Below are 57671 nucleotides of genomic sequence, written 5' to 3' on the forward strand. Positions count from 1 at the left end.
GCACTACCCGGCCGTCCGCGCGATGACCCGCGACCACCTCAACCTCCAGGGCGGCCAGCTCGGCGACCCGGTCAGGGGCGCCGGCGCGATCATCGGCCGGGTCCTGGCAGGGGAGGGCCCGTTGCGGCTGCTGCTCGGCTCGGACGCCCACTCCTACGCCACGGCCAAGGTCGAGGCCCTGCGGGCGAACGTCGAGGCCGCCGCGCTCACCGCGCCCGCCACCGACTTCCCCGCCGCCTGAACGATCAGTACCCCCGGTAGCCGGTGCCGGTCTTCATGCCCACCACGCCGGGCACGGCCGAGACCGAGCCGTAGCGCTCGATGGCATAGCGGACGCCCGCGATGATGTTGTCCACCGGGTTCCAGATGTCCTTGTGCCCCGGCAGGGACCAGCGGTTGAACGTGGGATCGATGGTCTGCATCAGCCCCTTCGAGGGGGTTCCCGCGGCCGCGTTCGAGTCCCAGTTGTTGATCGCGTGCGGGTTCCCGCCCGACTCGTGCCGGATGATCATCCAGATGTCGTCCCGGTTCATCTTCTCGGCGGGGTAGCCCTGCGCTCTGAGGATCGCGATGGCCTGTTCGATCCACTCCTTGACCTGGCCCGTGGGCGCGGGCCCGCCGCCGGCCGGCGGCGGGCCGCTGGGGCCGTAGCCGCCGAAGCCGCCGCCCCCGGCCATGCCGCCCGAGCCGCTCACGCCGCTCAGGCTCGTCCGGCCGTACGAGGCGTACGTCGGGTGCGCCGTGTCTCCGGGGGGCCCGGTGTAGCCGGGGGTGCGCTGCCAGTCGACGGTGTGCCCGTGCCGGGGCACGAACTCCTGTTTGCCCGGATCCGGGATCTTGGCGAAGGTGAGCGCGCCGTCACGGTAGTCACCGCCCAGATGGGAGCCCAGCGTCTTCGCGGCGTCGCCGACGGCCGTGGTCACCTGCTCCAGGTGCGGCCGGGCGTCCTCGACGCCCCTGGAGACGATGGCCCGCAGCCCGTTTTCCAGCTCCTTGTCCGTGGCATTCCGGTTCCGGCCGCGGTAGGCCGCCGCCTCGGCGACCACGTCGGCGCAGATGCCGTCGATCTTCGACTTGGCGCTCTCCAGCGCGCCGGCGACCTTCTCCAGCGCGCCCGCGCACGCGACCAGAGCGTCGTGGAGGCCGTCCGCAGCCTTGCCGTACCTGTTCATGTACGTGACGAAGGCATCGGCGGAGCGGCCCTGCCACGCGGCGTCCACGGTGCGCACGGCACGGCCCACGCCGCCCGCGTAGTCCTGCGCGTCGCCGGCCGCGCCGCGCCACTTCCCGGCGATGTCGCGGATCTCGCCGGGATCGCCGCTCACCTTCTCCGCCATGGCGGCCAGCTCGGCGCCGCCCGGCAGATCCCCGACGCCACTCATGCCACCCCCTCGCCTGGCGGCTCGGGGTCTCGTCGTGCCGGAGGCGCGCAGGCGACCCAGCCGCGAAACACACTGCGCTTACTGATTCGCTCGCTCCGCTCGCTCATGCCTGCATCGAGGTGGACGTGGCCTTGTGGGCGGTCCGGACGTTGTCCTGCACGGCTTCCAGCGCCCGCTCCACGCCCTTCAGCTTGGTCCTCGCGTCGGCCGCCTCCGCGGTCAGCGCGGCGTAGGCCGTGTCGACGGCCGCCGCCAGCGCAGCCGCGCCGTCCACGTGCCCGAAGACGGCCGCCCGGGTGCCGGGCGTCTCGGGCAGGCCGCCGTGCAGGCTCTCGTACTGGCCCCAGGCCTTGCTCACCGCCGTACGGCAGCTTTCGAGCGCCTGGAAGTGGATGTCGAAACCGGCCACGTACCGCTCCTCTCAGCCTGTCACTCTTCCCCGGGGGGAGGCAGGAACGCGGTCTGGGCGAGCCGCGCGCCGAACCTCCTGTCGACGTGGTAGCCCCGGCCGGGTGGCAGCGGATGCGCCCGGACGTTGCCGAACAGGTAGCCCTCGTCCTTGTTGCCGGACAGGATGACGGCGGGGCTGGCCATGTCCTTCAGCTTCTGGATGACCGGGTCGTACATGGCCCGGCCGGCGCCGCCCATCTGCCGCGACAGGACCAGGTGCAGCCCGATGTCCCGCGCCTGCGGCAACAGGTCCACCAGGGGCAGCAGCGGGTTGGACGAGGTGGCGACCAGGTCGTAGTCGTCGACGACGACGTAGACGTCGGAACCCTGCCACCAGCTCCTGTCCCGCAGTTGCTCGGGCGTGAGGTCCGCCGGAGGCAGCCGCTTGAGCAGCGCCCCGCGCACGTTGTTGATCAGCTCCTGGGCGGCGGTGCTCGACGCGGCGTAGCCGATGCGGTGGGCGGTCGCGGCCGAGTCGAGCAGCGACCTGCGGTAGTCGACGACGATCATCATCGCCTCGTGCGGCTGCCGCCTGGCCACCAGTCCCTCGGCGACGAGCCGCAGCAGGTTCGACTTGCCGCTCTCGGTGTCGCCCAGGACGACGAAGTGCGGGTCGGCGTCGAAGTCGAGCAGCACGGGCGAGAGCGTCGCCTCGTCGATGCCGATGGGGATCTTCGGTCCCGTCTCCTCGGGCGCGGGCAGCGAGGCCGCGGGCAGCACCGGCGGCAGCAGCCGGATCGCCGGCGCGGGCGGGCCCTGCCAGGCCTCCCTGACCGCGTGCACCAGACCGCGGACGCCCGCGGCGAGGTCCTCGGAGCTCTGCACGCCGTCGATCCGGGGCAGCGCCGACAGGAAGTGCAGCCCCTCCTTGGTGAGGCCGCGTCCCGGCACGCCCTCGGGGACCGCCAGCGACGCCTTCCTGTTCACCTCGGACTCGTAGGCGTCGCCGAGCTTGAGCTCGACCCTGGTGCCGAACAGGTCGCGGATGCTCGCCCGGAACTCCGACCACTTGTTGGTGGCCGCCACCACGTGGATGCCGTATCCGAGACCCCGGGCGGCGATGTCGGTGACGACCGGTTCGAGCGACTCGAATTCCTGCCTGAGCGTCAGCCAGCCGTCCACGACCAGGAACACGTCGCCCCAGCCGTCGCCGTCGCGGCCGGACTCGGCCCGCATCCGCCGGTAGGCCGCGACCGACTCGATGCCGTGCTCGGCGAAGTCCGCCTCACGCCGCTCCAGGATCGTGGAGATCTCGGCGACCGTACGGCGGACGCGGTCGGCGTCGAGGCGGCTCGCGACGCCGCCCACGTGCGGCAGCGCCTCCAGCGAGGCCAGGGAGCCGCCGCCGAAGTCCAGGCAGTAGAACTGCACCTCGCGCGGCGTGTGCATCAGGGCCATGCTCGTGATCAGGGTCCGCAGCACCGTGCTCTTGCCGCTCTGCGTGCCGCCCGCGACGCCGACGTGGCCCGCGCCTCCCGACAGGTCCAGCCAGTAGGGGTCGCGGCGCTGCTCGAACGGCCGGTCGACGATGCCGACGACCGCGTGGAGCATCCCCCGGCCGCCCCAGGTCGCCGTGGTCAGACCGTGCTCGGGGGTGACGGACAGCGGCGGCAACAGGTGGGCCAGCGTCGGCGGCTCGGCCAGCGGAGGCAGCCAGATCCGGTGCGCCGGCGGGCCGTGGCCGGTGAGCCGGCCGACCACGACGTCGAGCAGGCTGTGCCGCGGGCCGCCGGCCTCCTCGGCGGGCACCAGCTCCCCGGGCGTCTCGGTCACCTCGACGGGCGCGAAGGCGGTGCCGTACTCCACCACGTCGCGCACCGGCCGCCCGGCCTCGCCGGGCGCGGACCGCGCGGGGTCGGCGTGGTGGGGGCCGGACACGTAGGCGGCCTTGAACCGGGTCATCCCCGTGGTGTCGTACTTCAGGTAGCCGTTGCCCGGCGCGGGCGGCAGCTCGTAGGCGTCGGCGACGCCGAGCACGACCCGGCTCTCCATGGCCGAGAACGTGCGCAGGCCGATCCGGTACGACAGATGGGTGTCGAGGCCGCGCAGCCGGCCCTCCTCCAGGCGCTGGGAGGCCAGCAGGAGGTGCACGCCGAGCGAGCGGCCGAGGCGCCCGATCATCACGAACAGGTCGATGAACTCGGGCTTGGCGGTGAGCAGCTCGCTGAACTCGTCGATCACGACGAACAGGGTCGGCATCGGCGTGAGATCGGCGCCCTGCTCCCTGGCCCGCTCGTAGTCGCGCAGCGAGGCGTAGTTGCCCGCGGCGCGCAGCAGCTCCTGGCGGCGCACCATCTCGCCGTGCAGCGCGTCGTGCATGCGGTCGACGAGCGGCAGCTCGTCCTCCAGGTTGGTGATGACCGCCGACACGTGGGACAGGGACTCCAGGCCGAGGAACGTGGCGCCGCCCTTGAAGTCCACCAGCACGAAGTTCAGGATCTCGGAGGAGTGCGTGATGGCCAGGCCGAGCACCAGCGTGCGCAACAGCTCGCTCTTGCCGGAGCCGGTCGCCCCGATGACCAGGCCGTGCGGCCCCATGCCGCCCTGCGCCGACTCCTTGATGTCGAGCTCGACGACCCGCCCGTCCGCGCCCAGGCCGATCGGCACCCGCAGCCGGTTGCGTCCGGCGCGGGGCTGCCAGATCACGGCGGGGTCGAGACGAACGGGGTCGCCCACGCCGAGCAGGTCGGTGAGCGAGGTGTTGACGCCGAGCACGTCCTGCGCCTCGCCCTGGGCGCCGGCGGAGGCGCGCAGCGGCGCGAGCTGGCGGGCCAGCCCCTCGGCCTCCGGATAACCGAGGCGGTCGGGGTCGCCGAGCCGGTTGCTGGACCGCCGCCCCGCGTGGTCGATCTTGACCATGTGGAAGCCGTCGGGCTGGACGTCCAGCCGGAGCGTGATCGCCTCGGGGGCCGGCCCGGTCACGCCGGACAGGTCGATCACGGTCACGCCCTGGATGGCGTCGGAGCCGAGCTGGCTGTCGTGCGGCACGTGCCCGCCGTCCACGATCACCACGTGGTACGGCAGGGCCTCGGCGGAGGCGCCGGGGCGGAACCTGGCCCGCTCCCTGAGCTCCTCACCGACCAGCGCGTCGAGGTGGGCGAGGTTCTCCGCCATAAGCCTGACCTGGCCCGCGGCGTCGGCCTGCTCGGGGTGCAGGGCGTGCGGCAGCCACTTCACCCACTCCCAGTGGGGCATCCACTCCTTGCTCGCGCAGATCATGATCCGCATGTCGTCGGGGGAGTGGAAGACGACGAGCTGCGCGATCATCGCCCGCACCAGCTCGCGCACCGCGGTGGGATCGCCGGTGAGATGGATGCGGGCGAAGGAGTGCAGGGCGACCGCGACGGGCAGCTCCGACACCGTGGCGTGCGCCCGGACGAACCGGCGCAGCGCGCCCGCCGACAGCGCGTCGAGGTCCTCCACCGGCTTGGTGTCCGGCGGGACGAGCTGGATGGCCAGCTTCTGCACGCCGGTGCCGAGCCGTACGGTCGCGAAGTCGTCGTCGCGCGGCCTGCGCTCCCACAGGCGTGGGCCCATCGCGATCCACCACAGCGAGTCGGGCGGCGGCCCGCTCCACTCCAGCGCCTCCCGCTGCTGCACGGCGGCCCTGCGGACCTTCCTGCGGATCTGCGACAGGTAGCGGAAGTAGTCGCGGCGCAGCCCGTTGAGCCGGTTCCTGCGCTCACCGGCGTTGCGTCCGAGCTGGCCGACGCTCATGCCGACCATGGAGACGGCGAACAGTCCGCTGGCCACGTACATGAGGGGGTTGCCGGTGCCGCCCGCCGTGAACATCAGCGCCATCGCCGCGCCGCCGGCCAGCATCGGCACGTACGTGAGCACGGACATCAGACCCTGCGGCTGGACCTCGGGAATCTCCGGCGGGGATTCCAGGAGGATCTCGCCACGGGGCGGTTTGGGGCCCGGGCGGCGCTCGGGGCGCGAGACCACGACAATGCTCATCTGACTGACTTTTCTACCAGGTTTGCCGATATTTTCGGGCTGTCAGAGAGATCTTCGGGAGAGGATTCCCGCTGTGTCATCGCCGGCCCCCCTTCACGTCCAGCAGGGTGTCGTCCAGCAGGGCATGGTTCAGCATGGCCCGGTTCAGCAGGGCGCGTTGCCGCAGGCGAGCGTGCCGCTGCCGCCCCTGTGCCACGTCACCGTGGTCGCCCCGCGCAGGAAGGCGGACCTCGCGCTGCCGTCGGACATCCCGCTGCCGCACGTCATGCCCGGACTGCTCCGGGCGGTCGGGGAGGTGGGAGGCGACGCGGCCGCGGCCCCCGGCTGGGTGCTCCAGCGTCTCGGCGGCCCGCCGCTCGACCTCGGCCAGAGCCTGGGCACGCTGGGCGTCCTGGACGGAGAGGTCCTCTACCTGCGCCCGCGCGACGCGGTGCTGCCGCCGGCGGTGTACGACGACGTGGCCGACGTCGTCGCCACCGGGACCAAGGAAGGCGGCGGCAGGTGGGAGCCGCGGCACACGCGGCTGCTCGGCATGGGCGTGGCCGCCGGGCTGCTCGCGCTCGGCGCCGTCGTGCTCGCGCTGGCGGCGGCCCCGCCGCGGCTCACCGCGGGGGTGGCCGGAGCCGTCGCGGTGCTGCTCGTCGCCGCCGGGGCCGTGGTGTCCAGGGCCGTCGGCCAGCCCACCGCCGGCGCCCTCGTCGGCTACGCGGCCCTGCCGCACGCCTTCCTCGCCGGACTGTTCACGCCCGGAGCCTCGGGCGCCGTGCTGGTCCTCGGGGCGCCGAACCTGCTGGCCGGGCTCGCGTACACGGCGCTGGTGGCGACGGTGGGCGGCGTGCTGATCGCCGACGGCGTGGCCGGCTTCCTCGGCGTCGCGGTCGCGTCCGTCGCCGGGGCCGTGGGCGCGGCGTGCGTGATGGTGTTCGGGGGATCGGGCGCCGGAGGGGCGGCCGTGGTCGCGACGGCCCTGCTGGCGCTGAGCCCGCTCATCCCCACGCTGTCGTTCCGGATGGCCAGGGTGCCGCTGCCGCCGCTGCCCACCAGCGCCGAGGAGCTGCGCAGCGACAACCAGCGGATCGACGGCCCGCTGGTGCTCCAGCGGACCGCGCAGGCCCACCGGTACGCCACCGGCATGGTCATCGCGATCGCGCTCGCCGGTGTCGCGGGGGAGTTGCTGCTCGTCCAGCACGGCGGCTGGGTCGCCCGCGTGACGGCGGCGACGCTGGCGCTCGCGCTGGCCATGCGGGCGAGGGTCTTCGCGGGGGTCACCCAGCGGCTGTGGATGATTCTCGCCGCCGTGACGGGAGCCGTCGCGCTGGCGTTCGCGCTGGGCACGGGCGCCGACGCGGTCGCCGAGGTGGCCGTGACGATCGGGGTGCTGTGGACGGCCCTGCTCGTGCTCGGCCTCGGTCTCTGGCTGCCCACGGGCAGGCCCTCGCCGTTCTGGGGGCGGGCGGCGGACATCCTCGACGCGCTGCTGATCGTGGCGCTGGTCCCGCTCACGCTGGGCGTGCTCGACCTGTACGCCTGGGTGCGCGGCCTGTCGGGCTGACCCTCGGATCGCGTGACGGCGTCTCCCGAATGCGCTGGTCCCTGACTGGGCTGGTTATCTGGGCGCGCTGGCCGCCGGTGGCCTCCCGCCCCAAGTCACGCGGTCGGCCGCACGGGCAGCAGCGCGGGGCGCTTGGCGGCACGACCGTCGCCGGACGATTTGCCGAGGAGGCGCCGCACCAGCCACGGGCCGAGGAACGTGCCCGCCCAGCGCAGCTCGGCGCCCAGAATCCGCCACCCAGCCGGGTCCACCGGGGGATGCAGGGGCAGCGTCCAGCCGTCGTCGCTGCCGGGCAGGCCGAGGGCGTGGGCCACGGCCGCGGCGATGCGCTCGTGGCCGAGCGGGCTCGCATGCAGCCGGTCGGCGCTCCACAGCCGGGGGTCGGTGGAGACGGCATGAGGCGCCGTCTCGGCGACCACGACCCCATGCCGTGCCGCCGCCACCCGAATGCGGTCGTTGAGTTCGAACACCCGCGACCGGAGCGGCCGGGCGATCGGCGCGATCTTCCCGACGTCCGGGAACGTGAGGGTCGCGACGCGGGCCCCGGCGGCCGTGAGAGCGGCGAACATCGCCTCCAGGTGCCCGGCCACCTCGGCGGCGTCGAAGCGGGGCCTGATCAGGTCGTTGACGCCGGCGACGACGGTGACCAGATGGGGGCGCAGGGCCAGGGCCGGCGCGAGCTGCTCGCCTCGCACCTCCCCGGCGAGCCGCCCGCGCACCGCCAGGTTGGCGTACGTGACCTCCGGGTCCACGGCCGTGAGCCGCTCGGCGAGCCGGTCGGCCCAGCCCCGCGGGTGGGCGGGGTCGCCGTCACCCAGCCCTTCGGTCTGGCTGTCGCCGAGGGCGACGTAACGCAGGCGCTCACCGCTCGGCATGGGCCACCTCCGAGTTCCGTGGGGCCCGCGCGGTCCCCTCTCGTGTCATGGATGCGGTTCCTTCGCCCGGCCCGGCCGCGCTCCTTTCCCGCAGGATCGCCGCGATCCGCAGGCACCAGTCGCGGTTGCCCTCCTCGAAGGCCAGACCGCGCAGGCAGGTCAGGTAGGGCCCCACGCGCCCCCCTGTACGGAGGAACTCCTCCTCGCCCAGGCCGCCGCGCATCTTCCGGAGGATCCGCCGGAACAGATCGATCTTGGCTTCGGCCATGGCGGCCCTCTCCTCGACCTGCCGGATCAGCGGCCCGGCGTCGACGTGGTCGGCCGCCTGCACCTTGACGAGCAGGTCGTCGCGGATGAAGGACGGCTTCGACGCGGCCGCCGCGAACCGCTCCAGCTCGGCGAGCCCGGCGTCCGTGACGTGGAAGAGGCGCTTGGCGGGCCGGGTCTCCTGGATCACCTGCCGCCCCGCGACCAGCCCCTCCCTCTCCAGCCTGGCCAGCTCGGCGTACAGCTGCTGGGGCAGGGCGTGCCAGAAGTTCGCGACCCCGACGTCGAACGCCTTGGCCAGCTGGTAGCCGCTGAGCTCCCCGTCGAGCAGCGCCGCGAGGACGGCGTGCCGTAAGGCCATGGAACCGCTCCCTCCGCTCCGGTCATAGTCAACAATATGACTATTCAAAGAAGTGAGCATCGGGAGATTCCCGAAAACGTCCGGAGAGCGGGTTCGCATCGACGGCCTGGCGGGGCCACGGCCGGAGACGTCCGGGATTCGGTGAGGGGCCGCCGTCGAGGGACCGGCGGTTCCCGGCCGGCTAGAGCCGCTCGGCGCCTTCGGGCGACGCCCGCTCGCCGAACGCGCGGCGGGCGTCGCCGAGGAGGCCGGCCACGTGCGGCACCCCCGCCGCCTCCAGCCCGCCGCGCAGCATCTCCTCCTTCGCCGCCTCCGCGGCCGCCTCGGCCCGCCGTACGGCCTTCAGGACGGCCTCGGCGAGCGCGCGGCCGTCGAGCCTGCGCATGCTGAGCGGGTGGATGTCGAGGGCGCGGAGCGTGCCCACGGCGTCGACGGTCGCCGTGATCCTGCCCTCGTCGGCCCTGCCGGCGTACTCCCGCGTGCTCCATTCGGTCGCGAGCTCGTCCATCAAGGCGGCCGCGGCCGTCAGCCGCTCCATGCGCGCCCGGAGCTCACGCATCTCGTCCACGCTCACTCCTCGCGAAGCAGGGCCTGGACGTAGGGGGCGAGCGGGTCGCCGGGTGGGGGTGATTCGGCGAAGTCCTCCATGGCCCTCGCCAGCCGCTCGCCCGTCTCGCTCCGCGCGGCGCCGATCGCGCCCTGGATCGCGGCGGACATCGCGACGTGGTCGAGGTCGCGCATCGCCCGCGGGTCGATGCTCAGCCCGAGCAGGTGGCCCGCTCCGGTGACCCGGGCCACCACGGCGCCCGTGGCGTCGGTCCCCTCGATCACCTCCTCGCTCAGCCCGTGGAGCAGGTCGGCGAGCGCGCCGACGCGGCCCTGGACCTCCCGCACCAGGCCGGCGACGTCGCCTTCCCTGCCCGCATTGAACGCGGCCGTGTTCCTCATTGAAGGTCCTTGTTCGCCGGCTGCCAGTAGTCGTGGATGCGCGCGCGGTCCGCCACGGCGGGGGTGAGCGTGAGGTCCCGGCGACCCCGCGCCGGGTCGCCCTCGTCGAAGAAGGCGGCCCGCACGTCGTTGAGCTTCTGCTCCATCTTGTTGAGGTCGCTCTCGTAGGCCATGTAGATGTCGGCGAACTGCTTGACGAGGTTGCCCAGCGCACTGACGAACACACCGGCCTGCGAGATCAGCGCGACCCGCCCGGCCGGGTGCGCGCTCATCGCCGCCAGCGTGCGGAGGACCGGCGCCGAGGCCGCGTACAGGCCGAACACCGACAGGTCGTACTCCAGGACCTCCTTGAACTGGCTGTGCATCGCGCCGCTCATCTCGCCGGTGACCCCGTGGAGCTTCTCGTACAGGACTGTCGTGTTGAAGCGGACCCGTCGCCCGAGCAGGTCCGCCGCGTGGCCCTTCCAGTTCGGGCTGACATCCTGGAAGTAGGAGAACCAGATGTCGGACCTGCCGCTCTCCAGCCGGCCTCCCATCTCCTTCCAGAGCTCCCGCCGGTCGTAGAAGAGGAAGGGGTTGCCGAGGTTCAGCGTGGCGGCGACGTCCAGGGCGAGGGCCGCGATTCCCAGCCCGGACATGGCCGCCGCCGTACGCGTCTGCTGCCGCAGCGGGTTCAACGCCTTGACCAGGTTCCTGAAGAAGCCGGGATCGGTACGGGTGGCGGCGGAGGTGGCGGCCGTGTCGGCCGGTGCCACGGAAACTGCTCGCTGGACGTTGCCGCTCGAGTCCGTGATGTAGAGCTCCTTGGGGCCCGACGTGGGCCGGCCGGGAACGAACAGCGTGTCCGGCTCGCTGGGCGGGGTCGACATGCGGGTCCTCTCAGGGGCGCGTCTGCTGAATGGCCGCCTTGGCGGCCTTCTCCGCCGCGACGTAGTTGTCGGCGGCCCTGACCAGCGTCTCGCCGTCCCTGTGCAGGGCGTCACCGAGGATGCCGGCGGCGTTCGACCAGGTGTCGGAGACGGCGTTGAACCGGTGGACGAAGGTGAGCCCGACGATGGGGATCCCGGCGAGCGGAGCGAGGTTCCAGCCCTGGAAGCGGGGGGTGGCGTCCCCCAGCCGCCGGACGCCGTCGGCGGAGCCGCCCACCGTGCCGGCGAACTTCCTGATGAAGCCCGCGGCCACCTCGTAGCCGGGCAAACCGGATGAGCCGCCGCCCGGGCCGGCGGGGGCCGTGGCCGGAACCACGGTCGGCTTCGGGGCCTGATGCGTCCCTGCCTGCCGTACACGCAGCGAGTCCGGCAGGCAGGGGCCGGGCGGCGGGCAGGGCGGAGTGTGCGGGCACGGGCTGACCATCGAGGGCACGGACGGAACCGGGGAGGCCGGCACACTCCGCGTCGCGGTCACCGAGCCGGTGGGCGACGCCGTCGTGGAGATCACCGGTGACCGGCTTGGCGAGGATTCACCATAGGACACGTGATCTTCCCTATCACCGGGCTTCGTGCCGTTGCCACGCGCCAGGGCGACGTTTTCGCAGGTCGAAAGCGGAAATTGGGCGGATGTTCACTGATATGTAACGGGTGAGCCCGTAGACCCCGTACGCCCCGCTTTGAATGCGTTAACTTGCCGATGTTCCGGAAATCGCGGGGAAAAGGGGCTCAGATGGACGGCAGCGGATTCGATGACTTCGACATGGAGCGATTCAGGGAGCGCGCCGACGCCAGGATCGCGGCCGTCGAACGGCTCCAGGGCACCCTGTCCTCGCTCGTCGGCCGGGCGCGGGACGAGGACGGCCTGGTCAGCGTGGAGTTCTCCAGCCGGGGGCTGAGCGAGCTGGAGCTTCATCCCAAGGCGATGCGGCTGAGCTCGGGCGAACTGGCCGAGCGGATCAAGGAGACGATGCGCGCCGCGTCCGACGACCTGTACCGGCAGATGAACCGGGCCATGGCCGAGGCGCTCGGGCAGGAGGGCGACCAGTCGAGGTTCCTGGACGATCCGGAAGCCGTGCTCGCCCAGGTCAGGGAGGCGGAGTCCGCCTTCGACAGGACTGCGGAGGACGTGCTGGGCGAGCTCGACCGCATCAGCCGCAGGCTGGGCCTCTGACCCGCCGCCTGTTCCGCCGCGGGTGGGCCTCCGTCAGCCGATGCGGTCGGGGCTGATGGCGCTCGTCACGCGCCAGACGTCCGGCTCGGGGTCGTAGATCTCCCGCTCGCGCTCCTCCCGGCCCTCCGATCCGGCCGCGCCTGCCGGACCATAGGGCATGAAGGAGGAGCCGGCGCCGGCCTGGCCCGGCCGCAGGCCGCCGAGGACGGATTCGCCCGCCTGGGCGCCGCCGACGCCGAATCCGGTCCCGAATCCGCCGCGCTGCCCGCCGTACGTGCCGATCACCCCGCCGGGCGGCAGCGTGCCGGTGGGCCCGGCCGTCGTGGGGGCGTGCGCGTCCGGATAGCCGGTGAGCCCGTTGGGGGTGGTGCCCGCGGGGTTCGTGCCGACGGGCAGGGGATGGGCGTTCGCCAGGTCGGTCCTGTCGGAGCCGCCGATCACGGCCGGTGCCGTGCCCGACCCGTCGCCGGAGCCGCCGGGCTGCCCCGTGTTCTGTCCCGCGTTCTGCCCTGTGCCTGTTTGTCCTGTGTCCGACGAGCCGCCGGGGTCGCCCGCGCTGCCGGACCCGTCCGTGCCGGTGCCGCCCGAGCCGTCGGAACCGTGGCTGTCGGAGCCGGAGCCGCCGCCCGAGTGGCCGCCCCCGCCGGAGCCCGAGCCGCTCGACCCGGACCCGGTGGAACCCGAGCCCCCCGTGTTCGAGCCCGTGCCTGAGCCGGACGTGCCGTCACCGTACGAGCCGCCGTGCCACGCGTCGGTGCTCGTGACGGGCGCCCCCGTCCCGCCCACGTGGATGCGCGGCGACTGGCTGAGGTCGATGGTCATCGGCTCGATGGCGGGCAGTTCGAAGGCCAGCCCGTCGGCGAAGGCGTTGTTCGCCTGCTGGATGTCCTCGTTCAGCTTGCGGAAGTGGTTACGCGCGGCCTCGTCCGCATCGGTGGGCGGGCTTCCCGTGGTGCCGCCCCCGGCGCCCTCGTCGCTCTTGTCCGTGGCGGCGGGGAAGTTGGCCTGCGCCTCCTTCACCACGCTCGCATACCAGGACATGGCGGCCCCGCTGGACGCCATGGCGTCACCCAGCGCGCCCGCCGTGGCGTACAGCGCGCGGAGCGCCGACTGCACCTCGACCGCGGCCGGGCCGCGCCACACCTGGGCGAGCTCCTTGGCGGTCCTGCTCAGCGCGGCCTGGATGCCGGCCTCGGACGGGCCGTTGCCGCCGATCGTCCCGCCCACCAGGTTGGCGGCGTCGAGGAACGCCTGGCCGGCCCTGCCCATGTCGTCCGGCTTGGCGGCGTCGAGCTTCTGCTTGATCTGCTCCCGGGTCAGGTTGCCCGAGTCGAGCCCGTACAGGCTCTCGTAGATCTTGATCAGCTCCCAGCCGGAGTCGGATCCCATCGCGGTCTATCTCCCTGCCCTCTGGCTCACGCGCTGCTGCTCTTGTGGCCCTTTTCGTAGTTGGCGACCGCCCGCTCGACGGCGGTGACCAGCGCCTCGACCCGGTCGATCAGCAGCTGGTACTTGCCGCTGAGCACCTCGTGGGCCTGTTCGGCGTTCAGCCCGAAGTATCTGGCCGTGTCCCACGGCCCGGCCTGGGCCGGGCCGACGTTGGTCAGGCCCTGGACCTCACCCGCGGTGCCCGGGCCGCTCCAGGTGGCGCTCATGCTCGCCGGAGCGCGACCGCGCAGGCTCCCGAGCTCGTCCCGCAGCCCCTTGAGGACCTGCAGGACCCGGGTGTGTTCGATGTACGGCCCGCCCGCCGCGCCGTCCGGGCTCCCGTCGAGACCCGGCCAGCCCTCGGGCAGCCGTAGCTTCGGCTGCGGCGAACCGCCGCCCGCGTCACGGGTCACGTCACACCTTTCTCGATCATGCCCTGTCGATGCGGGGGGAGGTGGTCGGCTGGTCGCTCATGAAGAAGTCCTCGTCCTCCAGCAACCAGGTGGTCCGCTCGCGCTCCTCGCGTTCCTCGCCCCTGCCCGCGCCGTGCGGCGCGACCGGCAGCATCGAGCCTCCGGCGGAAGGCCGCAGACCCGCCGCGTTCACGCCGGTGACGCCGCCGCCCCCGGACCCGGCGCCGCCGCCCGCTCCGGCTCCGTACCCGCCGTACCCGTTGGCGCCGAAGCCCGTGCCGTGGCCCGTGCCCGGCCCGCCGCCGAATCCGCCGGGCGGGTCGAGCTGCGGAGTGTGCGCGGCCAGGCTCGTGCCCTGACCCGCGCCGTTCGGGCCGTTGCCGTTGTCGTTCAGGCCCGTGCCGTTCAGGCCGCTCCCGTCCAGCCCGTTGCCGTTCAGCCCCGAGCCGTCGAGCCCGTTCAGGCCCGTCCCGTTCGATCCGCCGCCGTCGAGTCCGTTCCCGTTCTGCCCGCCGCCGCCCGGCACCGATCCGGGTCCGTCACCGAGCCCATAGGGGGGGTAGCCGGCGTCGAAGCCGAGCCCGTTGCCCGAAGGGCCGGTTCCGAGGTCGCCGAGCGACCCGAGATCGCCCGGGCCGCTCACACCGGTGGGGACGTTCCCGCTCGGGAGGCTCCCCCCGGGGCCGGTGATCGGGCCGAACTTGGGTGGCGTCGTGTCGAACTTCGGCACGTCGGTGTCGAGTGAGGCGGGAAACATGTCGTTGGCGGCCTGCGTCGCCTGGGTGAGCTTCTTGAGGTGCTCCTCGGCCGCCTTCATGTCCTTCTCCTCTTTCGACTCCCCGAAGAGGTTGAGGAAGGGGCCGTCGCCGAAGATCGAGCCGATGGCGCCGCCGATGCCGCCGACGATGAACCCGCCCACGCCGCCGATGACGGCTCCGGGGATGGCTCCGACACCCGCGAAGGGAGAGCCGGCGATCGCGCCGCCCGCGGCGCCGACCGCCCCCGCCTCCAGGGCCGCGTCGTACCAGTCGATGTCGCTCTTGGTGGGCTTCGGGACGTTCTCGCCCCGGAACTGGTTGAGCGAGCTGGCGTACACGTCCAGCGCGGGGACCACGCCGCGCGGTGTGGAGGGCGGTCCGGAGCGGCCGCCGGGGAGGGATGTCTCCACGATCGCGTTCATCACCGCGACCGTGGAGGTCCTGAGCCGGCGGAGCTGCTCCTTCACCTGCTTGGCGTCGTCGCCCGTGGTCCAGTGCTTGTCGAGCGCGTCCAGATGCTTGTCGAGGGTGTCGACCACGGACTTCAGCTTGTCGTGCACACCCTTGAACTCACCCGAGGCCGCTCTGATCAGCTCGGGGTCGGTCTTCCCGAGCGCGGTGCGCAGGGTGTCCAACATGACGACGCCCGGGTCGGACGCGTCGAACGCCGCCCTGATCGGCATCTTCCTCTCGGCCAAGACGCCTCCTTAACCGCTCCCCGTAAACGGCTAGACCTCCGCCGTACCGGCCTGCTGCACGCCCGCCTGCTCGCCGGCGTCGAGGTTCCTGATCGCCAGCTCCAGACGCTCGGCGGCGATGCCCAGGGTCGCGGCGATCTCCGCGTAGACGGCGGTGACCGCGCCCTCCGCGCTGGTCAGGCTCGTGTGGAAACCGATGGCCGCGGGCCAGAACCCGCCGACCGCGTCACGTTGCGAGATCAGCTTCTTCACCGCGCCGCCCTCGGCGAAGGCGACCGGAGTCACCTCGCGCTTGGACGCCCCGGGCGCCAGCAGCTCGAGCGCCTCCTCGAAGTCCTTGCGGGCGTTCCTCAGGGCCGTACGGCTGACCTCCACGCCTCCGGACATGCGTCACCCTCCCGTTCACGGCCGAGGACGGCGCCGGCGGAGATCGCCGGTGCCGCCGGCCGTACCGTCGGACGTCCGCTCACTTCCCGTCGAACATGGCGGCGTTGATCCGCTCCACGTCCTGCATGTTCATGTTGGTGATGTTGATGTTCTTGGCCAGCAGGGACACGATGTCCGACAGGCCCTTGGCCTCCTGCTGCCAGATCCGCCTGGTCTGGTCGTAGGCGTCCTTGGCGCTGCCCTGCCAGATCGCGGTCTTGGTGTTGAGCTTGTTCTCCAGGTTCTCCAGCTCGGTGACCAGCCGGTTGAAGGCGTTCTGGAACTCGGTCTCGCCGGTGTCGAGACCGCTGAAGTTGACCTTTGTGATGTCGAAGTCCACGGTCGCGCTCTCCGTCCGTTCCTGGTGGTCGTCTCGGGGCTCAGCGGCTGTACGAGGCGGGCGGGGCCTGGTTGATGAGCGCCTCGATCTTGTTGATCTCGGCGGTCGCCTGCGCGTTGAACTCGGCGTAGTTCTTGTTGTTCGCCCTGATGCTCTCCGCGAGGGTCTGCAGGCTGCCCAGGATGACGTCCATGCGCTCGTGCCACAGCAGGTGCACCTTGTTGAACGCGTGGTGCGACTCGCCCTGCCAGTGGACCTTGAGGTTCTCGCCGGCGCTGTCCAGGTAACGCTGGATGCCGCGGATGTTCTCGGCCGCGTCGCCGATCCAGGTGATCGCCTCGTCCAGGTCGTGCCGGCTCACTTGGGCCTGGCTTGCGCCAGAGTGCGACATGGTCACCTCCACTGATCCTGTCGAATTCCCCCGACCAGGAGGGTCGGGTGATGACCCAAAAGTCACAGTAATGGATCAGTAGGGGGCTTGCCGGGGCTGTCCGAGATTAAGATTTTGTCACGTCTCTTGCGGTTTTGTCAGACGACCGGTTAGGAGATTTGCACGATTTGCGAGCTTTGTGGTGACTCGGCCGTACGTAGTTGAAACGCAACCTGCCGGGAATCGGCTGGAGGGTGTTGTGACCGATACGAGCGGAGGCGCGACGAATCCTTTCGCCGGCCTCGCGACCTCGATGGGAGCGGGCGGCGCGGTGGACCCCCGCCTGGCGGATCCGGAGTTCAAGATGGACTACGGCGAGGTCACGAAGTTCGGTGACGACGTGGCCGGCCGGGGGCAGGTCCTGGCGGACACGAGCGGCCGGATCAAGAAGATCCACCTTCCGCCGCTGACCTTCGGTGTGATCGGCGGCAGCCTGAACGGCGTGCACAGCCAGGTGCGGAACCAGACGGCCGACGCCGTGGCGAAGGGCAAGGAGGTCCTGGAGTCCTGGAAGACGGCCATCGACCAGGCGGTCAAGAACGCCAAGGAAGCCGAGAAGCAGAGCTCCGGCGGCCAAAGGAAGGACGGCCTGCCGGGCGGCCCGAAGGGCGCCGGGATCGACCCCAAGAAGCTGGGACTCGGCGGCGGCGGGTTGCCGAAGGCCGGCCCCGGTTCCGGCCTCGGGAACGACTGGAAGCTTCCGAAGGACAAACTGGGCACCGACATCGATGACAGCCTGCAGCACCCGGACCTGCCCGACACGAGCACGCTGCCCGGCCCCGGCGGGAGCGGCGGCGGCCTGCCCGGCGCCGGTGACCCGAACGGCAACGGCCTCGGCGGCAGCGGTCTCGACCCGAACGGCACCGGTCTCGGTCAGGACGGCCTGGGCCGTACGGGCCTCGACGGGCTCGGCCGGAACGGTGTGAACCCGCTGGAGACGCCCAAGCTGAACAGCCCGGGCGACACCGCCCTCTCGGCGTATACCCCCAACCCGTCGTCTCTGCCGACGGTGCCGACGGTCCCCGACCTCGGCACGGCCGGCTACGGGCCGGGCGACTACTCCACGGCGACTCGGCCAGGGACCGGCGGGTACGGCTCCGGCGGCTACGGCTCCGGAACGTACGGCTCGGGTGGGGGCCCGGGCGCCGCCGCCGGTCGTGCCGGCGCCGGGGCCGGTGGGATGCCCGCCATGCCGTACGCCCCGATGGCGGGCGCGGGCGCGGGGAGCAACGACGACGGCAAGGAACGCACGCGGGGCCCGGCGGTACCGGAGGACGAGAGCACCTGGTTCGGCGACGAGGACGTGGCACCTCCCGTCCTCGGGATGCAGGAGGACGTCTAGGCCATGGTGGCAATCGGGAACGTCGAAATCTGGGACGCGCGCAACAACTTCATCACCGGCGCCGGCCTGACCGCCATGGCCTCATACCTGGAGCCGAGCGCGCTGCCGCTGGCGGGACTGCTGGCCACGATGATCGCCGATCCCGACTCCATGTCGCGGGGCGCGCGCGAGTGGCGCAACGAGGAGGGCGAGGACAGCCAGTCGCGCCCCGACATCGGGCGGCTGCGTGAGGATCTCAGGGGGCAGCTTGCCGCGCTCGAGTCGAACGAGCATCTGAAGGGGCGGATGCTGACCACGGTCAAGCAGAAGTTCGTCGAGTTGGACGGCCAGCTCGACGGACTGGACAAGGCCATGAAGGGTGTCGGAGACAGCCTCGGCTCCGCGTGCCAGCTCTACACGGTGGCGAGTTTCATCTCGCTGGCGATGGGCGGGGCGGCGCTGACGTTGGCGAAGTTCAGCGCCGCGGCCAGGGCCAACCCGGTCGCGATGGCCGCGATCCAGCCCACCGTCACAGGGATCATGGGCACCATGTCGAGGACCGCGCAGAAGGTGTTCGACGTCCTGGTGAAGCTGAACTGGAAGGTCGCCGCCATCTTCACGGGAGTCGGCTACCTCGTCGCCGGCACCCAGCAGAAGTTCCCCGGCATGCAGGCCATCGCGATCCAGGCGCCCGACTTCACCAAGGCCAAGGTCGCCTTCGACGGGACCACCGGCGGTCTCACCGATCCCCTTCCGGACGTGGACGACATGCCGAAGACGCCGTCCTTCATGCCCCCCATGACCATCTGATGGAGTGGGCCGCGAGCGCGTTCGAGCGGCGGCTCGGGGCGGCGTACGAGGCGGGGGACCTCGCGCTCTGCCTGAGCATGCTCAGGGACACCGAGCTGGCGCTGCCCGCGCCGCCGGACGGGGACGCCGCCTGGCCGACGATCACCGCGCCCGACCGGGTGTGGCTGCCCGCCTACACCTCGGTCGAGGCGATGCGGGCGGCCACGGGACTGTCGCGGGTCAGGATCACCTCGCTGGTGGAGCTGGCCGCCGGCTGGCCCGATCCCCGGTGGGGCCTCGCCGTCAACCCCGGCCTGATGGTGCGCTTCCTGCTCGAACCGGGGACCGTCGCCAGGCTCGCGGTCCCCACCCTCGCGCATGACCGCAGGGCGGAGCCCGAGCCCGCGCTACCGGTCGTGCAGAAGCCGCTGACGCCGTACGACCTGCGGGCTTACCTCGGAGAGGGGGAGTCGCGGGTCTCCGGCTACTGCCACCACGCCCTCGACGTCGCGCACGTGGCGACGCCGGCCGTGCTCGCCGACGCCCTCGGCCGGGGCGCGGACGACGGCCTGCTCAGCGGCGACGGCTCGCTGTTCCTGCTGCGGTGGCGCACGGTGGGGCTGAACCTCTACCGCACCCCGTACGGCGGGACCGACGAGGCGGGCATGGCGGCGGTGGCGGGCTGGGTCATCGAGGAGCCGCCGTTCGCCGGCATGGGCCTCGCGCCGAACGTGGACTCCCTGGTCCGCGAATACAAGGTGGACGCCGTACGGCTGCCGCACGGCTCGGAGATCGTCGAGCTGACCGCGGCCGGGACCGAGGTCGTACGCGCGGTCTACGACGGCGACCTCGCCCGCTGGCTGCCCGGCGAGCACCCGGTGCGGGCCTCGGCGAGCTGCTACCGGGCGCGCTGGAGGGGAGCCGACTTTCCGGCCAATCCCGATCCCGGACACGACGGGCTGCTGATCCGGCTGCTCGGCGACGGGCCGGCCGACGGGTTCGAGGAGCGAGCCCCGGGCCGCTTCGTGCGGTCGGTGCCCGCCGAGGAGTGCGAAGCCGTCTTCCACGTCACGCGAGTGTGCGAGTGGCGCGGCGCCCCCTGCCTCGTACGGGACGAGCGCGCGGGCGAGCTGCTGCTCGAATACACCGGCGGGCGGCTGCCGGTGGCGCGGGCGCTCGGCATGGAGCGGATCGAGCGGGGCGTCCACCGCCGCTGGGTGGCCCGCGCCGAGGTGAGCGGGCTGCGCGAGCACGCCGAGCCCCTCGACCTGGGGCTCGACGCATTAGCCTGATTCCGGGACGACTCGGATCGGAGGCCGGACGCAGATGAGCGAGACCGATCCGCACATCCACGTCGAGCGGACGGTGATGCAGGCCGGTGCCGCCTACCGCAATCTGATCGCGTCGTCGTTGGGCCGCGCGCCCGACGCGCCGGATGTCGTCACCACCGGTTGCGGGCTCCGGGTGCCCTATGCGATGACCTCGACCCGTCCGGAAAGCGTCACCTGCCTCGCCTGCCGGGAACACGCTTACCGGGAGCACCTGCGCTACGCCGAGCAGGTGGAGCGCCTGAGCCGGATGCCCGGCGCGCCCGTCACCGGCGACCAGGCGGCCAAGGCCGCGCAATGGGCTCGGGACCTCGCGAAGAGGTTCTCCGGCGCGTGATCCGCCGCCGTGTACCCGACACCTCCGTCGGGCACGCCGGGGAGACTCCTCGCCGCCCGGCGCCCAGCCGGCCCCCCAGTTCGTCACGCCCGCGCATGGAGATGAGGGAGCTCTCACTACTCGAGGGGTTCGGCGGCTTTGGTCATCGGACCTCCCGTGTCACCGGTGTTGAGCGTGCCGATCGGCTCCACCAGCATGATGGCCGTTTCCTCCTCGGCCACGGGACAGTGCTCGACACCACGGGGCACCACGTAGAGTTCGCCGGGTTCGAGGACGACGTTCCCTTCCCGGAGCTGGATGGTGAGCCGGCCGCTGACGACCACGAACAGCTCGTCGGTCTCCGGGTGGGTGTGCCAGACGAACTCTCCCTTCAGCTTGGCGATCTTGATCTCGTAGTCGTTGAGCCCGGCGATCTTCTTCTGCGTCCACAACTCGTCGATCTGGGAGAGCTTGCCGGCGATGTTGACGGGATTGAGGGCAACGGACATTTGTGGCACCTCTCGCTCGGATGTGCACCGCCCGGATGGGGCGATGGCGGATGTGATGAGCGTGGCCCGGTCCCCTGCCGCCCGTCTTGTACGTTTCTAGCGTGATCGCTCACCACCCGCCGACGATCAGCGCCTGGCGGCCGCCGGTGCCGGGCATCGCCGAGGTCTTCCACGCGCACTTCACCGATCACGCCTACCCGGCCCACACCCACGACACGTGGGACCTGATGATCCTCGATGACGGCGCGGTCGACTTCGGACTGGACCGTCGCCGGCACGCCGCCGCCGACCTCTCCGCCGTTCTGCTCCTGCCGCCCGGTGTCCGGCATGACGGCAGGACCGTCACCGCGGCCGGCTTCCGCAAGCGCGTGCTCTACCTGGACACCACCGTGCTGCCGGAACGCCTCATCGGCAAGGCGGTGGACGCCCCGATCCTCGCCGACCCACTGCTGCGTCACCGGATCCACCGACTGCATGTCGCTGTCGGTCATTCGGGAGAGGTGCTCGAGGCCGAATCACGCCTGTTCCTCGTCGCGGAGAGACTGCGCTTCCACCTTGAGGCGTTCCAGCATCGGGCACCCGGCCGGGAGGCGCACCGGTTGGCCGTCGAGCTGCGTGAACTGCTGGACGCCCGGGTCCGGGCGGGTCTGTCGCTGCGGGAGGCCGCCGCCGTCCTCCACTCTCATCCGACGCACTTGATCCGCTGCTTCACGCAGACGTACGGCCTGCCGCCGCACACCTACCTCACGGGCAAGCGCATAGAACTGGCGCGCAGACTCCTGCTGAGCGGTCAACGGCCGGCCGACGTGGCGACGAGCGTGGGATTCCATGACCAGGCGCATCTGAACCGGCACTTCACCCGGCATGTCGGCATCACACCCGCGCGCTATGCCACCGGTGAGGACCCCTCACGCAGGCGTACCCGTCAGGCGTTTCAACCGCCCCGAATGAACCATCACTAGCCGGATGTCAAATGAAGGTGTGATAATCCCGAATATTGGACATAGATCATCATCGAGGTGAACGCGGTCGATCGGGGTGATGAACACGGCCGGGGGACAGACGCCGGATGCCGCCGGGATGCGGGCGTACGCCGAGGAACTGCGGGCCACGTTCATGCGCCTGCAGGAGGAGGCGCCCGCGCTGCACGAGAAGGCGCGCGCCGTGCAGGTGACGGAGAAGTCGCGTGACGGGCTCGTGGCGGCCACCGTCGGCGCGAACGGCGACCTGATCAGGCTCGACCTCGACCCGCGCATCTATCGGCGGCAGGACGCGCGCGGCCTGGCCGACGCCATCACGCGGACCATCCACGCCGCCGTGGCCAAGGCCCAGGACCGGGTCGTCGAGATCTTCGCGCCGCTCGTCCCCGCCGAGCAGATGAGGGCGCACATCGATGGTGACCTCGACGCCGTGCTCGAACAGATGTCGAGGCAGATGCCGAAGCGGACGACGGAGAGCCCATGAGCGAGCGGAGCGAGCGAATCGATAGGCACAGTGCGATTCGCGAATGCGACCCCGAGCCGCCAGGCGAGGGGGTGGCATGAGCGAGCGGAGCGAGCGAATCAGTAGGCACAGTGCGATTCGCTCATGCGACCCCGAGCCGCCAGGCGAGGGGGTGGCATGAGCGAGCGGAGCGAGCGAATCGATAAGCATAGTGCGATTCGCGAATGCGACCCCGAGCCGCCAGGCGAGGGGGTGGCATGAGCGAGCTGTTTGAGGTGAACTACGTCGACATCCGCCCGCAGCAGCTCGCGAAGGGCCTGTCGCAGTGGCACGCCGCGTCGTCCGACGTGGAGAGCGGCTACGCCGCCACCCTGCGGGAGATCCGGCGGCTCAACGCCGCCGAGCCGTGGGGACACGACACGGCCGGCGCCGCCTTCCGCTCCGCCTACACGCAGGGCGACGGGCCCGACACGGTGATGAAGCAGGGTGAGGAACTCGCCGCGAAGGTGGTCGAGCTCGGCCCGACCGTACGGCGCAGCGCCGAGAACGCCCGCGGGATGGACGAGGAACGGGCCAGAGAGGTGCGCGAGATCCTGAAGCGGGTCTGACGATGACGCACTCCTCCACGACCTCCACGACCGGCACGGGCTCCGGCGCCAAGCCGGCCACGACGAACGGCGACGTCACCTCGAACGGCGACGGGCTGCCCGAGTTCGCCGACGGCGGCGGCTCGGTCGTCGACGTCACCCCCGCCTGGGGCGAGTCGCTGCCCGCCTGGGCCGACGACCTCATCGCCCTGTTCACGGCGGGCCAGACATGGCCGGAGGCGAGCGAGAGCCTGCTGTGGCAGCTCGCCCGGGCCCACCGGTCCGCGACCGTGAGCGTCGTGCAGTCCGTCGATCCGGTGGGAGCCGCCGCCGTCGCCGTGCTCAGCGGGATGCAGGGCCCGTCGATGCAGGCGTTTTTGAACCGGCTCGGCGAGCACTACTCGGAGCAGTCCGGCCTGCTCGGGGTGGCGAACAACCACTTCGCCTATGGCGCGCAGGCCGACAACTTCGCTCGGGAGACCCAGTATTCGAAGCTGTCGGTCAACGTGGTGTTCTGGATCGCGCTGATCGCCACGTTCATCGCGCTCGTCGCCGCCTTCTACTCCGCCGGGGCCTCCACCCGGTTCGTCGGGCCGATCGCCGCCCGCGCCCGGGCCGAGACGGAGAAGATCCTCGAACGGCTCGCCCTCGCGGCCGGCCGCCCCGCTGCGGCCCAGGCGCTCGCCAGAGGGACCGTGCTGGCCTCGGTCCGGGCCGGACTGCTCGGCCGCATCCTCGCCAACCCCCTGGGCAGGGAGCTCGTCGAGGAGATCGGCGAGGAGGTCGCCGGCGACGCCCTCGCCCAGGAAAAACAGCGGAAGTCGGGCACCCGCGACGGCTGGGACTGGAAGAGGACGAGCGCCACCGCCCTGGGCGCGGCGGGCGGCGCGGGCGTCGGCATGCGGGCCGCGCACCCGATCAGCAACCTGGTCAACAGGACGCCCCTGCTCAGAAGGCTGAACACCGACGCCCCCGGCTTCGGCAACGCGTTCAAGCGCTTCCCCGGCCGGGCGCTGACGACCGGCCTGACCAACGTGATCGCCTCCCCGGCCGGGAGCGTCCTCGCCAACGGGTTCGTGTACGGCCAGTGGGAGATGCCCGACGGGGAGTCGCTGCTCGGGGCCGCTCTGTCGGGAGCCGGCCGTACGAACACGATCAGCCCGTTCAACCCGGACGTGATCCAGGCGGTCGTCAGCCCGCGTACGGCCCTGGCCTCGGCGTACGACACCAGCCTGCGCACCGACCTGATCCGCGCCTTCTCGAGCACGTCTCCGGATCCCACCGCCGGGCAGCCTGCAGGCGGCGCTCCGGGTTCCGCGAACACGAACACGGCCGGCGGCGGCCAGACCGCGAGCGGCGGCGGGCCCGCGGGCGCGGGCGGCACGAGCACCGCGTCCGTCGTGGGGCAACCCTCCGGCGGCCCGGCCGCCGCATCGGGTGCCGGTCAGCCGGCCGCCGCGACGCCGAGCGGATCCGCCCAGGCAGCGAGCACCGCGCCGTCCGGCCAGGTGACGGCCGCCGCACCCGGCGGCTCCGGCCAGCCCGCCACCACCGGGCCGTCCCCCGCACAGTCCGGCGCGAGCACGACGAACCCCGGCACAGCCAGTACCGCCAACGCGGGCGCTGCCAACCCCGGTTCGGCCGGCTCAAGCAGCACGACCGGCACAGCCAACACGGCGGGCGCGGTGAACACGGCCGGCGCGGGCAGCGCGGCGGCGGCCAACCCCACTGCTGCCGGTTCCGCGAACACGCCTGCCGCGTCTACACCTGCCACCTCCACCGGGACGCCCACGCCGGCCGTGTCCACGGGGACGCCGTCGTTCGCTTCTCCCTCCGGCGGCACCACGTCATCCGCCGCGGCGTCACCGGCCGTCTCGGCACCGGCGGCGTCCTCGGGGACGACCGGCGGCAGCACTTCCGGAAGCGTCGCCGCGGCGCACGCTTCGGCTCGTACGGCGGTCTCCGATGTGCTGTTCACGATCGCGCCCGACGTGCTCTTCCTGCGCGACGGCCGGGGCGCCAGGCTGACAGGTCCTGACGGAAGCCCGATCCGGTTGTCGGGCGAGGACATGAAGGTCCTCGCGGATCGGCTCACGGCCCGCGCCGCCGAGGGCGTGGGCACGCCTCGGCTCCGCGCGGAGGCGGCCGCCCTGCTGGGGGCCAGGATCGCCGAGGAGAGCCGGGGTCTCCCGGTCGAGGGAGCCCTCGACGCGCTCGCCCGGCTCGCCGACGCGACGCCGGACAGCCGCGCCGCCGCCGTGGAGGTGGCGGGCGAGGTGCTGGAGGACAACCCACGCGGCTGGCGGCCCGACCGGCTGAGCGACGCGGGGGCCGGACTCGTGGAGGAAGCGGCGGCGGTCCCGCCGCACGGACCGGACCACGCCCTTCGCGTCGGCCGCTCCTCCGACGCCGCCGCGGACATCGTCCGCCGCGCCGAGACCCTCGCCGGGATCCCGCCCACCGCCGGCACGAACGGGACGGCCAACCCGGCGAGCGGAGGCCAGGCCGCCGCGGCCTCCTCCGACCCGGGGGCCGCTCCGGCGACGAACTCCGCTCAAACGGCCAACCCGCCGGGGCCATCGACAGCGCCGTCCGGTACGCGGCCGGGACCGCGTACGACCCGGGGGCGTGGCCGGGTGACCGCCCGGCCGATCGCGCGGAGCCTGTTCGTCGCCGACGGCAGACCGCCGCACCTGGCCGACCTGTCGTCGCAGGAGGCGGAGCAGGGCTTCCTGTCGCTCCACGCGTCGGACGTGGCCCCGGACGTGACGGGACTGAGCACAGCCGGCGAGCAGACGGTCGTCGTGGACACGGGCCGGTTCGGCGCGCAGCACTTCCGGTTCGAGATCGGCCGGGTGCGCGACGGCCGCCTCGCCAGGACCAGGGTCCGGTCGGGTACGGCCGCGGACCCCCACGTCGTACGGCTGTCGCCGCGCCTGGCGAACGACATCCTGCCCCGGGTGTGGCTGCACGAGATCAGCGACGTCTTCCAGCGGATGTCCGGCCCCCGGCAGGGCGTGATCCGCTCCTTCCTGGGCCGTACGGCCGAGCCGGACGCCACGGCCTGCGTGACGGCCCGTTATCGGGAGCACGCGCTCTTGGACAGGCAGTGGCGGGCGGCCCCGGCGCAGGAACGCCCCGCCGTCGCGCACGAGATCGAGCAGCTCGGGCGTGAGATCGAGAGGCTCGGGCACGTCGCCCCGGCGCCCCCCTGGTCGGCGCCTCGCCCGCCGTCCGCCGCCTCCCCGACGACGCCCGGCCCCGCGACGCAGACCTCCACCGCGCAGAGCCCGGCCGCGCAGAGCTCCGCCACACAGAGCTCCGCCACACAGAGCCCGACCGCGCCGGATCCGGTGGCGGACCTGCTCGGGCTGGCCCGCACCCAGCGGTCGACGCTGACTGACGCCACTGGCGAACTGCTCAAGGCGGTCAAGGAGAAGATCGACAGCACCAGGGCGGCCAGGGCCGACGCGAAGAAGGCCGAGGAGGCCGCCGAGAAGGCGTCCCGGGAAGAGGACCGCGGCTCCGAGGAACGCCGCCGCAAGGCGCTGGCGGACCGCGACGTCCACCGGGCGAGCGCCGAGCGCGCCCGCCGGAGCAAGGAGGCGTACGCGCGGGCGGTGCGGCGGGCGGTCGAGGCGCGCACGAAGTACGAGACGCTGGAGAACGCCCTGAACGCCCTCCCGGCAGGCCGGAAAGGCACGCTGCCGGCGGAGATCGCCCGGCTGGCCCGGGAGGCGGAGGCCGCCCACACCGCGTACAAGGAGGCGTTCGCGGACGCCCTGCCGTCGTCCGAGGTCCTGTCGGAGGCGACGCCCGCGGGCCGGCTGCCCCACCTCGAACGGCTCACCCAGGTCGTGAACGACATGCTCGAACGCGCCGGGATCGACCACCGCTACGCGCCCGACGAGCTGTCGCACGTGTTGCGGTCGAACTTCAGGTGGCTGGTCTCACAGGACGGCGTCGTGCTGCGGGTGGGCCGCGGCACGCGGGCCGAGCTGCGGTTGCGGCTGAAGGTCTCGGACCTGGTCGAGGTGTTCGGCCATCCGGTGCGGCACTCCCAGTCGATGCTCGGTCAGTTGCCGCAGGGCGGCCGCTCGGCCTCCGCCACCGCCAACCGTTCGGTGCGCGTGGCGCCGAATCTCGACCTGAACGCGCTGAGCAAGCCGTGGCAGGACACCCACTGGCTCGGGATGCTGATGAAGTTCGGCGTGTTCAAGGGCGGCTTCACTGCCGGCAGGAGCGAGTCGTTCAGCGGCAACGCGTCGGATTTCGCGCTGGCCGGTGCGGTGCAGGACAACGCGGGCGAGGCGCTGGTGCTCGACGGGCTCGCCTCGGCGGAAGTGGAGCTGCGCACCGCGACCGGCACCGAAACGGCGCGCGTGGACAGCGGCACGGCCGGCGACGCGCGGAGCCTGCAGGTGTATCTGCCGCACACGCACGCGCAGCGGGGGCCGGCCGAGGTCACCCGGCTTCCGCGAAAGGAGCGGCAGCGCACGCCGTTCCCCGAGCACGCGGTCACCGGGCTGACCGGGCTCCAGGACCTCGCCGACCGCACCGCCGAGCGGGTCGGCCGCCCCGAGGTCGGCGGCATTACCCGCGACCAGATCCTCACGATCCTGACGAAGGAGCTGCCGGCCCGGCTCGGCGAGGCGATCAACGATCCCGAGGGGCTGCGCCGCCCGATCACCGTCAACGGCCGGGTGGTCGGCTATGTGCGGATCAAGACCCGGGTCGTGATGGACACGGCGCGGCCGGTCGGCACGCCGAGCACCAAGCACCGCTTGGAACGGCTGCGCGTGGGGTTCTCGGGCGCGTCGGGCTCGCGCTCGGCCGGCCGGTCCTTCGAAGTCAAGGGCACCGCGGGAGTCCAGTTCCCCGTCGGCGACGGGCACGTGCTCGGCGCCGTCGGTCTCGACGGTTACAAGACCGCCACACCGCGCCTCACGGGCGGGCTCGGTCGCTCCTGGTCGCGGTCGCGGTCGATGAGCGCGGGCGGGACCGCCATCCGGCCGAGCGTGCAGCGCTGGGCGGGCCACACCCAGGCGTACGCGCTGGAGCTCGAGCACACGGTGACCGTGCAGCTGAACACCGACGACGCCCCGCATGCCCCCGTGAGCGGCCGGAGCACGGGCCTGTTCCGCATGCCGGAGCCCCAGGCGTACCGTTACGGCCTTCCCGTCGACCGGTCGGCCGTACGGAAGGACGGCAGGCTCAGGGACGACCCCAAGCCCGGCACGCCGAAGGGCCGCCTGCCCAGGCTGCCCGGCTGGTCGCGCGGCGCGGCGGGCGGCACCACGGGGGCCGGGCCCGCGCTCGTCCAGGCGAGCGACCGGCCGGAAAGCGTCAGGAACTTCGACGAGGCGCGCGCGAAGGTCGAGGCGGTGTTGCGTGCGCGCGGCCTGCTGCCGGACGAGAACGGCCGACTGTCGCGTGACCCGCTGACCCGGGCGAGCCAGATCGCCAACATGATCGAGGTGGCCGAGCAGTTCTCCCCGGCCCGTCTGCAGACCGGCTACGACCAGGCCATGCAGGACGGCATCCTCCTCGACCTGGTGACCCAGGGCATCGGCCGGGCCAGCCGGCACCTCACCGTGCGCATCCGGTTGGAGCAGTCGGGCCAGGAGGAGTTCCTGGGCACCAGCGCCGCCGAGGTCCCGGCCGACCTCGACATCTCGTCGGAGACCTCCGGACGCTCGGTCGGCCGGTCGCGTGGCCGGGCCCGGGACATCGGCCCCGGCCTCGGCCTGGAGACGAAGCCCGGCGAGGCCGGCTCGACCGGCGGTGAGGGGGGCTTCCACTGGAACAAGGGGCGCACGGCCGGCACGACACTCAACGACACGGGCAATCTGGTCACGCTGATAGAGGGCACCTCTCCGGCGGCGGTCTTCGAGGTGCCGCACAAGCTCACCGTGGACCTGATCGAAGACGGGAAGGTCACGCCGCTGGCCCAGAGCGACGACGTGTGGATGCGGGTGCTGCTGCCCTCCGACCTCCTGCCGGAGGACCGGACCGAGCCCTCGCCCAGCCACCCGACGTCCTCCGAGGCGCTGAGCCTGGCCACCCTGCTGCACGTGGACGGGAGCGGCGTGCTCGACGCCCTCCGATCGGTGCTGCCGAAGGCGATGCGGCCGGGTTCGGTGTCGTTCCATCACCTCGCCGAGGCGTTCAACGTGCGCAATCTCATCTCCCACCCGGAGTGGCTGGTCGCCGACCCCGCAAGACCCGCCACGACGTACGGCACCGCCCTGGCCGTTCGCCCGCGCGGCCTGCGTACGCACCGGGCGTCGGCGTGGATCACGGCCCAGCCGGGCGAGTCGACGTTCGTGACCGCGGCCGACCTGGTGATCGGCGACATCAACTTCACGATGGGCGCGCACACCACGCGGATGGAGACCCGCGGCGGACGGTCGGTGGACGCCTCGACCGGTGCGAACGAGGCCCTGCCCGGCCCGTTCGGCGGCAAGGAGGGGGTCGGCGCGTCCGGGGCGGGAAGCACGTCCTCCTCGATCTCGGACACGGCGATCTGGGGCAGGGAACGGCTGGCCATCGACACCGGCAAGCACTACGTGTTCGCGATGAAGGCGGACATCACGGTTTCCGGGGACGAGGCGGGCAACCGGCGGGCCGACGCCGAGCCGCTGCGGGACAAGACGGTCGTCTACTCCCTTCCCGAGCGCGACGCGCTCGACCTGTACGGCAGGGGCGAGGTCAAGCTGCCCCTCGACCAGGTGGCCGACGCGGTGACGCGACTGCTCGACGGCAACCTCCGGCTCGACCCGCGTACGGCGGTGCCGCTGGTCCGCAGATACCTGGCGGACCGGGCGCTGGCGCGGAGGGGCGGCCACCCCCGGTCCGACCTGGAGCAGAAGCACCCTCGCGCCATGCTCACCGAACGGCTCGCCAAGGACTTCCCGATGCGTCTGGCCGCCGAGGGGAACCGGCTCAAGCGGATGCACGAGAGACTGCCGGACCTGGCCAGCCGCGTGGACGTCCCCGACCTCTATCGGGACTCCCTCGGTGAGAGCACGGTGAAGACGGCTCGGCTCACGACCCCGGACGGCACGCCGACCCGCTTGATCGACCAGGTGCTCGACCAGATCGGCAAGGTGGCGCCCGGCGCGCTGAAGCGGGACCCTGTCCTGCTGCGCAGCCTGTTCGGCGACTTCGCCGGCAAACGCTGGTGGGGCAAGATCGACGACATGAGCGGGCCGGAGGGCTTCGTCAAGACGTACTCGCTCAGGATCGGCCCGCACCTCACCGAGGACGTCACGGTCAGGATCAGCGCGGTGCTCCACGGCGACGAGGCGACCTACGGCGGAAACGTCCACAACTTCGGCCAGATACTCCAGGACTACACGTACACGCAGGAGGACCGCGCCGAGTCGTCGGGCAGGACGTTCGGTGGCAACGCGAACGCCGGCGCGGGACAGGACGCCGGCAGTGGCGGCCGCGCGGCCGCCACCGACCGCTCGCACACCGGCACGGCCTTCACCGGCACCCAGCGGACCCGCATCCAGCGTGCGGCGGCGTTCCGCGGCGGGCAACTCGTCGAGCATCCGGTGACCATCACGATCGAGGTCGAACGCACGTCGAGCCGCCTGCGCGGCGCCGTCGCCAAGACCACCGGCGTCCCCCCGTACAGCCACGTCACGCTGGACGGCACCATGGCCCGGGTGCTGCCGGACGGCATGGTGGCCAAGGAGGGTACGGTCGCCGCGCGGCCGCCCGCCCGGCCCGACGTGCGGCGGGTCGTGCCGCCGGAGGTCTTCGTGACCGAGCGGCTCAGGGCCGACGACCTGCTGCGTGCCGTGTTCGACCGGCTCTCCCGGACGGACCTGCTCGGCGGGGCCGCCGCCATGGAGCACTACGCCGAACTGGCCAAGGCGCTCACCGGGAACGGCCTCACGACCCGGCTGGAGCGGATGACCGGCCCCGACGGGCACCGGCTCATCCGGCTGCCCATGCCGGGCAAACCCGGCCAGGTGGTGGACGTGCGGATACACGCCGGCCTCTCCGAGCCCGACCCGGTGGCCCTGGGCCTGAACGACACCGAACTGGGGCAGGTCGACCGCGAGCAGAACACAGCCGGCACGGCCACCGACCGGGGGCAGATGCTGCCGCTCGGCCGCACGTACAGCGGGGGGAGCGCCGTGGGCGCCGGCACCGACCTCGGCGGCGGCGACCAGACCGCGCAGTCGAGCTCGGGCAGCGGCGGCAACCGCGACGAGACCAGCGTGTTCGAGAAGGGCGCCGGGGCCAAGGTGCGGTTCCGGGTCGACTTCGACCTCCGGTTCGAGGTGCGCCAGGTGGCTCGTGACGGCGCGGAGACGGTGCTGCGGACCGTGGGCATCCCGCACGGCACGACCGGCACGGCCCACCTGATCATGTTCCAGCACGCGCTGGAGGAGATGCTGGCACGTCGCGACGCCGGCGCCGCACGGCCGCTGTGGGACTTCTACCGGCAGTGGGCGGCCGCGCCCGGCGTCTTCTTCTCCCACGACACCGTGCGCGCGCTGGCCGCGAGGCGACCGTCGTACGACCCGGCCGCGCCCAGCAGGGCGATGGCCGAGGCGCTCAGAGGACGGACGGGGACGCAGCCGGTGGGCATCATCGCCGACATCGGCCGAACGACTGCGACGGCGCCGGGATCCATGGCGCTCGTGGAGGAGGCGAGGCTGCTCGCCCGCGACCTCGGCGCCGACGTCCACCTCCATCTCAGGCGGCCCGACGGCACCGTCGAGCGCTACCATGCCACGCCCGCGGGCGAACTGTCCGGCGAGCCCTTCGCCGAGGCGCTCGGCTCGGTGCCGCCCGACCTGGTGGCGCTGGCCGAGCGGCACGGCCTCGACCTGCGTGACCTGTACGGCGGGCGGTCCGACGGGTTCGCCGACCGGATCGGCGAACGGCTCGACGCCCTCGGCGTCGCCCGGTCCGCACCGGCCGACCCGGGCTGGCCGGTGCCCGAGACGGCCGCGGACGCCACCTGGGGCGGCAATCCCCTCATCACCGCCCCGCTCGCCGGCAACGTGACGGCCGAGCCCATCCCCAGGACCGCGTTCGTGGCCGACGGCCGGGCCCCGCACCTGCCCGACCTGTCGAACGCCGAGATCCCCGCGGCCGTCGCCGACCTGCGCCCGGCGGACTTCGGCCGGGGCGTCCACGCCGTGACCGCGACGCCGGACGGCACGGTCGTCACCGTCGAGACCGCCCGGTCCGGCACGCAGCGCTTCGTTGTGCTGCCCGAGGACCCCGGTGGCGGACGCCCGGGCCGTACGGAGGTCGCCGCGGGCACCGGCCCGCACGTGATCCGGCTGGCGCCGAGACTGGCCCCCGACGTGGTGGCCCGGGTGCTGCTGCACGAGATCAGCGACACCCTGCAGAAGCAGGCGGCGGCGGAGCAGGGGACGATGCGCCGCTTCCTGAACGCCCTCGACCCCGGCTACGACGCCTGTGCCTCCGCCCGCTACAACGAGCACGCCTACCTGTCGCGCCGGTGGAGGGCGACGACCTCGGACGAGGAGCGGGCGCGGCTGCGGCACGAGATCGAGGCGGTCGCCCGCGACCTCGGCGCGCGGGGCCAGGCGGCGCCTCCGCCGCCGTGGATCACCGTGCCGCCCCAGGCGCCGGTCCTCGACGTGTGGGAGCGGATGCGCAGGCTCAGCAACACCTCCGGCTGGGAGCCGCCGGACGACGAGGACGAGACCGTTCCCGCACCGCAGGACCCGGCGCGGCGACAGGTGAGGAAAGTGTGATGCCGTACTCGATCGCCAGGAGCAGGGACGAGGCGCACCTCTATCTCGACCTGAACCCCTGCGCCTGCGGCTCGGCGGACACCGACTGGGACAGCGGCCTGGCCGGCGTCGAGGGGGAGCTGGTCACCTGTTACGAGGGGCGGTGCGCTGCGTGCGGCGCCGAGCGGGAGCACCTGTTCGGACTCCCGGAACGGGAGGTGACGCCCACGGGCTTCCCGACGTTCGGCGGCGCGGAGCCGTCCGAGCTGCTGGACCCCGGCGAGTGGTTGTGGGTGGCCGACCTGACGGCGGGCAACGTCCCGGAGGGTGGGGAGCGGCAGGCGCTGTCGATCGCGCGGGCCGCGGTCGAGGAAGTGATCAAATTCGTGCCGCCCGGGCAGGACGAGGTGCCCGAGGACGCGTTCTGGTCGGAGCGGGGACGGGCCGTGCGCGCCGCCGAGCCCGGGCGGTTCCGCCTCGACCGGTTGCTCGTCGTACGCGACACCTACCGGGAGCTGGCCGGAGCCTAGAGTAAGGGGAATGGAGCAGGCAGTGCCGATCCCGTACGCGCGGACGCTCGCGGAGGCCCGGCTGTATCTCGCGCTCACCGTGGACGAGGCCGGTCAGGAGGAGCCGCCGGTCGAGGGGCCCGAGGCGTGGACGGTCCGGTCCGGCGGGGTCGAGGTGCTCGTGCCGTACGCGAGCGAGGCGGAGGCCAGGGACGAGGGGGAGCGGTTCGGCGTCGGTCTGTCCGAGCTGATCGACCCCGGCCAGTGGCGGCTCGCCGGCGCCGGATACGCGCGCCGCGCGCTCACCGACGACCTGGAATACACCGAGGAGCCGGGGGACGAGAGGCTCTTCCGGCGGGTGGTGAGCGACTGGGAGGCGGCCAGGGACGCGCTGGTGGAGGCGCTCAAGTTCATTCCGCCCGGCGAGGACGAGGTGCCCGCGGAGGCGTTCTGGACCGAGGCGGGGCTGGCCGCCCGCGAGGCGGAGCCCGCTTGCTTCCTGCGCGGCCGGCTGGCCGAGGACATCGCGTTCTACCAGCAGAATCTGGACGACTTCCGCCACCTCAACGGTTGACCTACTTGCCGAGCGGCACGGGAACGCGGGCGGCGGCCGGGTCGAGCGCCGGGCCTTCCGGGATGAGATGCAGCAGGTGCGCGGGCACCGGCGTGGCGCCGGAGGCGTCGTAGCCGAGCTTCGGCAGCAGGTCGGCCGAGGCGATCGCGAACCTGCGGCCCTGGTCCGTCAGCAGGAAGTAGTTCGTGATCGACCCCAGCTGTCCCTCGCCCGGCAGCAGGCCGGCGATCGCCGCCGTTCCCGGCGGGAGCAGCACCTGGTCGAAGGTCTCCTGGCCGCCCGGAGTCCTGGGAGTGGGGATCGCGATCGAGGCGCCGACGGTCAGCGTCGCCCGGGCCGAGCCGGCGCGGGTGCCGGCGTAGACCGCGCACAGCGGCGTGGTGGAGGCGGGGGAGGTCATCGCGGGCATCGTCTCGGGCATCCCGCCGCCCATCACGCTCTGCTCGGAGAGTGAGGCGTTGGCCGTGGCCGCGTCGATCGGGACGGCCCGCGGGGCGCGCTTGCCGTACGCCGCCTTGATGGCCGGGTCGGCCAGCAGGAGCGTGGCCTGGGTGAGGGTGATCGGCGCGAGGCCGTCGGACAGCAGGACGTACCAGCGGGCGGGGGCGCCACCGATGCCGGGCACGGTGAAGACCTGCCCGACCGCGGCCGTGACCTTGCCGTCGGGCCCCCGGACCTTCCTGCCCAGGTGCGGCACCTTCGGGCCGCTGAAGTCGGTGCCTTCGGGGATGGCGTTGAGCCAGGTCGCGGGCACCTTCCTGGGCTGGGCGTTCAGGGCGCTCACCGCACTGGAGTTCGCCCGCATCCGCCGGTTGCCCCAGATCACCCACTTCTGCCGGCCGTCGTCCACCACCATGGCGCCGCCGCCGAGGGGCCTGCCGCCGACGTCCACGCCGCCCACCAGCGTGACGTACGGCCGCGGTGCCCCGGTGGCGTCGGGGCCGTCCACCACGCACACCGACCACGGCCCCTGCACCAGCTTGTCCTTGGCCGGCAAGGAGTCGGGCGCGCCGGGGATGCCGACGAGCGGCCCGCGCGGCAACTCGGCCAGCGAGGCTGCGGAGACGTCGCGCACCGTCACGTCGGCGGTGTCGAGCAGCAGCCGGGCGGAGACGTAGTTCGCCGTGGGAAGCAGCACGCGTTCCTGCTGGCTCCAGACATAGGTCGCGCCGGTGTCCTGCTCGACGAGGAGCTGGCCGGGCTCGGTGAGCTTGGTGGCGCCGCCCGGCTTGATCACACCCCAGATCCCGAAGACGGCGAGCAGGAGCACCGACAGCAGGACCCCGCAGAACGTGGCCAGGGTGTGCCGCCGCATCGGCGACTCCGCGACGTCCGGCTCTCCCTGCAGCAGGGCCTGGCCCAGGCGCTGCTGCATCAGCCGGTATGCCTGGTAGAGGTCCTTCCGGGTCTGCACGTCACCTCTCCGTGTCAGACGGCATGGGAGCCAGCATATTCATCCCCGGCGCCCTTGTGATCTCCCTGCTGATCTCCGCTGTGACCTCAGTTCGCCGTCAGGGCCCGCGCGACGTGCCCGATCTCCCGCCGTAGCCATCGGTGGGCCGGATCGGCGTCGTGTCGCGCGTGCCAGGTCTGGGCCACCGGCAGCCGGGGCAGGTCCAGCGGGATGTCGAACACGGCGAGGTCGAGCCGCCGGGCCAGAGGGGTGTGCAGCGACCTCCCGCAGCGCGCCACGAGGTCGGTGTGGGCGGCCATGAGCAGCGCCGCCGAGAAGGTGGGCACCGACACCACCACACGCCTGGTCAGCCCCAGCGACGTGAGTGCCTCGTCGATGGGGCCGTGCGCGAGGCCTCGCCGGGAGGCCGTGACGTGATCGGCCGCCGCGTACCGTTCCGGGGTGAGCGCGCCGTCGAGCAGTGGATGCCCGCGCCGTACGACGCCCACGTTGTCGTCGGTGAGCAGCGGTTCGATCCGCGTGTCCGAGGCGCTCTCGCCGACCACCGCGATCGCGATGTCGGCCAGGCCTTCGCGTAGCGCGCGATGGTCCTCGCGGCCCTCCGGCAGGAACCGCAGCGACACGCCGGGCGCGACCCGCCGCACCCGGTCGAGGAGACGCGGCCCCAGCACGGCGACCAGCGTGTCGTCGGTCAGCAGGGAGAAGGAGCGCTCCAGCCGGTCGGGGTCGAAGTCGGGACGGGTGCGGAAGAGCGCCCCGGCTCGCTCCACGATCTCGCGCACCTCCGGCTTGATCGACAGCGCGTAGGGGGTCGGCGCCATCGCGCGGCCCGACCGCACCAGGACCGGATCGCCGAGCGCCCGGCGGATGCGGGCCAGCGTCCGGCTCATCGCCGGGCCGGACAGGTGCAGGCGGTACGCGGCGCCGCTCACGCTCTCCTCGTCCAGCAGGACGTCGAGCGCGACCAGCAGGTTCAGGTCGAGGCGAGAATGCATGGCGTGCACTTGTCCCGTATCGAAGATGCATTTGAAGGCAAGAGTGGGATCAGCTTACGTTGGTCCCGCCGGTGGCCGCCGCGATCACACTTCCAGACCGACCGAAGGGTCTTCGATGACCGTCGTCTCCATCGGCGCGCCACCGCCGGGGGCCGGTACGGCCCGTCCCGGGGCCGTGCTCGCCGTCATGTCCAGCTGCGTGATCACGGCGGTGTCGCTGGTCGCCGCCGTCAACCTGGCAGTGCCCAAACTCGCGGCCGGCCCGCTGCACCCGTCGCCGAGCCAGTTGCTGTGGATCGTCGATTCCTACGTGCTCGTCTTCGCGTGCCTGCTCATCCCCGCGGGCGCGGCCGGGGACCGCTACGGCCGCAGGCGGGTGCTGCTCGCGGGTCTCACCGTCTACGCCGGCGGTTGCGTCGTCGCCGCGCTCGCCCCCACCGTTCCGCTTCTCGTCGCGGGCCGGGTCGTCACCGGTGTGGGTGCCGCGCTCATCATGCCGGCCACCCTGTCGCTGAGTCTGCAGGTCGCCCCGCCGGAACGGCGCGCGCACACGATCGCGGTGTGGACGGCGGCCACGGGAGCGGCGGGCATCGTGGGCAATCTCGCCGGCGGCTTGGTGCTGCAGTATCTGCCCTGGCAGGGATTGTTCTGGGTCATGGCGCCGGCCGCGCTCGCCCTGCTGGCCCTCGCCGCGCGCCTCGCTCCCCGCGCCGCGGCCGCGAACGCTGCCGGGCGCCTGGATCCGGCGGGTTCGGCGATGCTCGTCCTCGCCTTCGCCGCGCTGCTGACCGGCATCATCGAGGGGCCGGAGCGCGGCTGGCGCGATGCCGTGGTGCTGGGCGCGTTCGCCCTGGCGGTCATCGGGTTCGCCTGCTTCGTCCGCCACGCGCTGCGGGCGGCCCACCCGGTGATCGACCCGCGCGTGTTCGCCACAAGGGAGGTCACGGCGGGCGTTCTCGGCGTCACTGTGACGTTCTTCGGGCTGTTCGCCCTGTTCTTCGTCAACGCCCAGTACCTCCAGTACGCCAAGGGTTTCTCGCCGCTGGTCACGGGCGTGGCGGTGGGCCCGCTGGCCGTCGGCATGCTGGTGGTCTCGCGGTTCAGCCCCGCCGTCGTGCGCCGTCACGGCGCCCGTCCCGTCGTCGCGGCCGGAACCGCTCTGCTCGTCGTCGGCCTGTGGCTGCTCTCGTACGCGGACGCGGCCATGCCGTACCCGGTCTACGCGGTCGTGCTCGTGGTCATGGCGGCCGGAATGGGTCTGTCCATGCCCGCGCTGTCCATGGCGATACTCAACGGCCTCCCGGCTGCGAGCGCGGGGGCAGGATCCGGACTGAATGGCGCGGCCCGCGAGGTCGGCAGCGCGCTGGGGGTGGCGGTCTTCGGTACGGTCCTGGCCGCGCGCATGACGGCCTACGCACCCGGCGTGTCCCTGCGGTCGCTGGCCGAGCAGGGGACGGACGCACGTCTCGTCGCCGCCTTCACCCACGCGTCGTCCGACGGCTTCCGCGTCGTCGCGGTCGTCGTGGCCGTGTTCGCCGTCATCGCCGTCTCGCTGGTTCCCTCCGCCAAACTTTCGGGCGTTAGGAAATAGGGGAATAAAGCAGCGGAAAAGCCGTACTTCTCCCGGCCTTCGATATAGCCGCTCGGCATAAGGGGTTCACAAGATTGACAAACGATTTACGGTGAGGGCGGCCCCTTTGTCGATGAAGGAGTGACTGAATGGGTAACAGCTTGCTCGGCGGCGACCCCGCGGAGATGCAGAGCATGGCCGCGCAGTTCAGCCAGCAGGCGGACCAGGTTCGCGCCACGATGGCCAACCTCGACCGTGAGGCGGCCAAGGTCGGCACCGCCTGGACCGGCCCCGGCGCGCAGCGCTTCCACGACGCCTGGCAGAGCTACCGGGCGGCGTTCCAGCGCATGGCAGAAGAGCTCAACGAGGCATCCCGGGTCATCACGACCTACCGCGGCAACATCGAGTCCGCCACCCGCTGACCGGCACCCGCAGACCGCCGGGCCGCCGGACCGCCATGAGCGAATGGCGGTCCGGCGGCCTTCTCATGCGACCGGCGGCCTCATGCGACCGGCGGCCTCAGGTGACCGGCGGCTCGGTCGAGCGGCCGAGATAGGTGACGGGGCCGGGGTCGGGCACCGGGATCTCGTGGAAGCCGAGCCGGTCGTAGAAGGCGCGGGCGCGGGTGTTGACGGTGAGCATGCTCAGGTGCACGGCGGGCACGCCCTTCGCCGCGAGGGCGCGGAGGAAGGCCGTCATCAGGGCGCGGCCGTGCCCGGCGCGCTGGTGGCCGGGGAGCAGGTCGATGTGCAGGTGGGCGGGATAGTCGGCAAGCTCGGGAAGCACCATCCGCTCGGGATCGTGCATCAGGGCGACCATCTCCTCGGTGGGCGAGGCCGGAGGGCGCCGCGGCGCCGGGTAGCGGCCGGCCAGCGTGGGCAGCCACTCGTCGCGGTACGCCTTGACGAAGGCGGGGGTGTCGGCGGTGCCGACGATGTAGCCGACCGCCCGTTCGCCGTCGTCGGCGACGAAGGCCAGGTCCGGCTCCAGCCGGACGTACGGCGCGGCGAAGATGCTGGGCATCAAATCGAGATCGGGATAGATGTGGCGAGAGTCCTCACCCGCGTCGGCGGTGCGGACGCAGATGTCGTAGAGGGCGTCCCTGTCCGTGTCCTGGTAGGGCCTGATGCGCACGGTCATGCCGAGCAGGCTGACAGGGTGGGAGCGCTCCCAACAAGCCCTCCGGCTCAATCCGGCACCGCGGCCTGGATCGGGGTCGCGGTGCCCGAGACGACCAGCAGGCCCCGCCCGGGAGGCCCGCCGACGGCGCCGCGCGGCAGCCGTACGGCGAACAGGTCCCCATCGGCGGGGCTCTGCACGTTGAGCAGCAGGCCGGTCCTGCCCTTGCGCGCCTCGGCCGCGAACCCCCGGTAGGCCGTCGCCAGGTCGCCCGTCGCCCCGGCGACGAGCAGGCCGTGCTCGCCGTCTCGCCCGGTGCGCAGGATCTCGTCCAAGGCCAGGCCGAGCGCGGAGTCGGGCGAGATGAGCTCGGCGTCGTCCACGGCCACCACGTAGCGCTCGTGCCCGGCGACCAGCGCGAGCGGGTCGAGCGCGCCCGGCAGGCCGCCGAAGTCGTCCGCGCCGCCCCCGGTCACGCTTCTGGCGTTGCCGTCCAGCACGGCGAGCACCCCCGGCGCCCCGGCGAGGTCGCGCAACGGGCTGCGGCGCGGGGTCACGACGAGCACGGGCGTGCCCCGGTCGAGCAGCGAACGCACCGCCGTGACCAGCGCGGACGACCGGCCCGAGCGCGGCGGCCCGGCGATGACGGCGGCCGGCCCCTGGCCCTGCAGGTCCACGCCCATCGGGGTGAGGGCGTCGCCGCCCGCCCCGAGCAGCGCCCACAGGGCCGACGGCGGCTGGTGCGACGGCGCCAGGTCGAGCGTCTGGCTCGCCGTGATCCGCATCGGCAGCGCGTCCACCCGCAGCGGCGGCTCCGACGGCCAGGCCCACTTCCCGGGCAGGTCGGAGCCGCCGAATCGCGCCGCCGCCGTACGCGCGAGCTCCTGCAGGACGGCCACCTGCGCGGGGCCGGAGGGGTCGTCGCACAGCAGCGCGATCTGGCTCTCCACCAGGCCGTGCTCGCCGACGGCCAGGGCCCTGCCCGGAGGCATGACGCTCGGCAGGTCGCGCATCGGCAGCCCGGCGAGCCCGTAGTCGGCGGGGTCGGCGAGCCGCAGCACGAGCCGGTCCTCGAAGACGGTGGAGATCTGCCCGAGCAGGCCCGACCGGTCGGAGGTGACCACGGCCCGCAGCCCCACGGCCGGTCCCTCCCGCAGCAGTTGCAGCATGGCGTCGACCAGCCGTCCGTAGTCGTAGTTCTCGAACGCGGCGACGTACCCCTCCCAGCGGTCCACGAGCAGCACCAGCCAGGGCAGCGCGCCCACGCCCGTGCGGTCACGGGCGGCCCGCGACCGGGCGGCGGCGCGGGCCTCGGCGAGCGAGGCGTACCCGGCCTCGGCCAGCAGGTGCTGGCGGCGCCCGACCTCCGCGCGCAGGCGGGTCAGCAGGCGCTCCACCCGGTCGAGCTGGTCGCGGGTGACGACCGCCCCGCAGTGCGGCAGCGCGACCAGCGGCAGCAGCGCGCCCGACCCGCAGTCGACGGCGTGGACGTGCACGTCCTCGGGGGAGGCGCCGGCCGCGATCGAGCCCGCGATCGTCCGCAGCGCGCTGGACCGGCCGCTGCGCGCGCCGCCCGCGATCAGCAGATGGCCGCCGTGCCGCGGGTCGAGCGTGAGCGGGCGCCGGCCCTGCTCCCACGGCAGGTCCATCACGCCGAACGGCAGCGGCGGCACCTCCTCGGCCCCCGGCCGGTACGGCGCGGCGCCCGCGAGCAGGCCGCCGGGGGAGTCCGCGGCCCCGGCGTCGAGGACGACCTGGTCGGGCAGCGGCGGCAGCCACGGGCTCGGCTGCCGGGGCATGTCGCTTCCGGCCTCCCGCAGCGCGTCCACGAGCAGGGCCAGGTCGGTGCCGCTCGCCGTCTGGGCGGGCGGGGCGGGCAGCGGGTGGCCGAGCGCCTGCCAGGGCAGGTCGAGGACGCGCACGTCCTCCCCCGCGTCGACCGCCCCCGCACTGCGCGGATGTGGTGTGCGGCCGCCGATCCTGGCGGTCTGCACCGCCACGGGCGCTCCGGAGCCCGCCCGCACGTAGCAGCGGCCGGGCGTCGTCCGCGAGATGTGGGCGGCGTCCGGCACGTCGATGACGTCGGCCGACTCGTTGGCGTCGGTGACCCGCAGCGCGATCCTGAGCGAGGTGTTGGCCTGGATGTCGGCGGTCACCACGCCGCCGGGCCGCTGGGTGGCGAGGATCAGGTGGATGCCGAGCGAGCGGCCCCTGCGCGCGATGTCGACCAGCCCCTCGACGAAGTCGGGCAGCTCCGCGACCAGGGCGGCGAACTCGTCGATGATCAGCACGAGCCGGGGCAGCGGCGGCAGGTCCTTCTTGCTCCCGGCGCTCTCCGGCACCGGGGCGGCGAAGATGCCGCCGCCGCGCGCCCGCCGGACGCCGCCCGCGCCGAGCACCCAGGTGGCGCCGCGCGCCCGCTGGTAGTCCTCGATGTCCTTGGCCCCCGCGTCCAGCAGCAGGCGCTCCCTGCGCCGGATCTCGGCGGCCAGCGACGACAGGGCCCGCTGGGTCAGGTGGCCGTCGAGGTCGCTCACCATGCCGACCGTGTGCGGGAGCCGTACGCACTCCTTGAAGGCCGCGCCGCCCTTGTAGTCGATCAGCACGAACGTCATCTCGTCGGGCCGGTTGGCCACCGCGAGCGAGCAGATCAGCGTCTGGAGCAGCTCCGACTTGCCCGCGCCGGTCGTGCCCGCGACCAGGGCGTGCGGCCCGTCCCTGCTCAGGTCCACCTCGAACGGGCCTTCCGGCCCGACGCCGATCAGGGCCCGGGTCGTACGGCCCTGCCGCTCGGCGAGCGCGGCGGGGTCGAGGGACACCTCCAGCAGGTCGAGCAGGCGGACCGCGTCGGGCAGGGCGGCCGAGGGGTCGTCGCGGCTCACGTCGCGCAGCGGGGCCAGCGCGCGGGCCAGGCGTTCGGCCCAGGACGGCGAGACCCGGTCGGCGCGGATGCCGGTGATCGGGTCGAGCCCGCCGCCGTGGAGGCGCACCCCGCCCTCGCGGTCGCAGGACACGACCGTCGCGCACTCCTCGGGCAGCAGGCGTTCGTCGTCGTCGATGGCGATCGTGTAGACCCCGGCGCGCGGGCCCTGCCGCAGCACCTGCGGCATGCCGGGCAGGCCGCGCAGCACCTGCGCGCCGTCGAGCACGACGAGCACGTCGAACGGCCGCTCGTCGTAGGTCGCGAAGGCCGGCTCGGCGGGCCGGTTGCCGCTCGCGCGCCCCAGGTCGTCCCAGCCGGCCGGGCCGCCGGACAGGCGGGTGCCGCGCGGCACCCCCGGGTAAGGCCCCGAGCCGTTCTCGGCGTCGAGCCGTTCTGTCACCAGGGCGGCGAGTTCGGCGACCCGGCGGGCGGCGGCCTCGGGGTCGGCGCCGACGAGCGCGGCGCAGTCGGACGACAGAGCGCCGCCGCGGGCGGCGGCGTCGGGCGCGCAGTGCGGCAGCCAGCGGACCCAGCCCCACTGCCCGGCGCCGTCGGCGTTGGCGGACAGCACCACGATGGCCAGGTCGCGCGGGCTGTGCAGGGCGGCGGCCTGGCCGACGAGCCAGCGGGCGCAGCCGAGCGCCACGTCTCTGGGGCCGGTCAGACCTGCCACGCCGAGACGCCGCATGACCAGCGCGACCGGGACGTCGTGGCAGGTGGGCGGCTCCCGGCGAGGCGTGTCCTGGGGCGTGCCGCTCTCGGGCTCGAACTCCAGGTCGGCGGGCAGGTCGGCCAGCCCCAGGCGCAGCCGCAGCGCGTCGCGGTCGTGCACGCGCCGCTCCCACAGCCGGCGGCGCGGCCCGGTCGCGGTGAGCAGCACCTCGGCCGGGTCGGGCGCGCCGCCGCGCCTGGCCTCCTCGTCCTGCCGCACCGCGCGGGCCACCTCCTCCTCGAAGGCGGCCATCCGCTCGCGGTACGCCTTGACCGCCCGGCGGTGCTTCTTCCTGCCGTGCCTGCGGTCGCTCACCCACTGGCCGATCATGATCAGCGGTGTCATGAACGCGATCAGCAGGTAGTACCACGTGTGGGTGACGGCGGCCATGACCACACCGAGCACGGCGGGCAGCAGCGCGGCCAGCAGTTGCAGCCGCATCCCCTCGCCCCGCTTGGGCTCGGCGGGCACGGTGAAGCGCCGTTGCCGCTCGGGCCGCTGGAGGCGCGGTGGCCGGTTGTAGGCGAGTCCGCCGTCCGGCAGCGCGTCGAGGTGGGCGTCCGGCGGCAGGACCGGCCCCAAGGTGAACACGGAGCCGCCGCAGGCGAGCATGCCCCCGGCCGGCCACGCCACCGCCTCGGTGAGCGGCTCGCCCTCCAGCCGGGCCACCGGATCGCCTCCGGAGGCCGCGGGTGTGGCGGGCTCCACGGTGGCCGTGCCGGGGGACAGCCGCACCACCAGCGCGACCGGCGGCATCCTCGGGTCGGGTACGGAGATCGCGCACGCGGGGTCGCCGCCGATCGTGTGCGCGCCGAGCCCGATCCGGTGGACGGCCCCCGCGCCGGGGCCGCCGACCACACGCAGTTCGGCCGGCCCGCCGGGCTCCTCGGTCACCGTCGCCGCGGCGGCATGGCCGTCCACGGCCACCAGGTCACCATCCCTGAGCAGGCCGAAAACGGGCGCGTCCGGGTCGACGGGCCGGCCGTCGACCCACAGCTTCACCTCACCGGACGGCCGGGCCTGCCGGTCCCCCCGGTCCAGGTCGTACGGCGCGCGGGCGTGCGGGAGCCGTACGACGTTGGCCGGGCGGGCGGCGCCGTCGAGCGCTGTGGCGAGGGCGGCGACCGTGGTGCTCTCGTCGCCCTCGACCAGGACGTCGCGGCGGCCGTCCTCGCTGACCACGGTGAGCGTTATCCGCATGCGCGAACTCCCAGAAGGCGGTTGTGCGGCGGCCTCGCGGAAAGCGTTTCATCCCGGGGCGTCCCCGTGAAGATCTCCGGGTGTGCGGGCCCCGCGGCCCGCGGGGGACACGCTAGCCGCGACTCCCGCGCTCATCCGGGCGTTTCCCGGAATAGTTGACTTACTTCCGGCCCTGAAGGACCGGGATTCCCGCCCTCACGGGCTGGGCTTCCTGCTTCACCGCCGACCGCCGAAGGGCGGACCCTTGCGGACGACTCACGTCAGCTCCACAGGCGGACACCGCTCGACCAGCGACCAGGATGTTCTTGGCGGCGTTGACGTCCCGGTCGTGCCGGGTGCCGCATCCCGGGCACGTCCAGTGCCGGGTGGACAGGGACAGCGTCGCGAGCAGGTGCCCGCACGCCGAGCACGTCTTGGACGACGGATACCAGCGGTCGATCACGACCAGACGCCGCCCGTACCGCTGGGTCTTGTACTCCAGTTGACGGCGGAACTCCCCCCACCCGGCATCGGGGATCGCCCACGCCTGGCGGCGGTCGCGGACCATGCCGCGCACGTTGAGGTCTTCGATCACGATCAGTTCGTGGTCGCGGACCAGCCGCGTGGAGGTGCGGTGCAGGAAGTCGGCGCGGGCGTCCCGCACCTTGGTGTGGGCGCGGGCGACCTTCGCCCTGGCCTTGGCCCGGTTGCTGCTGCCGCGCTGCTTGCGGGCCATCCGGCGCTGATAGCGGGCCAGGTTTTTGGCCTTGCGCTCCAGATGGCCCGGGTCCTGGCGGCCGTGCCGGGACTTGAACCGCGGATACCTGGCGCGTCCGGCGAAGAAGTTCACGAACGCCGTGTGCTGGTGCCGTAGCGCCTGCTGCAACGGGACGCTGGAGACCTCATACAGGAACTCGTGGCGCCGTCGCGTTTCAGCTCAGTCGGATATCTGTCGGTCTGCGCATACGAGGTTGTAACACCCTTGTCCCGGTAGCGGGCCTGCCGCCACGCCGGGATCGTGTTCCAGACCAGGCGTACGCAGCCGAACGTGCGGTTCAGCACCGGGCCACTCCCGCGGGGTCCGGATTCCTCCCGGCCCTAAAGGACCGCGCTTCCTCCCGAGGATCCGGTAAGGGTGCCTGTCATCGCGCCCTTCGTGCGACGCCGTCGTGACATGCCTCCCGCGTATGCCCGGCGTGTGCAGCGGCACGAACAGTGTGAATGGTGTGACAACCGGGAAAGAAGTGCAAACGTACTATCACGAAATTTCGTGTCAGTAAAGCCTTGTGTCGATATGGCGATAGATCCACTCCCGTTGACAGGCGTATTCCTAACGGATAAGCATGGGTCGCCGCATCAGGCCACTTATGGCGGCGCAAGCTGGCCATAATGGAGTGAATTCGCAACAAACGGCAAGACCGTAAACACATTCGAGCGGCCCGAAAACAGAAGGGCGCCCTCATCCCTGGGAGTCCCCCACCCATGAGGATCAGCGAGAAGACGTCGCAGGACGGCCGGGCACCCGCACGGCCGGGCCTGTCCGGGCCGGCCGCGCGGAAGCTGCCCGTCCCGCCGAGGGAGCGCAAGCCCGCGCTCGCCGCGCTCGCCGTCCTCCTCATCCTGGGCGGCGCGCTGGCCACCACGCTGCTGGTCATGCGCAGCGGCGACCGCGTCTCGGCCGTGCAGATCACCCAGCAGGTGGGGGCCGGGCAGCTCATCCCGCAGTCCGCGATGCGGGAGGTGCAGATCGCCGACACCGGCGTCGACTACGTCCCCTGGCGGTTCAAGGACCAGGTGGCCACGACGTACGCCGCGGTGACGCTGCTGCCGGGCACGCTGCTCACCCAGCGCATGACCGCCACGACGACCGACCAGGTCGGGCCGGGCAAGGCCAAGGTCGGCCTGTCGCTCAAGGCCGGCCAGATGCCCACCGACCTCAAGTGGAGCGACGTCGTCCAGGTGATCTACGTGCCGTCGGCCGGCCGGGGGTCCGGCACCGCCCAGCAGAAGGTGCTGGCGACCGCCGCCCGCGTGGAGAGCGCGTCCTCCGGACGGTCCGGCGGCGGGCTGGTCACGGTCGTCGTCGACACCTCGATCGCGCCCACCATCGCCCAATACGCGTCCAGCGGGGAGATCGCCCTCGTCACGCTTCCGGGGGTCAAGTGACGTGGCGCTGATCGTGCTCGCCGCCGACAAGGGGGCGCCCGGCGTGACCACCGCGGCGACCGCCCTCGGCGCCGTGTGGCCCCGCCCGGTGCTGCTGGCCGAGTGCGACCCCTCCGGCGGCGACCTCGCCTACCGGCTGCCGGGCGACGACGGGAGCGTGCTCAACCCCGGGCGCGGCCTGCTCAGCCTCGGCGCGGTCGCGCGGCGCGGGCTGCACGCCGAGCTGATCTACGAGCACACGCAGAGGCTCGTCGGCGGCCTCGACGTGCTGGCCGGACTGACCAACGGCGAGCAGGCGGCCGGCCTCACCTGGCTGTGGGGCCCGCTCGGCCGGGCGTTCGCCGCCCTGCCGCAGGCCGACGTGCTCGCCGACTGCGGCCGGCTCGGGCTGCATCCCCAGATCGGCGACCTGGTGGCCGAGGCCGACCAGGTGGTGCTGTTCACCCGGGCCAGCCTCGACCACGTCGCCCACCTGCGCGAACGGCTGTCGCTGATCGGACGAAAGGTCGGGATCGTGGTGATCGCCGACCCCCGGTCGTACCGGTCGTCGCTTGAGGAGATCCGGCGCATCGTCTCCGGCTGGGACGTCGCCTTCGTCGGCGGTCTCGCCTACGACCCGAAGGGCGCGGAACTGCTGCGCGGCCAGTGGGGCGGGCGGCTCGACCGCAGTCTCCTGATTCGTACGGCCAGGGAACTGGCCACGCGCCTGGCCGCACAGCTGGCCGCGGGCGGCGAGACGGCGGCGCCGCCCGCCGGCAGGACGGCGAAGAGGGAGCCGGAGGTGCGGTCGTGAACTCCCAGCGGCGGCCGGTCGACCACGGTCTGGTGAAGCGGTTCCGGCAGGAGGTCGGCGACCGGCTGGCGCACCAGCGGCGGCTCGACCAGGCGAGCGGCGTGCCGCCGATGTCGGGGGAGGACGAGCGGCAGTTCGCCCGGGCGCTGATCGCACAGGTGCTGGAGGAGCACGCGCGGAGCGAGATCGGCGTGGGCCGCACCCCGCCCACGGCCGAGGAGGAGGAGGCGCTGGCGGCGGGCATCCACGCCGCGCTGTTCGGCGTCGGCCGCCTCCAGCCGCTGCTCGACGACCCCGAGGTCGAGAACATCGACATCAACGGCTGCGACCGGGTCTTCGTCGGCTACGCCGACGGCCAGGAGCTCATGCACGACCCCGTCGCGGAGACCGACGAGGAGCTCATCGAGCTGATCCAGATCCTCGCGGCGTACTCGGGCCTGTCGTCGCGGCCGTTCGACACCGCCAACCCGCAGCTCGACCTGCGCCTGCCGGACGGCTCCCGGCTGTCGGCCGTCATGGACGTCACCGTGCGGCCGGCGCTGTCGATCCGCCGCGCCCGCCTCGGCAAGGTGTTCCTCAGCGACCTCGTCGGGAACGGCACGCTCACCCCCGAGCTGGGCCGCTTCCTCACCGCCGCCGTGGCCGCGCGGAAGAACATCATGATCGCGGGGTCGACGAACGCGGGGAAGACCACGCTGCTGCGGGCGCTGGCCAACGAGATCCCGCCGCACGAGCGGTTGATCACGGTGGAGCGGGCGCTGGAGCTCGGGCTGGACCAGTTCCCCGAGCTGCACCCGAACGCGGTGGCCTTCGAGCACCGCCTGCCCAACGCCGAGGGGCAGGGCGAGATCACGATGGCCGAGCTGGTGCGGCGGTCGCTGCGCATGAACCCCTCGCGGGTGATCGTCGGGGAGGTGCTGGGCGACGAGATCGTCACGATGCTCAACGCGATGACCCAGGGCAACGACGGGTCGCTGTCGACGATCCACGCCAACTCCAGCATGGAGGTGTTCAACCGCATCGCGACGTACGCGCTGCAGGCCGAGGAGCGGCTGCCGATCGAGGCCACCCACATGCTCATCGCCGGGGCCATCGACTTCGTCGTGTTCATCGAGAAGCGCAACGACTACCACCGGGGAGGCACCCTGCGGCGCTACGTGTCCAGCGTGCGGGAGGTCACGGGCTGCGACGGGCGGGTGCTGTCCTCTGAGGTGTTCGCCATGGCGGGCGACTACCTGGTGCCGCACGCCCCGATCTCCTGCGCCGACGAACTGGCCGCCCACGGATACGACCCGGCGCGGGGAGCGTGGCGATGAGCGGCCTGCTGCCGGCGCTGCCTCCCGGCGTCCTCGACCCCCTGGTGCTGCTGGCCGGGGCCGCGGCGGGCGGCGGGCTCTTCCTGTTCGCCCTGGCCCTGTACGGCCTGCGCCCCCGCCCGGCCACGCCGGACGGCCGGGCCGAGCGGATGCGCCTGCTGCGCACCCTGTCCACGAGGTCGGCGATCGCGGCGGTGACGGGTGTCGTGGTGCTGGTGGTGACCGGCTGGCCGGTCATCGCGGCGGGAGCCGTACTGCTGGTCCTGGCCTGGCGGGGCTTCACCGGCGGCGCGGCGGAGGAGCGGGCCGCCATGCGGCGCCTGGAAGGCCTGGCGGCGTGGACGGAGTCGCTGCGCGACACGATCGCCGGCGCCGCCGGCCTCGAACAGGCCATCCCCTCCTCGATCAGGGCCGCGGCCCCCATGCTGCAACCGCACCTGCGGGCCCTGGTCGACCGGCTGCACACGCGGATGCCGCTCGCCGACGCGCTGCGGATGTTCGCCGACGAGCTGGACGACACCTCGGCCGACCTCGTCGTGGCGGCGCTGATCCTCAACTCGCGGCTGCGCGGGCCGGGCCTTCGCGACGTGCTGTCGGCCCTGGCGGTCTCGGCCCGCGAGGAGCTGGACATGCGCCGGCGCGTGGAGGCCGAGCGCAGGTCCACCCGCAAGAGCGTGCAGATCGTGGTCGGCACCGCCCTCGCCTTCGCCGCCGCGCTGGTCGTCTTCAACCGCTCGTACGTGGAGGAGTACAACTCCGTGCTCGGCCAGGCCGTGCTCGTCGTGGTGGCGGGCCTGTTCGGCGCGGGGTTCGCCTGGATGCGGCGGCTCGCCCGCTTCGACAAGCCGGCCAGGATCCTCGCCCCCTACCACCGCGCGCGGCCCGGCGTGGTCGCGCAGGCGCAGGCGCAGCCGCCGGCGGCGGAGGTGATCCGTTGATCGCGACGGTGCTCTGCGGAGCCGTGCTCGGCCTCGGGCTCTTCCTGCTGGTGCGGGCGCTGTTCCCGCCCAGACCCGGCCTGACCGCCCGGCTCGCCGCGCTCGACCAGGCCCGCGACGGCACGGGCGTGCCGCGGGCGCCGCTGATCGCGCCCGAGGAGGACGTCAGCGAGTTCCGCCGCATGCTCGGCCTGCGGCTGGCCCGGTTCTACGCGGCACGGGGGTGGGAGGCGCGCTCGATCAAGGCCGACCTCGCGCTGCTCGGCAAGTCGTTCGAGGGGTTCCTCGCGACCAAGCTGCTGCTCGGGGTCTCGGGCCTGCTGGCGTTCCCGCTCCTCGTCGGCTGGCTCGCGCTGATGGGGTGGGGCGTCTCGGTGCAGGTGCCGCTCTGGTCGGCCCTCGTCGTCTGTGTGATCTTCTTCCTGCTGCCCGACGCGCAGATCCGGCGGGACGCCGCCGTACGGCGCCGGGACTTCCGGCACGCCGTGGGCGCCTTCCTCGACCTCGTGTCGATGAACCTCGCGGGCGGCAGGGGCGTGCCCGAGGCGCTGATGATGGCGGTCGCCGTGGGCAGTCCCGTCACCACGCCTGGGGCACTGAACGGCACTGTGCACGGCGCAGTGAACGGCGCCGCCTCCGCTGTCACCACCGGGACCGCGAACGGCGCGGGTCCCGCCCCCGGCTCCAACTGGGCGATGGAGCGCATCCGCGAGGCGCTGGCCAACGCCCGGATCGTCGGCATCACCCCCTGGCAGGCCCTCGGCCAGCTCGGCGACGAGATCAACGTGGACGAGTTGCGGGACCTGTCGGCCGCGCTCGGGCTCGTGGCCGACGACGGCGCCAAGGTCCGCGCCTCCCTCACGGCCCGCGCCGCCACGCTCCGCCGCCGCGAACTCGCGGAGGTCGAGGGCAAGGCGGGCGAGCGGTCCCAGTCGATGCTCGTCGCCCAGCTCCTGCTGTGCGCGGGCTTCGTGATCTTCCTCAGTTTTCCCGCAGCCATGAAGATGTTGGGGGCCTGATGCTCTGGTTCCACTATTTGATCGCCGTGCTCCGCGTACGGCTGGACCGCGCCAGGAACGCCCCGACCAGGGGAGCCTCCGCGGTCGAATGGGTGATCATCACCGCCATCATCGCCGGAGTCGCGCTCGGTCTGGCCACGCTGATCAAGCAGCTGGTCGAACAGAAGCAGTCCGACATCCAGAACAGCTTCAGCGGCGGCGGCTCCGGCGGCGGTGCCGGCGGGAACGCCGGGGAATGACCGTGCAGGGCGTGGCCGCCCCGAGCGCCGCGACCGCCGCGCCCCGCGTGCGGGGCGGGCGGGTCGAGCGCAGCGCGCGGGGCAAAAGGACCGAGCGCAGCGCGCGGGGCAAAAGGACCGAGCGCAGCGCGCGGGGCAAGAGGGCCGAGCGGCCTGTGCGGGTCGAGCGGCGTTTGCGGGGCGAGCGGCGTTGGTGGGGGCGGCGGGGCGAGCGGGGCGCCACGGTGATCGAGCTCGCCATGCTCATGCCGATCGTGCTCGCCGTCGTGCTGCTGATCGTCCAGGTCACGCTCTGGTTCCACGGCCGCCAGGTCGCCGACGCCGCCGCGCGGGAGGGCGCGCGGATCGCCCGTGCGGGCGGCTCCGACGGCTGGCAGGAGGCGGCCGAGGGCAAGGCGCGGCAGATCGTGCAGGCGATCGGACCGCAGTTGCTGAAGAACGCCCAGGCGCAGGCGTGGGAGCAGGGCGACCAGCGCGGCGTGGAGGTCACCGGCAGCGCCGTCCAGGTGGTGCCGCTGCTGCCCGAGATGACCTTCACGATCACGTCACGCTTCGGCGGGCCCATCGAGTGCTTCCGCCCCGACGACGGCTCGGACGGCTGCGAATGACCGGCCGGGGCCGGAGCGCGGGCAGGGAGCGCGGGTCGATGACGGCCGAGACGGTCATGCTGGCCCCGCTGTTCCTGCTCTTCCTGCTGTTCCTCGTCGGTGCGGGCCGGATCGTGGAGGCCCAGGGAGAGGTCAACGGGGCCGCGCGGGACGCCGCCAGGGCCGCCTCCGTGCAGCGCACCGAGGCGGAGGCCGAGTCGGCCGCGAAGGAGGCCGCCGAGGCCTCGCTCTCCGGCAGCTGCTCGCCGCAGGTGGACATGTCCGGCAGCGAGTGGAAGATGGACGGCTTCGTCCGGATGACCGTGACCTGCGAGCTGAACCTCGACTTCCTCGGGTTCGGCGCCGCCAAGCAGATGTCGGGCACCTCGGTGGTGCCGCTCGAACGGTATCGGAGGTTGAAGTGACCCCGCCGCGTCCGTGGCGCGGGTGTGGTTCATGTGTCCGCGACCGCCGGACCGCTCCACGTCTCGCCCGAGGCACGTCAACGGTGCCGTGCGCCCTCATGAGGGCGCGGTCCCCCGGCGGAGGCGGACGGCCGGGGGAGCGGGGCTCCATGTCGGTGTTCGTGGTCCTCTTCTCGGGGGTGGTGTTCCTGCTGGCCGGGCTGCTGGTGGACGGCGGGGCCGCCATGAACGCCCGCCTCAAGGCCGCCGACATCGCCGAGCAGGCCGCCCGCGCCGCCGCCGACCAGATCGACGTCGAGACCCTGCGGGCCACCGGCCAGGTGCGGCTGCTCGCCGACGAGGGCGCGGTGTGCGGCGAGGCCGAGAAGATCACGGCGGACCAGGGGGCCGACGGCGTACGCATGACCGAGTGCACCGTGGGCGGCGGCCAGGCGGACGTCACGGTGGCGGTGTCGGTCCACTGGGACGCCTTCTTCCTGTCCGCGCTGGGCTTCGCCGGCTCCGACATGGAGGCCGAGGCCACGGCCGCTCCTGATCCGGGGGAGGCGTGACCGGGACACGGCCGCCGGGCGGACGGCGGGAGGAGTTCCACCGCGAGGCCCAGCGGGGGCCCGGGCGGGGGGTCGCGCGCGGGGTTCCGTCAGGCGGCGCCCCCGGCCGGGATCCGCGCGCCGATCGCGAGGCCGTGGGAGGCGGCACGCCCGGGCGGGGCCCGCGACCGCGTCCCGAGGGCATGCCGTCCGTGCTGGGGCCGCAGCGGGCGCCCGAGCACTGGCACGACGACCGGCCGGTACGGCTGCGGACCCGGCGTACGGCCGGGGACGTCCTCGCCGGCCTCGCGGCCCTGGTCGCGCTGGTGGGCCTGGTGGGCGGCGTGCCGTACGCGTTGCTCCGGCTGGCCGGTCCGCCCATCAGCGGCGACCTGCTGAACGCGGACCTGTTCACCAGCCAGGTCGGCCCCGAGACGATCATCGCGATCCTGATCCTCCTGGTGTGGCTGGCCTGGCTGCAACTGTTCCTGTGCGTGGTCGTCGAGGTCTACGCGGCGCTGCGGCGGGTCGGCATGCCGGCCCGGGTGCCGCTGTCGGGCGGCACTCAGGCGCTCGCGAACCGCCTGGTCTCCGCGGTGCTGCTGCTGTTCACCGCGACCGCCGTGGCGGTGCCCATCGCCCGCGCGGGCTCCCCGGTTTCGATCAGGCCGCAGGTCGCGGCGCTGTCGGCGCCGGTGCCGCAGGCCGATGTGGAGCGACCGGCCCTGCACGCCAGGGAGGTCAAGAAGGTCTACGTGGTCCAGCCTCCCCACGGGCGTCACCACGAGAGCCTGTGGGAGATCGCGGAGAAGTGCCTGGGGGACGGGCGCCGCTATCCGGAGATCTACCGGCTCAACCAGCACAAGGAGCAGCCCGACGGCAGCCGGCTGCACATGGCCGACCTCATCCGTCCCGGCTGGGTGCTCGACATGCCGGACGACGCCAGGAACGTCCACATCGTGCCGGTGGACGAGGACCGGCCGGAGATCCTGAAGGAGCACCGCCACGCGCCCGCCGAACTCGACGGCGACACCCACTACGCCGGGGGAGGGGCGACCGGCGGCGACGCGGGCCACGAGCGGGGCAACGTGACGCCCGAGCCGGGCAATCCGGGCAATCCGGGGATCGTGCTGCCGCCGCCCGCGATGCCGCAGGACACTCCGTCGGAGCCGAAGGGCCGCCTCGGCGAAGTGAAGGACACGCCCGCCACCGCCCGTGCGACGCCCACCCCGCGTCCGATCATCACGACCACCGTCAAGCCCGCGATCGCGCCCGCGGAAGCGGGCCACCAGACCGCCGACGACGAGCGGCAGGGCGGCCCGGTCCTCGCCGACTACCTGGCGGCCTCGACGCTGGCGGCGGCCGGGCTGCTGGCCCTGCTCGGCCGCAGGCGGCGGGAACAACTGTGGCGCCGGGCCTTCGGCCGGCGCATCGCCCGGCCGCGCGGAGACGCCGCCGAGGCCGAGGTCGCCATCCGTCTCGGCGCCGACGCCCCCGGCAGCCGGATGCTCGACATCGGCCTGCGCCTGCTCGGGCGCCTGCTGGCCGACGCCGACCGGCGCCCGCCGACGATCTACGCCGTCCACCTGTCCAACCGGGGCCTCGACCTGTGGATCCACCCGGCCGAACAGGACGCGCCCGAGCCCTGGGAGGCCTGCGACGACGGGCAGGTCTGGCGCCTGCCGGCCCACGAGGGACGTCGCATCGACGAGCACGTGCTGACCGGGGTGCCCGCGCCCTATCCCGGGCTGGTCTCGCTCGGCACCGGGCAGGGCGGCCGGGTCCTCGTCGACCTGGAGGCCGCACACGGGGTGATCGCGATCACCGGGGCGCACACCGTCGCCGCGCTGTCGGCGCTCGCGGTCGAACTGGCGACCAACCGATGGTCCGACGAGATGCGGATCACGCTCGTCGGCTTCGGCGAGGAGCTGACCCTGCTCGCGCCCGAGCGGATCAGGACGGCGGGCAGCCTGGCCGAGGTGCTGCCGGAGTTCGAGGAGCGGGCCCGCTACGACGGCGACGTGCTGACCGGCCGGATCCACAGCCGCGTGGCCGACCCCGCGTACACCCCGCACTACCTCCTGTCGGCCATCCGCCCGGACGAGGACGAGGCGCGCCGCCTGGCGCTGCTCGGCAAGGGCAGGCGTACGGCGAGCGGCTTCGTGGTCGCGGGGGAGGTGCCGCACGCCACCTGGACGTGGGACGTCACCGACGACGGCCGGGCCCGCGTGGACGCTCTGGGCCTGGACATCGAGGCCCACCTGCTGCCGCGCCGGCACTACGACGCCGTTATCAGCCTGTTCCGCACGGCCCGGCAGCATGAGGGCGAGCCGCTCACCCCGGTGGTGGAGCGGCTGAGCGAGGAGCCGCCCGCCATCGAGGTGCGCATCCTCGGCCCGATCGAGATCAGCCCGGTGAACCCGCTCGAAGAGGGCCGGGCGGCCCTCGCCCACGAACTCGTCGTCTACCTGGCCACGCATCCGGACGGAGTCCACCCGGCCGTGCTGACCGGCGTGCTGTGGCCGCGCGGCGTGCAGCTCGCGGTGCGCGACGCCACGATCGCCCGGGTCGCCGAGTGGCTCGGGCGCGACTCCGAGGGACGCCCGCACCTGTTCCTCGACCGGTCCGGGCGCCTGCGGCTCGGGCCGGAGATCCGTACGGACTGGCGGCTGTTCCAGGACCTCGTACGGCAGGCCGGCGAGTGGGCCGACGCCGCCGACCCCGATGGCCTCAGGTCCGGCGACATGGAGGCGAGCCTGCTGGAGCGCGCGCTGAAACTGGTGCGCGGCCCGTTGCTGAACGGCAGACCGCCCGACCGGTACGCCTGGCTGGCGGCCGACCCCCTGGAGTACGACGTGACGGCCTGGGTGGCGGACGCCGCCCACGCCCTGTGCGAGATACGGCTGGCCCGCCACGACCCGCACGGCGCGGTGGCGGCGGCCCGGGCCGGGCTGCTGCTCGCCGCCGACGACGAGGGGCTGTGGCGCGACCTGCTCAGGGCGGCGCACGCCACCGGGGAGCCCGTCCGGCTGCGGGCGGTCGTCGACGGCCTGCTGCGCCGCGCCACCTCCCACCCGTACGGCGGCGGGATGGCGGCGGAGACGGAGGCGCTCATCGACGAGTTGCTGCCCGACTGGCGCCGGACCGTCTCTCCGGACCTCAGAAACCCGACGGACCTCAGAACCCCACGCCTCGCCTGATCGGAGCCCCAATGCCAGGGACGTCCTCCTCCGAATCATGCCGATCCGCGCATAGCGCTGGCTCGTCGCCGACGGCCGTTCCTACGTTGGCAACGGCGGGGGTGACAGCGGTGGGGGATCGCGTACTGCGGAGGACCCGGTGATGCGTCCAGGACTCGCCACGGCGTCGCTCGCCTCGGCCTGCGCGCTGCTTGTCTCGGCTTGCGCCGCGCCGGACGCGGACCGCGGCTTCACCCCCGGCGGCGGCGTGGCACCGGCGGCGGCGGCCTCCGGGACGCCCGGCCCTCAGCCGGGCACCGCGACGGTCACGGCGGCGCCCGGACTGACGATCGAGATCGAGTGGCCGGACGAGCCGGATCCGAAGCGGTCGGCCGTGATCAAGGCGTTCGCCGCCGACTTCACGGCACAGTGGCGGGCGGTCGGCACCTCAGGCGGGGACCGCTCGTACGTGAAGGGCATCGATGCCGAGTCGTCCGCCTACATGGACGCCGTCACCTGGGTGCAGGGGTTTCTCAAGGACGAACAGTCGGCCCGGGGCGTGGCCAGGCTCTACGCCCTGCGGGTGCCCTCCGTCGTGGGACGCGGGGCGGAGGCCGACGGCTGCGTCGACCTGACCGGGGTGCGGCTGACCGACCGGGAGGGCATCCCGCTGGCCCGTCAGCCCGCCTGGCTCAAACGCCCGCGGGCGGTCTTCCTGCAGACCGCCGGTCTGGGGCACGGCGGCGACGGCGTCTGGCGGATCCGGCTCTACCGCCACGCGGACTATCCGGACGAGCGCGCGAAGGAGTGCCTGCGATGAGGGCCATTGCTGTGACGTCCCTGCTGGCGGGGGCCATGCTCGCGGTGTGCGCGCCTCCCGCCGCCGCCGACCCGGACGGCGGGCCGCACGGCGAGGCGTTCCAGAAGGGCAACACGGCCGGCGTCAGGCTGACCAACTCCAAGGTCGGCCTGTCCGGCAACGGGCTGGGCGGCAAGAGCGACGGCTACCGCATGCCCCGCCCCTGCTGGTACGAGCCGAACTCGTCGGCCGACGACATGCGCAACCTCCAGGCGCAGCAGAAGAAGCAGGCGGTGGAGGCGGGGCTGGACTACGACGTCGATCTCGACAAGTTCGGCAACAAGATCGGTGACAAGGGCCAGTGGTGGGGCGTCGCCTACGACGCCGGCAACCCGGACGGACCCTCGTGCGCCGCCGGACTGGAGCCGCTCGTGTGGGTGCCCGAGGGGACCACGCCCGCCGGCGGCATCACGCTGGAGCAGCTCATGCAGATCGCCCGGGCCGCGCTGACCGTGCCGGAGCCGAAGATCAAGCTGAGCCCGGACGCCAAGAGCTACGTCAACCTGGGGACCTGGGTGTGGCTGGACGGAGCCGAGGCCGCCCCCCGGTCCGTCACCGCCACGCTGCCGGGGGTCATGTCCGCCACCGTCACGGCGACGCCGGACCACCTCGAGATCAAGTCCGGCACCAGCGACGACCGCGCCGAGGTGTACGACAAGGGATGCGGCGCCACCGGCAAGCCGTACGTGAAGGGCGCCGACAAGGACGGAGACGACAAGCCCGAATGCGGCGTCGTCTACCTGCACTCCTCGATCGACCAGCCGGGCAAGGTCTACACGCTCACCGTGACCAGCGTCTGGAACGTCGTCGGCAACGGCAACCAGGGCGGCCAGGTCGTCCCCTTCGCGTACGACCCGATCCAGGTGGCGGCGACCAGGGACGTGCCCGTCGGCGAGGTCCAGAGCATCGTCAAGGAGTGACCTGTCCGGCCCGCGAGGCGTACGGCCGGGCGGGCGCGCGTACGGGGAGCGGCGGAACGGTGGTCGGTCCCGCGGGTGACGACTCGTCGGGAGACCGGTGCGTACCTTCCCCCATCGGTCCCTGCCGATCGCGGCCGGGCCGGCGGGGCCGGTCACGGGGTCAGTCACAGGATGAGCCACCGGCCGCGGGGACGGTGAGCGGGAACCGCGCCCGCACCTCGTAACCGCCCGACGGGGTGGGCCCGGCGGTCAGCTCACCCCCGTGCATGGCCGTACGCTCGCGCATGCCGATGAGCCCGTGCCCGCCCCCGCCGTCCGGGGCGGGGCGGGCGCCCGGACCGTCGTTCACGACCGCGACACGCAGCTCGTCGACGGCGTAGTGGACGACGACGTCGACCTTGGTGGCGTGCGCGTGCTTCAGCACGTTCGTCAGGGACTCCTGGATCACCCGGTAGGCGGACAGGTCGAGCCCCGGGGGCAGCGGCCGGCGTTCGCCGGTGACGCGCAGCCGTACGACGGGACCCGCATCCGCCACCTGGGAAACCAGCTCGTCCAGCCGGTCGAGCCCCGTCCGCGGCGCCTCCGGGGCGTCGGTCCCCGCGGCGCGCAGCATGCCCAGCATGTGTCCGAGCTCCTCCACCGCCTCGCGTCCGGCCTGCTCGACGGCGAGCAGCAGACCGCGCTCGCGGGCGCGGTCGTCGCCGAGGAGCCTGCGCACCCCGCCTACGTGCAGCGTCATGAGGCTCACGTTGTGGGAGACGATGTCGTGGAGCTCCCTGGCGCTGCGGGAGCGCTCCTCCGCCACCGCCCACCGCGCGCGCAGCTCGCGCTCCGCTTCGAGCCGCGCCGCCTGCGCGGCCAGCCGCCTCGTCTGGTCCGTCTGCCGCCGCAGCAGGATGCCGCTGCCGTACGCGACCCCGACGAAGATGGCGCCGATCAGGACTTCGGCGAAGTCGATGCCCTGGAGCGTCTGGAGGTGCGCGTAGGCGACCAGCACGCACCCGAGCCCCGCGAGCCCCCGGCGGCTGCGGGGCTCCGCCGCGCCCGCCACGGTGTGGATGAGGATAAGCGTCGAGTGGAAGTGCCAGGCGGCGTAGTAAGCGGAGCCGGTGACCATCCGGAGGGTGTACTCCGTCAAGGTCAGCGCGAGGAGCGCGGTCACGGGGATCCTGCGACGCAGGAGCAGCAGCAGCCCGGCGGTGACGACTCCCGCCGCGTACGGGACGGGAGCGTCGACCTGCTCGGGCCCGGTTCCCTGGCGGCCGAACGACTCGACCAGGCCGGAGATCG

50 protein-coding genes (2 of these 50 only partly in view) are annotated in these 57671 nt (G+C 73.1%); 27 read left to right on the plus strand and 23 right to left on the minus strand.

The genetic code is table 11. The features are described 5' to 3' along the window. Window positions 1-241: the end of an SDR family NAD(P)-dependent oxidoreductase gene (locus tag IL992_RS06360; RefSeq protein ID WP_193202382.1), read on the plus strand. It extends 623 nt beyond the left edge of the window; the window shows 241 of its 864 coding nt (coding positions 624-864); its start codon lies off the left edge, out of view; it ends in the stop codon at window positions 239-241. A gap of 4 nt (window positions 242-245) precedes the next feature. Here the strand turns inward: IL992_RS06360 and IL992_RS06365 are convergent, their stop codons facing one another. The 3 genes from IL992_RS06365 to eccCa form a co-directional block, all read right to left on the minus strand. After that, window positions 246-1382, minus strand: coding sequence for a WXG100 family type VII secretion target (locus tag IL992_RS06365; RefSeq protein ID WP_193202383.1), 1137 nt, complete (start codon window positions 1380-1382; stop codon window positions 246-248). Window positions 1383-1485: 103 nt separating this feature from the next. Continuing rightward, complete coding sequence (locus IL992_RS06370; protein WP_193202384.1) at window positions 1486-1791, minus strand: hypothetical protein; 306 nt, start codon at window positions 1789-1791, stop codon at window positions 1486-1488. A 20-nt stretch (window positions 1792-1811) separates the two neighbouring features. Beyond that, complete coding sequence (eccCa, locus tag IL992_RS06375) at window positions 1812-5792, minus strand: type VII secretion protein EccCa (RefSeq protein ID WP_193202385.1); 3981 nt, start codon at window positions 5790-5792, stop codon at window positions 1812-1814. A 73-nt stretch (window positions 5793-5865) separates the two neighbouring features. Between eccCa and eccD the strand changes: the two genes are divergently transcribed. Beyond that, window positions 5866-7344 (plus strand): type VII secretion integral membrane protein EccD, encoded by a 1479-nt coding sequence (eccD, locus tag IL992_RS06380; protein WP_319018380.1) that lies wholly within the window; start codon window positions 5866-5868, stop codon window positions 7342-7344. A 95-nt stretch (window positions 7345-7439) separates the two neighbouring features. On the opposite strand, the gene IL992_RS06385 is transcribed toward eccD, so the two are convergent. The 6 genes from IL992_RS06385 to IL992_RS06410 form a co-directional block, all read right to left on the minus strand. Beyond that, window positions 7440-8219 carry an SGNH/GDSL hydrolase family protein gene (locus IL992_RS06385; protein ID WP_193202386.1) on the minus strand — a complete coding sequence of 260 codons (780 nt, stop codon included), beginning with the start codon at window positions 8217-8219 and terminating at the stop codon, window positions 7440-7442. Then, a complete protein-coding gene (locus IL992_RS06390; RefSeq protein ID WP_193202387.1) occupies window positions 8206-8847 on the minus strand; it encodes a PadR family transcriptional regulator in 642 nt (213 codons plus the stop codon). The genes IL992_RS06385 and IL992_RS06390 overlap by 14 nt, the downstream gene beginning before the upstream one ends. A 181-nt stretch (window positions 8848-9028) precedes the next feature. After that, a complete protein-coding gene (locus IL992_RS06395; RefSeq protein WP_226872490.1) occupies window positions 9029-9406 on the minus strand; it encodes a YbaB/EbfC family nucleoid-associated protein in 378 nt (125 codons plus the stop codon). 11 nt (window positions 9407-9417) lie between these two features. Next, window positions 9418-9795, minus strand: a complete 378-nt coding sequence (locus tag IL992_RS06400; RefSeq protein WP_193202389.1) for a YbaB/EbfC family nucleoid-associated protein — start codon at window positions 9793-9795, stop codon at window positions 9418-9420. Next, a complete protein-coding gene (locus IL992_RS06405) occupies window positions 9792-10664 on the minus strand; it encodes a hypothetical protein (RefSeq protein WP_193202390.1) in 873 nt (290 codons plus the stop codon). The genes IL992_RS06400 and IL992_RS06405 overlap by 4 nt, the downstream gene beginning before the upstream one ends. Before the next feature lie 10 nt (window positions 10665-10674). Next, a complete protein-coding gene (locus IL992_RS06410; RefSeq protein WP_193202391.1) occupies window positions 10675-11232 on the minus strand; it encodes a hypothetical protein in 558 nt (185 codons plus the stop codon). Between the two features lie 222 nt (window positions 11233-11454). Between IL992_RS06410 and IL992_RS06415 the strand changes: the two genes are divergently transcribed. Continuing rightward, complete coding sequence (locus IL992_RS06415; protein ID WP_193202392.1) at window positions 11455-11895, plus strand: YbaB/EbfC family DNA-binding protein; 441 nt, start codon at window positions 11455-11457, stop codon at window positions 11893-11895. 33 nt (window positions 11896-11928) lie between these two features. Here IL992_RS06415 and IL992_RS06420 read toward each other — a convergent pair whose 3' ends face one another. The 6 genes from IL992_RS06420 to IL992_RS06445 all read right to left on the minus strand — a co-directional run bounded on the left by IL992_RS06420 (window position 11929) and on the right by IL992_RS06445 (window position 16319). Continuing rightward, window positions 11929-13284 carry a hypothetical protein gene (locus tag IL992_RS06420; protein WP_193202393.1) on the minus strand — a complete coding sequence of 452 codons (1356 nt, stop codon included), beginning with the start codon at window positions 13282-13284 and terminating at the stop codon, window positions 11929-11931. A gap of 26 nt (window positions 13285-13310) precedes the next feature. After that, window positions 13311-13736 (minus strand): hypothetical protein, encoded by a 426-nt coding sequence (locus tag IL992_RS06425; RefSeq protein ID WP_193202394.1) that lies wholly within the window; start codon window positions 13734-13736, stop codon window positions 13311-13313. A gap of 16 nt (window positions 13737-13752) precedes the next feature. Further along, window positions 13753-15192, minus strand: a complete 1440-nt coding sequence (locus tag IL992_RS06430) for a WXG100 family type VII secretion target (RefSeq protein WP_193202395.1) — start codon at window positions 15190-15192, stop codon at window positions 13753-13755. 30 nt (window positions 15193-15222) lie between these two features. Next, window positions 15223-15579 (minus strand): hypothetical protein, encoded by a 357-nt coding sequence (locus IL992_RS06435; RefSeq protein ID WP_193202396.1) that lies wholly within the window; start codon window positions 15577-15579, stop codon window positions 15223-15225. Between the two features lie 79 nt (window positions 15580-15658). Beyond that, window positions 15659-15958, minus strand: a complete 300-nt coding sequence (locus tag IL992_RS06440) for a WXG100 family type VII secretion target (protein ID WP_139573466.1) — start codon at window positions 15956-15958, stop codon at window positions 15659-15661. A gap of 40 nt (window positions 15959-15998) precedes the next feature. Continuing rightward, window positions 15999-16319: a WXG100 family type VII secretion target gene (locus tag IL992_RS06445; RefSeq protein ID WP_193202397.1), complete on the minus strand. Its 321-nt coding sequence runs from the start codon at window positions 16317-16319 to the stop codon at window positions 15999-16001. A gap of 268 nt (window positions 16320-16587) precedes the next feature. On the opposite strand from IL992_RS06445, the gene IL992_RS06450 reads away from it, so the two are divergent. The 4 genes from IL992_RS06450 to IL992_RS06470 are packed head-to-tail and all read left to right on the plus strand — an operon-like array spanning window position 16588 to window position 20163. Next, entirely contained in the window at window positions 16588-17730 is a 1143-nt protein-coding gene (locus tag IL992_RS06450; protein ID WP_193202398.1) for a hypothetical protein, read from the plus strand. A gap of 3 nt (window positions 17731-17733) precedes the next feature. Next, on the plus strand, window positions 17734-18519 hold the full coding sequence (locus tag IL992_RS06455; RefSeq protein ID WP_193202399.1) for a hypothetical protein: 786 nt from the start codon (window positions 17734-17736) through the stop codon (window positions 18517-18519). Continuing rightward, the gene (locus IL992_RS06460; protein WP_226872457.1) at window positions 18519-19790 is read left to right on the plus strand and encodes an SseB family protein; all 1272 of its coding nucleotides are present in this window, start codon (window positions 18519-18521) and stop codon (window positions 19788-19790) included. The genes IL992_RS06455 and IL992_RS06460 overlap by 1 nt, the downstream gene beginning before the upstream one ends. 34 nt (window positions 19791-19824) lie before the next feature. Beyond that, window positions 19825-20163, plus strand: a complete 339-nt coding sequence (locus IL992_RS06470) for a hypothetical protein (protein WP_193202400.1) — start codon at window positions 19825-19827, stop codon at window positions 20161-20163. Between the two features lie 116 nt (window positions 20164-20279). On the opposite strand, the gene IL992_RS06475 is transcribed toward IL992_RS06470, so the two are convergent. Continuing rightward, entirely contained in the window at window positions 20280-20651 is a 372-nt protein-coding gene (locus IL992_RS06475) for a cupin domain-containing protein (protein WP_193202401.1), read from the minus strand. Between the two features lie 101 nt (window positions 20652-20752). Here IL992_RS06475 and IL992_RS06480 point away from each other — a divergent pair, with 101 nt between their 5' ends. The 6 genes from IL992_RS06480 (at window position 20753) to IL992_RS06505 (ending at window position 33498) form a co-directional block, all read left to right on the plus strand. Then, window positions 20753-21613 (plus strand): helix-turn-helix transcriptional regulator, encoded by an 861-nt coding sequence (locus tag IL992_RS06480; protein ID WP_319018381.1) that lies wholly within the window; start codon window positions 20753-20755, stop codon window positions 21611-21613. Window positions 21614-21692: 79 nt separating this feature from the next. Beyond that, complete coding sequence (locus IL992_RS06485; protein ID WP_193202402.1) at window positions 21693-22115, plus strand: YbaB/EbfC family nucleoid-associated protein; 423 nt, start codon at window positions 21693-21695, stop codon at window positions 22113-22115. Between the two features lie 236 nt (window positions 22116-22351). Then, window positions 22352-22702, plus strand: a complete 351-nt coding sequence (locus IL992_RS06490; protein WP_193202403.1) for a hypothetical protein — start codon at window positions 22352-22354, stop codon at window positions 22700-22702. Between the two features lie 2 nt (window positions 22703-22704). Continuing rightward, window positions 22705-32436: a WXG100-like domain-containing protein gene (locus IL992_RS06495; RefSeq protein WP_193202404.1), complete on the plus strand. Its 9732-nt coding sequence runs from the start codon at window positions 22705-22707 to the stop codon at window positions 32434-32436. Then, window positions 32436-32945: a hypothetical protein gene (locus IL992_RS06500; protein WP_193202405.1), complete on the plus strand. Its 510-nt coding sequence runs from the start codon at window positions 32436-32438 to the stop codon at window positions 32943-32945. Before IL992_RS06495 ends, IL992_RS06500 begins: the two co-directional genes overlap by 1 nt. A 10-nt stretch (window positions 32946-32955) precedes the next feature. Continuing rightward, window positions 32956-33498 (plus strand): hypothetical protein, encoded by a 543-nt coding sequence (locus IL992_RS06505; RefSeq protein WP_226872459.1) that lies wholly within the window; start codon window positions 32956-32958, stop codon window positions 33496-33498. A 1-nt stretch (window position 33499) separates the two neighbouring features. Here IL992_RS06505 and eccB read toward each other — a convergent pair whose 3' ends face one another. Continuing rightward, entirely contained in the window at window positions 33500-34912 is a 1413-nt protein-coding gene (gene eccB, locus IL992_RS06510) for a type VII secretion protein EccB (protein ID WP_193202406.1), read from the minus strand. Between the two features lie 86 nt (window positions 34913-34998). Then, window positions 34999-35907 carry a LysR family transcriptional regulator gene (locus IL992_RS06515; protein WP_193202407.1) on the minus strand — a complete coding sequence of 303 codons (909 nt, stop codon included), beginning with the start codon at window positions 35905-35907 and terminating at the stop codon, window positions 34999-35001. Between the two features lie 115 nt (window positions 35908-36022). Between IL992_RS06515 and IL992_RS06520 the strand changes: the two genes are divergently transcribed. Next, on the plus strand, window positions 36023-37498 hold the full coding sequence (locus tag IL992_RS06520) for an MFS transporter (RefSeq protein ID WP_193202408.1): 1476 nt from the start codon (window positions 36023-36025) through the stop codon (window positions 37496-37498). Between the two features lie 128 nt (window positions 37499-37626). Then, window positions 37627-37899: a WXG100 family type VII secretion target gene (locus IL992_RS06525; RefSeq protein WP_079320176.1), complete on the plus strand. Its 273-nt coding sequence runs from the start codon at window positions 37627-37629 to the stop codon at window positions 37897-37899. A gap of 97 nt (window positions 37900-37996) precedes the next feature. Here the strand turns inward: IL992_RS06525 and IL992_RS06530 are convergent, their stop codons facing one another. The 4 genes from IL992_RS06530 to IL992_RS48890 form a co-directional block, all read right to left on the minus strand. Next, window positions 37997-38617: a GNAT family N-acetyltransferase gene (locus IL992_RS06530; protein WP_193202409.1), complete on the minus strand. Its 621-nt coding sequence runs from the start codon at window positions 38615-38617 to the stop codon at window positions 37997-37999. Window positions 38618-38664: 47 nt separating this feature from the next. After that, entirely contained in the window at window positions 38665-43431 is a 4767-nt protein-coding gene (locus tag IL992_RS06535) for an FtsK/SpoIIIE domain-containing protein (protein WP_193202410.1), read from the minus strand. 160 nt (window positions 43432-43591) lie between these two features. After that, the gene (locus IL992_RS06540; RefSeq protein ID WP_404804736.1) at window positions 43592-44296 is read right to left on the minus strand and encodes an RNA-guided endonuclease TnpB family protein; all 705 of its coding nucleotides are present in this window, start codon (window positions 44294-44296) and stop codon (window positions 43592-43594) included. After that, entirely contained in the window at window positions 44257-44472 is a 216-nt protein-coding gene (locus IL992_RS48890; protein WP_404804737.1) for a helix-turn-helix domain-containing protein, read from the minus strand. Before IL992_RS48890 ends, IL992_RS06540 begins: the two co-directional genes overlap by 40 nt. A 420-nt stretch (window positions 44473-44892) precedes the next feature. Between IL992_RS48890 and IL992_RS06545 the strand changes: the two genes are divergently transcribed. The 12 genes from IL992_RS06545 (at window position 44893) to IL992_RS06600 (ending at window position 56381) form a co-directional block, all read left to right on the plus strand. Next, window positions 44893-45576 (plus strand): hypothetical protein, encoded by a 684-nt coding sequence (locus IL992_RS06545; protein WP_193202411.1) that lies wholly within the window; start codon window positions 44893-44895, stop codon window positions 45574-45576. 1 nt (window position 45577) lies between these two features. After that, on the plus strand, window positions 45578-46369 hold the full coding sequence (locus IL992_RS06550; RefSeq protein ID WP_193202412.1) for a hypothetical protein: 792 nt from the start codon (window positions 45578-45580) through the stop codon (window positions 46367-46369). Continuing rightward, a complete protein-coding gene (locus tag IL992_RS06555; RefSeq protein ID WP_193202413.1) occupies window positions 46366-47685 on the plus strand; it encodes a CpaF family protein in 1320 nt (439 codons plus the stop codon). Before IL992_RS06550 ends, IL992_RS06555 begins: the two co-directional genes overlap by 4 nt. Then, a complete protein-coding gene (locus IL992_RS06560) occupies window positions 47682-48623 on the plus strand; it encodes a type II secretion system F family protein (protein WP_193202414.1) in 942 nt (313 codons plus the stop codon). Before IL992_RS06555 ends, IL992_RS06560 begins: the two co-directional genes overlap by 4 nt. Beyond that, a complete protein-coding gene (locus IL992_RS06565; RefSeq protein WP_193202415.1) occupies window positions 48620-49642 on the plus strand; it encodes a type II secretion system protein in 1023 nt (340 codons plus the stop codon). The genes IL992_RS06560 and IL992_RS06565 overlap by 4 nt, the downstream gene beginning before the upstream one ends. Continuing rightward, window positions 49642-49881 (plus strand): hypothetical protein, encoded by a 240-nt coding sequence (locus tag IL992_RS06570; protein ID WP_193202416.1) that lies wholly within the window; start codon window positions 49642-49644, stop codon window positions 49879-49881. Before IL992_RS06565 ends, IL992_RS06570 begins: the two co-directional genes overlap by 1 nt. Window positions 49882-49892: 11 nt before the next feature. After that, entirely contained in the window at window positions 49893-50489 is a 597-nt protein-coding gene (locus IL992_RS06575) for a TadE family protein (RefSeq protein ID WP_319018382.1), read from the plus strand. Window positions 50490-50527: 38 nt separating this feature from the next. Continuing rightward, window positions 50528-50893, plus strand: coding sequence for a TadE/TadG family type IV pilus assembly protein (locus IL992_RS06580; RefSeq protein ID WP_193202418.1), 366 nt, complete (start codon window positions 50528-50530; stop codon window positions 50891-50893). Window positions 50894-51042: 149 nt separating this feature from the next. After that, the gene (locus IL992_RS06585; RefSeq protein WP_193202419.1) at window positions 51043-51444 is read left to right on the plus strand and encodes a pilus assembly protein TadG-related protein; all 402 of its coding nucleotides are present in this window, start codon (window positions 51043-51045) and stop codon (window positions 51442-51444) included. After that, on the plus strand, window positions 51441-54623 hold the full coding sequence (locus IL992_RS06590; RefSeq protein WP_319018383.1) for a hypothetical protein: 3183 nt from the start codon (window positions 51441-51443) through the stop codon (window positions 54621-54623). Before IL992_RS06585 ends, IL992_RS06590 begins: the two co-directional genes overlap by 4 nt. A 142-nt stretch (window positions 54624-54765) precedes the next feature. Beyond that, complete coding sequence (locus tag IL992_RS06595; protein ID WP_193202420.1) at window positions 54766-55422, plus strand: hypothetical protein; 657 nt, start codon at window positions 54766-54768, stop codon at window positions 55420-55422. After that, window positions 55419-56381, plus strand: coding sequence for a hypothetical protein (locus IL992_RS06600; protein ID WP_193202421.1), 963 nt, complete (start codon window positions 55419-55421; stop codon window positions 56379-56381). Before IL992_RS06595 ends, IL992_RS06600 begins: the two co-directional genes overlap by 4 nt. Window positions 56382-56541: 160 nt before the next feature. On the opposite strand, the gene IL992_RS06605 is transcribed toward IL992_RS06600, so the two are convergent. Beyond that, window positions 56542-57671: the 3' portion of a sensor histidine kinase gene (locus IL992_RS06605; protein ID WP_193202422.1), read on the minus strand. The gene runs 67 nt beyond the window's last position; 1130 of the gene's 1197 nt are visible here — the last part of the coding sequence; its start codon lies beyond the right edge, outside the window; its stop codon occupies window positions 56542-56544.

It is taken from the genome of Microbispora sitophila, from assembly GCF_014892245.1.
GTDB lineage: Bacteria > Actinomycetota > Actinomycetes > Streptosporangiales > Streptosporangiaceae > Microbispora > Microbispora siamensis.

What these genes read in the sequence shown, in the direction of transcription:
- IL992_RS06365 (WP_193202383.1), bottom strand. Translation starts at nt 1,382, where the DNA reads ATGAGTGGCGTCGGGGATCTGCCGGGCGGCGCCGAGCTGGCCGCCATG.
- eccCa (WP_193202385.1), bottom strand. Translation starts at nt 5,792, where the DNA reads ATGAGCATTGTCGTGGTCTCGCGCCCCGAGCGCCGCCCGGGCCCCAAA.
- IL992_RS06385 (WP_193202386.1), bottom strand. Translation starts at nt 8,219, where the DNA reads ATGCCGAGCGGTGAGCGCCTGCGTTACGTCGCCCTCGGCGACAGCCAG.
- IL992_RS06390 (WP_193202387.1), bottom strand. Translation starts at nt 8,847, where the DNA reads ATGGCCTTACGGCACGCCGTCCTCGCGGCGCTGCTCGACGGGGAGCTC.
- IL992_RS06395 (WP_226872490.1), bottom strand. Translation starts at nt 9,406, where the DNA reads ATGCGTGAGCTCCGGGCGCGCATGGAGCGGCTGACGGCCGCGGCCGCC.
- IL992_RS06400 (WP_193202389.1), bottom strand. Translation starts at nt 9,795, where the DNA reads ATGAGGAACACGGCCGCGTTCAATGCGGGCAGGGAAGGCGACGTCGCC.
- IL992_RS06405 (WP_193202390.1), bottom strand. Translation starts at nt 10,664, where the DNA reads ATGTCGACCCCGCCCAGCGAGCCGGACACGCTGTTCGTTCCCGGCCGG.
- IL992_RS06415 (WP_193202392.1), top strand. Translation starts at nt 11,455, where the DNA reads ATGGACGGCAGCGGATTCGATGACTTCGACATGGAGCGATTCAGGGAG.
- IL992_RS06420 (WP_193202393.1), bottom strand. Translation starts at nt 13,284, where the DNA reads ATGGGATCCGACTCCGGCTGGGAGCTGATCAAGATCTACGAGAGCCTG.
- IL992_RS06435 (WP_193202396.1), bottom strand. Translation starts at nt 15,579, where the DNA reads ATGTCCGGAGGCGTGGAGGTCAGCCGTACGGCCCTGAGGAACGCCCGC.
- IL992_RS06455 (WP_193202399.1), top strand. Translation starts at nt 17,734, where the DNA reads ATGGTGGCAATCGGGAACGTCGAAATCTGGGACGCGCGCAACAACTTC.
- IL992_RS06460 (WP_226872457.1), top strand. Translation starts at nt 18,519, where the DNA reads ATGGAGTGGGCCGCGAGCGCGTTCGAGCGGCGGCTCGGGGCGGCGTAC.
- IL992_RS06470 (WP_193202400.1), top strand. Translation starts at nt 19,825, where the DNA reads ATGAGCGAGACCGATCCGCACATCCACGTCGAGCGGACGGTGATGCAG.
- IL992_RS06475 (WP_193202401.1), bottom strand. Translation starts at nt 20,651, where the DNA reads ATGTCCGTTGCCCTCAATCCCGTCAACATCGCCGGCAAGCTCTCCCAG.
- IL992_RS06485 (WP_193202402.1), top strand. Translation starts at nt 21,693, where the DNA reads ATGAACACGGCCGGGGGACAGACGCCGGATGCCGCCGGGATGCGGGCG.
- IL992_RS06490 (WP_193202403.1), top strand. Translation starts at nt 22,352, where the DNA reads ATGAGCGAGCTGTTTGAGGTGAACTACGTCGACATCCGCCCGCAGCAG.
- IL992_RS06495 (WP_193202404.1), top strand. Translation starts at nt 22,705, where the DNA reads ATGACGCACTCCTCCACGACCTCCACGACCGGCACGGGCTCCGGCGCC.
- IL992_RS06500 (WP_193202405.1), top strand. Translation starts at nt 32,436, where the DNA reads ATGCCGTACTCGATCGCCAGGAGCAGGGACGAGGCGCACCTCTATCTC.
- IL992_RS06505 (WP_226872459.1), top strand. Translation starts at nt 32,956, where the DNA reads ATGGAGCAGGCAGTGCCGATCCCGTACGCGCGGACGCTCGCGGAGGCC.
- IL992_RS06515 (WP_193202407.1), bottom strand. Translation starts at nt 35,907, where the DNA reads ATGCATTCTCGCCTCGACCTGAACCTGCTGGTCGCGCTCGACGTCCTG.
- IL992_RS06520 (WP_193202408.1), top strand. Translation starts at nt 36,023, where the DNA reads ATGACCGTCGTCTCCATCGGCGCGCCACCGCCGGGGGCCGGTACGGCC.
- IL992_RS06525 (WP_079320176.1), top strand. Translation starts at nt 37,627, where the DNA reads ATGGGTAACAGCTTGCTCGGCGGCGACCCCGCGGAGATGCAGAGCATG.
- IL992_RS06530 (WP_193202409.1), bottom strand. Translation starts at nt 38,617, where the DNA reads ATGACCGTGCGCATCAGGCCCTACCAGGACACGGACAGGGACGCCCTC.
- IL992_RS06535 (WP_193202410.1), bottom strand. Translation starts at nt 43,431, where the DNA reads ATGCGGATAACGCTCACCGTGGTCAGCGAGGACGGCCGCCGCGACGTC.
- IL992_RS06545 (WP_193202411.1), top strand. Translation starts at nt 44,893, where the DNA reads ATGAGGATCAGCGAGAAGACGTCGCAGGACGGCCGGGCACCCGCACGG.
- IL992_RS06560 (WP_193202414.1), top strand. Translation starts at nt 47,682, where the DNA reads ATGAGCGGCCTGCTGCCGGCGCTGCCTCCCGGCGTCCTCGACCCCCTG.
- IL992_RS06570 (WP_193202416.1), top strand. Translation starts at nt 49,642, where the DNA reads ATGCTCTGGTTCCACTATTTGATCGCCGTGCTCCGCGTACGGCTGGAC.
- IL992_RS06580 (WP_193202418.1), top strand. Translation starts at nt 50,528, where the DNA reads ATGACGGCCGAGACGGTCATGCTGGCCCCGCTGTTCCTGCTCTTCCTG.
- IL992_RS06585 (WP_193202419.1), top strand. Translation starts at nt 51,043, where the DNA reads ATGTCGGTGTTCGTGGTCCTCTTCTCGGGGGTGGTGTTCCTGCTGGCC.
- IL992_RS06595 (WP_193202420.1), top strand. Translation starts at nt 54,766, where the DNA reads ATGCGTCCAGGACTCGCCACGGCGTCGCTCGCCTCGGCCTGCGCGCTG.
- IL992_RS06600 (WP_193202421.1), top strand. Translation starts at nt 55,419, where the DNA reads ATGAGGGCCATTGCTGTGACGTCCCTGCTGGCGGGGGCCATGCTCGCG.